The sequence below is a fragment of the Spirosoma foliorum genome (assembly GCF_014117325.1).
In the GTDB taxonomy this organism is placed as follows: Bacteria; Bacteroidota; Bacteroidia; order Cytophagales; family Spirosomataceae; genus Spirosoma; species Spirosoma foliorum.
The window spans coordinates 6,224,329-6,281,999 of the sequence record NZ_CP059732.1 but is presented as its reverse complement, the minus strand read 5'-3'; the positions used below and the strand labels follow the sequence as shown (position 1 = coordinate 6,281,999).

The 57,671-nt window shown below is 46.5% G+C and carries 43 protein-coding genes, 1 tRNA gene and 1 pseudogene (2 of these 45 only partly in view); 24 read left to right on the top strand and 21 right to left on the bottom strand.

Annotation, left to right across the window (positions count from 1 at the left end; translation table 11 throughout):
* From H3H32_RS26395 to H3H32_RS26375, 5 genes are all read right to left on the bottom strand, one after another.
* Positions 1-801, bottom strand: partial view of an aKG-HExxH-type peptide beta-hydroxylase gene (locus H3H32_RS26395; RefSeq protein WP_182458744.1) — the 5' portion only. 111 nt of this gene lie to the left of the window's left edge; only the first 801 of its 912 coding nucleotides appear in the window; the start codon lies at positions 799-801; its stop codon lies beyond the left edge, outside the window.
* Positions 802-821: 20 nt separating this feature from the next.
* The gene (locus tag H3H32_RS26390; protein ID WP_182458743.1) at positions 822-2,282 is read right to left on the bottom strand and encodes a class I SAM-dependent methyltransferase; all 1,461 of its coding nucleotides are present in this window, start codon (positions 2,280-2,282) and stop codon (positions 822-824) included.
* Positions 2,269-3,390 (bottom strand): radical SAM/SPASM domain-containing protein, encoded by a 1,122-nt coding sequence (locus tag H3H32_RS26385; RefSeq protein ID WP_182458742.1) that lies wholly within the window; start codon positions 3,388-3,390, stop codon positions 2,269-2,271. The genes H3H32_RS26390 and H3H32_RS26385 overlap by 14 nt, the downstream gene beginning before the upstream one ends.
* 131 nt (positions 3,391-3,521) lie before the next feature.
* Positions 3,522-4,862 (bottom strand): IS701 family transposase, encoded by a 1,341-nt coding sequence (locus H3H32_RS26380; protein ID WP_182458741.1) that lies wholly within the window; start codon positions 4,860-4,862, stop codon positions 3,522-3,524.
* Between the two features lie 94 nt (positions 4,863-4,956).
* A complete protein-coding gene (locus H3H32_RS26375) occupies positions 4,957-6,765 on the bottom strand; it encodes a type IV secretory system conjugative DNA transfer family protein (protein WP_182458740.1) in 1,809 nt (602 codons plus the stop codon).
* 293 nt (positions 6,766-7,058) lie between these two features.
* Between H3H32_RS26375 and H3H32_RS26370 the strand changes: the two genes are divergently transcribed.
* The gene (locus tag H3H32_RS26370) at positions 7,059-7,427 is read left to right on the top strand and encodes a plasmid mobilization protein (protein WP_182458739.1); all 369 of its coding nucleotides are present in this window, start codon (positions 7,059-7,061) and stop codon (positions 7,425-7,427) included.
* Positions 7,427-8,857: a relaxase/mobilization nuclease domain-containing protein gene (locus H3H32_RS26365; RefSeq protein ID WP_182458738.1), complete on the top strand. Its 1,431-nt coding sequence runs from the start codon at positions 7,427-7,429 to the stop codon at positions 8,855-8,857. Before H3H32_RS26370 ends, H3H32_RS26365 begins: the two co-directional genes overlap by 1 nt.
* Positions 8,858-9,016: 159 nt before the next feature.
* Here the strand turns inward: H3H32_RS26365 and H3H32_RS26360 are convergent.
* The 4 genes from H3H32_RS26360 to H3H32_RS26345 form a co-directional block, all read right to left on the bottom strand.
* Positions 9,017-9,090: transfer RNA gene (locus tag H3H32_RS26360), tRNA-Asn, on the bottom strand.
* Positions 9,091-9,211: 121 nt separating this feature from the next.
* Positions 9,212-9,517, bottom strand: coding sequence for a PH domain-containing protein (locus tag H3H32_RS26355; protein ID WP_182458737.1), 306 nt, complete (start codon positions 9,515-9,517; stop codon positions 9,212-9,214).
* A gap of 118 nt (positions 9,518-9,635) precedes the next feature.
* Complete coding sequence (rsmG, locus tag H3H32_RS26350; protein WP_182458736.1) at positions 9,636-10,265, bottom strand: 16S rRNA (guanine(527)-N(7))-methyltransferase RsmG; 630 nt, start codon at positions 10,263-10,265, stop codon at positions 9,636-9,638.
* 88 nt (positions 10,266-10,353) lie between these two features.
* A complete protein-coding gene (locus H3H32_RS26345) occupies positions 10,354-11,544 on the bottom strand; it encodes a glycosyltransferase (RefSeq protein WP_182458735.1) in 1,191 nt (396 codons plus the stop codon).
* Between the two features lie 186 nt (positions 11,545-11,730).
* On the opposite strand from H3H32_RS26345, the gene tgt reads away from it, so the two are divergent.
* From tgt to H3H32_RS26270, 15 genes are all read left to right on the top strand, one after another.
* Positions 11,731-12,861, top strand: a complete 1,131-nt coding sequence (tgt, locus tag H3H32_RS26340; protein ID WP_182458734.1) for a tRNA guanosine(34) transglycosylase Tgt — start codon at positions 11,731-11,733, stop codon at positions 12,859-12,861.
* 236 nt (positions 12,862-13,097) lie between these two features.
* Complete coding sequence (locus H3H32_RS26335) at positions 13,098-14,201, top strand: Wzz/FepE/Etk N-terminal domain-containing protein (protein WP_182458733.1); 1,104 nt, start codon at positions 13,098-13,100, stop codon at positions 14,199-14,201.
* Between the two features lie 9 nt (positions 14,202-14,210).
* Positions 14,211-15,503 (top strand): nucleotide sugar dehydrogenase, encoded by a 1,293-nt coding sequence (locus tag H3H32_RS26330; RefSeq protein WP_182458732.1) that lies wholly within the window; start codon positions 14,211-14,213, stop codon positions 15,501-15,503.
* A gap of 17 nt (positions 15,504-15,520) precedes the next feature.
* Positions 15,521-16,567, top strand: coding sequence for a CgeB family protein (locus H3H32_RS26325; protein WP_182458731.1), 1,047 nt, complete (start codon positions 15,521-15,523; stop codon positions 16,565-16,567).
* The gene (locus tag H3H32_RS26320; RefSeq protein ID WP_182458730.1) at positions 16,555-17,886 is read left to right on the top strand and encodes a DUF8712 domain-containing protein; all 1,332 of its coding nucleotides are present in this window, start codon (positions 16,555-16,557) and stop codon (positions 17,884-17,886) included. The genes H3H32_RS26325 and H3H32_RS26320 overlap by 13 nt, the downstream gene beginning before the upstream one ends.
* Before the next feature lie 6 nt (positions 17,887-17,892).
* Positions 17,893-18,915, top strand: a complete 1,023-nt coding sequence (locus tag H3H32_RS26315; protein WP_182458729.1) for a glycosyltransferase family 4 protein — start codon at positions 17,893-17,895, stop codon at positions 18,913-18,915.
* On the top strand, positions 18,912-20,078 hold the full coding sequence (locus tag H3H32_RS26310) for a glycosyltransferase family 4 protein (RefSeq protein ID WP_182458728.1): 1,167 nt from the start codon (positions 18,912-18,914) through the stop codon (positions 20,076-20,078). The genes H3H32_RS26315 and H3H32_RS26310 overlap by 4 nt, the downstream gene beginning before the upstream one ends.
* 2 nt (positions 20,079-20,080) lie before the next feature.
* Entirely contained in the window at positions 20,081-20,773 is a 693-nt protein-coding gene (locus tag H3H32_RS26305; RefSeq protein WP_182458727.1) for a class I SAM-dependent methyltransferase, read from the top strand.
* 3 nt (positions 20,774-20,776) lie between these two features.
* Positions 20,777-21,883 carry a non-hydrolyzing UDP-N-acetylglucosamine 2-epimerase gene (gene wecB, locus H3H32_RS26300; RefSeq protein WP_182458726.1) on the top strand — a complete coding sequence of 369 codons (1,107 nt, stop codon included), beginning with the start codon at positions 20,777-20,779 and terminating at the stop codon, positions 21,881-21,883.
* The gene (locus H3H32_RS26295) at positions 21,858-24,011 is read left to right on the top strand and encodes a bi-domain-containing oxidoreductase (RefSeq protein WP_182458725.1); all 2,154 of its coding nucleotides are present in this window, start codon (positions 21,858-21,860) and stop codon (positions 24,009-24,011) included. Before wecB ends, H3H32_RS26295 begins: the two co-directional genes overlap by 26 nt.
* Complete coding sequence (locus tag H3H32_RS26290) at positions 24,008-25,597, top strand: heparinase II/III family protein (protein ID WP_182458724.1); 1,590 nt, start codon at positions 24,008-24,010, stop codon at positions 25,595-25,597. The genes H3H32_RS26295 and H3H32_RS26290 overlap by 4 nt, the downstream gene beginning before the upstream one ends.
* Positions 25,594-26,799 (top strand): glycosyltransferase family 4 protein, encoded by a 1,206-nt coding sequence (locus H3H32_RS26285; RefSeq protein WP_182458723.1) that lies wholly within the window; start codon positions 25,594-25,596, stop codon positions 26,797-26,799. Before H3H32_RS26290 ends, H3H32_RS26285 begins: the two co-directional genes overlap by 4 nt.
* Positions 26,800-26,864: 65 nt before the next feature.
* Positions 26,865-27,488, top strand: coding sequence for a MarR family winged helix-turn-helix transcriptional regulator (locus H3H32_RS26280; RefSeq protein ID WP_182458722.1), 624 nt, complete (start codon positions 26,865-26,867; stop codon positions 27,486-27,488).
* 218 nt (positions 27,489-27,706) lie between these two features.
* Positions 27,707-29,029: a TolC family protein gene (locus H3H32_RS26275; protein ID WP_182458721.1), complete on the top strand. Its 1,323-nt coding sequence runs from the start codon at positions 27,707-27,709 to the stop codon at positions 29,027-29,029.
* Between the two features lie 14 nt (positions 29,030-29,043).
* Positions 29,044-29,229 carry a hypothetical protein gene (locus H3H32_RS26270; RefSeq protein ID WP_182458720.1) on the top strand — a complete coding sequence of 62 codons (186 nt, stop codon included), beginning with the start codon at positions 29,044-29,046 and terminating at the stop codon, positions 29,227-29,229.
* A gap of 75 nt (positions 29,230-29,304) precedes the next feature.
* Here H3H32_RS26270 and H3H32_RS26265 read toward each other — a convergent pair whose 3' ends face one another.
* Positions 29,305-29,790, bottom strand: coding sequence for a thioredoxin family protein (locus tag H3H32_RS26265; protein ID WP_182458719.1), 486 nt, complete (start codon positions 29,788-29,790; stop codon positions 29,305-29,307).
* Positions 29,791-29,977: 187 nt separating this feature from the next.
* Here H3H32_RS26265 and yihA point away from each other — a divergent pair, with 187 nt between their 5' ends.
* Entirely contained in the window at positions 29,978-30,622 is a 645-nt protein-coding gene (gene yihA / locus H3H32_RS26260; protein WP_182458718.1) for a ribosome biogenesis GTP-binding protein YihA/YsxC, read from the top strand.
* Between the two features lie 91 nt (positions 30,623-30,713).
* Positions 30,714-31,226, top strand: a complete 513-nt coding sequence (locus H3H32_RS26255) for a DUF5606 family protein (RefSeq protein WP_182458717.1) — start codon at positions 30,714-30,716, stop codon at positions 31,224-31,226.
* A 341-nt stretch (positions 31,227-31,567) separates the two neighbouring features.
* Here H3H32_RS26255 and H3H32_RS26250 read toward each other — a convergent pair whose 3' ends face one another.
* The 3 genes from H3H32_RS26250 to H3H32_RS26240 form a co-directional block, all read right to left on the bottom strand.
* Entirely contained in the window at positions 31,568-32,431 is an 864-nt protein-coding gene (locus H3H32_RS26250; RefSeq protein WP_182458716.1) for a transglutaminase family protein, read from the bottom strand.
* Positions 32,421-34,979 carry a circularly permuted type 2 ATP-grasp protein gene (locus H3H32_RS26245; protein ID WP_182458715.1) on the bottom strand — a complete coding sequence of 853 codons (2,559 nt, stop codon included), beginning with the start codon at positions 34,977-34,979 and terminating at the stop codon, positions 32,421-32,423. Before H3H32_RS26245 ends, H3H32_RS26250 begins: the two co-directional genes overlap by 11 nt.
* A gap of 138 nt (positions 34,980-35,117) precedes the next feature.
* Complete coding sequence (locus H3H32_RS26240) at positions 35,118-38,519, bottom strand: transglutaminase family protein (protein ID WP_182458714.1); 3,402 nt, start codon at positions 38,517-38,519, stop codon at positions 35,118-35,120.
* Positions 38,520-38,943: 424 nt separating this feature from the next.
* On the opposite strand from H3H32_RS26240, the gene H3H32_RS26235 reads away from it, so the two are divergent.
* Positions 38,944-40,044: a zinc-binding metallopeptidase family protein gene (locus H3H32_RS26235; RefSeq protein WP_182458713.1), complete on the top strand. Its 1,101-nt coding sequence runs from the start codon at positions 38,944-38,946 to the stop codon at positions 40,042-40,044.
* A 178-nt stretch (positions 40,045-40,222) separates the two neighbouring features.
* Here the strand turns inward: H3H32_RS26235 and pyk are convergent, their stop codons facing one another.
* The 4 genes from pyk to priA form a co-directional block, all read right to left on the bottom strand.
* Positions 40,223-41,659, bottom strand: a complete 1,437-nt coding sequence (gene pyk, locus H3H32_RS26230) for a pyruvate kinase (RefSeq protein ID WP_182458712.1) — start codon at positions 41,657-41,659, stop codon at positions 40,223-40,225.
* Between the two features lie 110 nt (positions 41,660-41,769).
* Positions 41,770-42,165 carry a type II toxin-antitoxin system VapC family toxin gene (locus H3H32_RS26225; RefSeq protein WP_182458711.1) on the bottom strand — a complete coding sequence of 132 codons (396 nt, stop codon included), beginning with the start codon at positions 42,163-42,165 and terminating at the stop codon, positions 41,770-41,772.
* A complete protein-coding gene (locus H3H32_RS26220) occupies positions 42,165-42,395 on the bottom strand; it encodes a hypothetical protein (protein ID WP_182458710.1) in 231 nt (76 codons plus the stop codon). The genes H3H32_RS26225 and H3H32_RS26220 overlap by 1 nt, the downstream gene beginning before the upstream one ends.
* A 34-nt stretch (positions 42,396-42,429) precedes the next feature.
* Positions 42,430-44,955 carry a replication restart helicase PriA gene (gene priA, locus H3H32_RS26215; RefSeq protein ID WP_182458709.1) on the bottom strand — a complete coding sequence of 842 codons (2,526 nt, stop codon included), beginning with the start codon at positions 44,953-44,955 and terminating at the stop codon, positions 42,430-42,432.
* 212 nt (positions 44,956-45,167) lie between these two features.
* Here priA and H3H32_RS26210 point away from each other — a divergent pair, with 212 nt between their 5' ends.
* The gene (locus H3H32_RS26210) at positions 45,168-48,431 is read left to right on the top strand and encodes an SdrD B-like domain-containing protein (RefSeq protein ID WP_182458708.1); all 3,264 of its coding nucleotides are present in this window, start codon (positions 45,168-45,170) and stop codon (positions 48,429-48,431) included.
* Between the two features lie 54 nt (positions 48,432-48,485).
* Here the strand turns inward: H3H32_RS26210 and H3H32_RS26205 are convergent, their stop codons facing one another.
* Positions 48,486-49,382: a M12 family metallopeptidase gene (locus tag H3H32_RS26205; RefSeq protein ID WP_182458707.1), complete on the bottom strand. Its 897-nt coding sequence runs from the start codon at positions 49,380-49,382 to the stop codon at positions 48,486-48,488.
* A 357-nt stretch (positions 49,383-49,739) separates the two neighbouring features.
* Between H3H32_RS26205 and H3H32_RS26200 the strand changes: the two are divergent.
* A pseudogene (locus H3H32_RS26200) lies at positions 49,740-50,743 on the top strand (YpdA family putative bacillithiol disulfide reductase).
* 94 nt (positions 50,744-50,837) lie between these two features.
* Here H3H32_RS26200 and H3H32_RS26195 read toward each other — a convergent pair.
* Positions 50,838-52,550, bottom strand: coding sequence for an IPT/TIG domain-containing protein (locus H3H32_RS26195; protein ID WP_182458706.1), 1,713 nt, complete (start codon positions 52,548-52,550; stop codon positions 50,838-50,840).
* Between the two features lie 32 nt (positions 52,551-52,582).
* Positions 52,583-55,468 carry a TonB-dependent receptor gene (locus tag H3H32_RS26190; RefSeq protein WP_182458705.1) on the bottom strand — a complete coding sequence of 962 codons (2,886 nt, stop codon included), beginning with the start codon at positions 55,466-55,468 and terminating at the stop codon, positions 52,583-52,585.
* 347 nt (positions 55,469-55,815) lie between these two features.
* Here H3H32_RS26190 and H3H32_RS26185 point away from each other — a divergent pair, with 347 nt between their 5' ends.
* Together H3H32_RS26185 and H3H32_RS26180 are read left to right on the top strand one after the other, a co-directional pair.
* Positions 55,816-56,502, top strand: coding sequence for a hypothetical protein (locus H3H32_RS26185; protein ID WP_182458704.1), 687 nt, complete (start codon positions 55,816-55,818; stop codon positions 56,500-56,502).
* Positions 56,503-56,827: 325 nt separating this feature from the next.
* Complete coding sequence (locus H3H32_RS26180; RefSeq protein ID WP_182458703.1) at positions 56,828-57,109, top strand: hypothetical protein; 282 nt, start codon at positions 56,828-56,830, stop codon at positions 57,107-57,109.
* A gap of 102 nt (positions 57,110-57,211) precedes the next feature.
* On the opposite strand, the gene H3H32_RS26175 is transcribed toward H3H32_RS26180, so the two are convergent.
* A protein-coding gene (locus H3H32_RS26175; RefSeq protein ID WP_182458702.1) for a phytase crosses the window boundary here: on the bottom strand, positions 57,212-57,671 show its 3' end. The gene runs 575 nt beyond the window's last position; only the last 460 of its 1,035 coding nucleotides appear in the window; the start codon falls outside the window, past its right edge — the gene reads right to left on this strand; the stop codon is at positions 57,212-57,214.

The window sequence follows — 57,671 nt, the reverse complement described above, 5'->3', positions numbered from 1 at the left end:
CTTTTCTGAGTATAACTGGCTCAAAATATAATTTTTAGTCGAAGGAGGCAGTTCAAACTCCTTAAGGAGCTGCGTATAGTATATAATGACATTCGAAAACGCATATGCCGCATGGAGAATACCAATGATTGGCCGATTTCTGGACTTCCAAACTGACCAATATAAAATTGAATTTTCAAAATATTCTTCGGTTGCAGCTAACAAGTCATTTAAATATACATGACTGCATTCGTGTATTATCATTTCACAAACCTTGAATACATCGTCGTATAAATCAAAAAATACTGTCCCAGGTAGAACAGAAATTGTATAACTATTCGATGGGACATAACCTGATTTTTTTTCTAATAATATAGCAATTCCTAGATTATTAAGCAGCAAATCAGCAAATCCTAATTTTATACCTAGCTCTATCGCATCGTTAATTACCCTAAAGTCCATTTTTGCATGGTTAGCATCAGTAATGTTAAATAAATAAACAGGAGAATCAAAAAGCTGTGACTGAACTTTCGTACAAGACTCATAGGTGGCCACATAATATTGATAACTACTGGGAGCGCGCGCATTTGTCTCTAATAACTGTGAAAATGATGCAATGTCTTCAAAAAACAATTTGTCTTCTTCATAAAACCAATAAATTTTTAATAATAAATGATATGCAACTGAATATTGTTGAATTGTTGTTATTTCGTGCGAAAAAACTGAAGAAAGACAATAGGTTTCAAAGGCCATAAGAATTTCGCTAGCCTTACTATGTCTGTATTTAAATATCTTTTTCGTGTATTCTTCGGAGGATTCCATTTTATTGAAATTATATTTTCTTACATTTTTGCAATAAAGAAGACATTGTCTCGACATTCTCTTACATCAGAATAGAGGCCTTCTAAAACTTTTTCTTTCATTTTAATGGTAAAGCCGAATTTATTTAGACATTTAATAAATTGTTTTTCTGTTGGAATCCAAGTAAAATAATCATATAAGTTCGCTATGAGTAATGGATTATAGTCAACAGTAAAATAGTATTTTGATAATTTACGCGTTTTATTATTCCAATTAGTAACTTCCAGTATTTGAGAATATTCTCCTTCCTGATTAATAAAATCAGGTGTATCAATAATACTTGCTTTATTTACATATTTGTACTTATCATCTTTTAGAAACCTTATGTCGCCACACAGCAGCCCGTTGTAATAAAGATTATCCTTGGCAAATTTGAGAATTGAAATGAATTCACTCTCAGAAAAGGAGTTTATAGCCTCGTAAGACAGTAAAAAAATATCAAATTTCTCATCAAACTGTAAACAATCAAAAATATTTTTTGCTATAAATTTATATCCTTCTTTTTTCATTAACTGATTATTAGCTTCATCAATTGCAATTGTAGATTGATCAATGCCAAGATATTTTTCCAAACCTAACTTTGATAATTCGAGTGCCTCGATTCCTGGCCCACATAAGGGATGAATAATATATTTATTTTGAAAACCGTGAATATGCTTGAAATACCAACTAAATATTTTCTTGTTAACATTAGATTTTCTGCTTGCTTGGTCTGTCTTTTCGCTTTTATGAATTTCTAATAAACCTGCTTGGTAGTTTGCATCAGTATAAGGAAACTTATTTGTTGTGGGCAGCGATAAATATATATTGTTTAAATCGGAGCGAAAATGCTCCAAATAATCATTCTCTCCCTTATTAAAAACCCTCTCATTTCTTAATATTAAGATCAGTTCTTGGGTTGCTTTATTAATTTCAGAAAAGTATGTTTTCCATTTTTGACCGGGATGCTTATAAAGGTAGAAGTCTAATACCGAATATAATCTATTCCTATCTAGCAAGTTATTTTTTGCTATACCAAACCGGATCGATTTAAATCTGGATTCTATAATAGTAACCTTATTCCATACAGAGGAGAAAAAATTAATAATTCTAATATAATCAATTACGTCTCTCGGAATAATACCCACATGCCTTTCAGAATTTATTCTTTCGCTCATATGTCCTTCACAGCTTGTATACGTTATACAATCCAATGTGCCGGTCAAGTACATTACTAGATCTGAAACGCCTTTTTCAAGGTGGCTTGTGAAATGAATATTTTTACTTACTAAATTAGGTCCTTTTTTACCATCTAAACTTCCATTGTAATTTAAATTACCGGCTGAAGATTTCTTGAGATTAACCTTTTTATTTATTTCTAGCAGCGTTGGATTATCCCAGTTAGCTAAAAATGCCTCCACGTTTCGCATTCTATTTGGTTCTCTACTCTTAGCAATCCACATGGTTTATTTCGTTTGATATAAAATCTATAAACCTCATTCGATATGAACAATACTCTTCATATTGATCTGTCTTGTGTAATCTCTTTCTCGTTGCTAAGCATCCACCTCCACAAGTTGATAAGTATGAACATTTGCTGCACTTGTCTAACAATTTATCTAGTTTAGTTACCAAATCACTTTTTGCAAATATGTTGACCAACTGTCCTGGTTTTAGTTCGTTAACATTAGTGAGAATACTATCTTCTTTGTTGAACTCGTCACACGAGCCAATTAATCCACCAGGGTAAAGTGTATAGACATATGCGCATTTATTTTCAGAATAATGACAATTTATTGTAGACATTCCATTTAACTTTTTAATAACACCAAAATGAGGCTCTATCAGAAATTTCTTGAATAAATCTTGATCTCGCCAGTGTTTGTAGGAATTAATTAGAAAATCTGCATACTGCCTTGGACTGATCGCCCATTCCTTAGCTTCAGTTGATTTATATAAACCGATATCAAAGCACGGAACAAATTTTACGGTTTTAATACACGTATATTTTGAGAATTCAGACAAACAGTTTACAAATTTTTCATGATTTATACTGTTAACTACCATTATAACTCCGATATTGACATCTTTTTCAGATAAATAGTTTAAGCATTTGGAGATACTTTCATAAGAGTTTATTTTTTTGTAATCTACACGATGACCATTTGCTTCTAAGTCACCGTCAAGGCTTATTCCGATTTCAATATTTGGACATTCAGTGAGTAAAAATTCCAACCATGCATCATTTAATAGAGTTCCATTAGTTTGAATACGTACTGTACAATGTGATTTATAACATCTGATGATTTCAAAGACCTTCGCAAATTCGCTTTTTGGATAAAGAAGAGGTTCTCCGCCATGTAATTCTATGGAAAGCGGACTCGGGTATAAACTGTCGAGAAGCATTGAAATATATTTAGTTTCAAGCATTCTTTGGCCAACATACGGCTTTCTTTTCTCATAGCAATAGACGCAGTTCAAGTTACAAACTTCCCCCATTAATTTCAAGATTATTGAAATAGCATCTGCATTTTTGGGATACACAATATGGGACTTTGTTTGAATATCCATTTTTGAAAATTAGTTTTATTAATTGAATAAGATCTTTATTTGATAATTATTTCATAAGAATAAATATCATCTTAGTTGTGTTTTTTTTGAAAAGTTCATTTTTCTTAGACTTATCTAACTTGACTTTAGCCTTATGCTGCCCAAGCTAAGGCTTCCTGCCATAACTGGTACTGCTGTTGGCTCATTTTTACGTGGACAACCTCTGATCCAGAGATCGAAAAATTCATTTCTACCCATAAATACCTGCGTACACAAGCCAATGCATCACTAAAAGTTGGCTGCTTTTTCTCATACCAACTACTTATCTGGCTCTCTAACAAACTCTTTCCTTCAAGCCTATTAGCCACCAAGCTCACCACCGAAAACAAGCCCAGCAACACCGGCGTAGTGCGAGCAATGGCCCGATCACTCCACTGCCGTTGGGTCTCCACCCCCAAATGCGACCGCACTAAAGCAAACGTGGTTTCCATCGACCACCTGCGCACAAAATAGCTAATCATCTGCTCCCCACTCAGGGAGGCATCATTACTAACCAGACCCGTTAGTTGACCATCCAGACGTACCAATACCCATCGAATAGCAAGCGGCTTTTTGCCCCCGTGATACCAAAGAGCGGTACTTGTACAGTACTCCACCGCTTGCGAATGTCCCCCGTACCAATCTCCTACCACCAGTTTTTGCCAAACAGTAGTCCTGTCGTTGCCTACCATTGGCAGTGTAGGTAAGCGATCGCCTTTAAGCCGATTCCGCCCTCGTTGCCCTGGTGGCCGAACCGGAATTGGCCCATATAGGGCCGCATCTAAGCGTAGGCGACTAATCAGGCTTACCTGTCCTTGCAGTGCCAGCAGTAAATCAATCACGGCATAGCTACTGTCCCCCACGGCAACTATCTGACGATCAGGAAGCCATCGCTTCACTTGCAAAAGCAACTGTCTAGCCCAGTCGGTGAGCGTTTTATGAGTACGCGCCTTCTGGGCATAATAGGCTTGAGAGGGAGCCAGTGCCGTCAGGAAGGGTAAGGCCCAGACCCGTTTGGCCCACTCGATGCGGCACAAGATCATTACGCTTACCCACCGCAACCCACTACATTTGACCACGTACTTCTCACTACTACGGACTGCATCCCGATAGATACCCTTGGCTTTGATGGATTTACCCCATCGCCGTTCTAAGGTCTCATCAATACCCACCACCACAGGCCCCTGACCGACAAACATGCCCACGAGTTGGGTCAACAAAATCCGGCTGGCTTGCAAAGTTGACCACTCGACTTGACTCAGCACTCGATGGTACTTATGGAAGGCTTTGGTACTGGCCTGCCCCATAATACGCAGCACGGAGCTGACGGTTCGCTTGCCAGGGGTTAATATGGCCCCGGTGAGCAAGAGCTGGACATTGACAAAAACACGTTTGCAAAACAACCTTGCATAAGGTAGTATTACAGTCAGAAACTCGCTGGGTAGTGTAGGCATATGGATAAGAGTTTGGCGACCCAAATCTACATACCAAAGCCCCAGCGAGCTTCTGCTTAAAGGCTAAAGTCAAGATCTAAGAGGTGATAAGAATTTAATTTCTGAAGTGTGGGTTTTTATCTTCTCTGTCTTGCAACTCTGGCATCTGAAAGTAAGGCCGCTTGGCAAACGTAGTTGATGGATTCCCACCCAAGAAAGCAAAGATGTTGTCTGCTGACCCGCGCCTTACTTCATCAGGTGTTACAAGTGGCCTTTGATTTGCATTAGCATCACTGACACCAAACCAGCTTCTGGATGTGACGACATGGGAGGTCTGGCCAATAGCCGCGCTCACATAATTGGCTGTAAAATTATCGTTAATGGTAAAAAACTGCCGGATAGCCGTGTTTGCGGTGAACGTCTCCCAGTTCTCGCCATACAAACCCTGTAACTGAATCAGAGATTGTAAGATCGGCCATACAGTGATTTCAAAACCAGCATAGGTACTTAAAGCAGTCTCAATTTCAGGTAAATACCCCAAAGCTGCAAATTCATCGAGTAAAAAAGTTACGCGCTTGTTTGGGTTTCGTACAACGGCTCGTAAGGTGGTCGTTGCCATAAGCCGCAGCCACCGCGCATGGCTTTGCAGTTTATCAGCAGGAATGATAATATAAAGGGCTGTATCGCCATCCGATAAGGTGGCCGGATCATAACCAGAGCGTAATGCTTTTTGCAACGATGGACTTTTGAGAAAGTCGGTTGCCTGTAAAACAGAAGAAAGAATACTGCCAAACGTTTCTTCTCCTGCTTCCATCAATTTGACGATTTCATTGCCAGCGTTGCGGATGATTTCTCCATTCACTGGATCATTGTTGAGTCGCATACGGGCGATCAACTCATCCCACTCATCACCGGCAAGCCGCGCCCATCGCCAAAGAGTTGTTAGAGTTCGATCATCACCTTCCTGCGTGGTCGCAATCTGCATGATAAGGCCCGTCACAACGGAACGCGCTGTATCGGTAAAAAAGCGGTTCTTATCGTCACGCTCGACGGGAACCAGCATTTCAGCGATCATGTGCGCATCATCAACTAAATGAATGCTGCTTGTGTCAGCTAGAATATCGAGCGGGTTATACGATTCCGCTTCCCCAATATGCTCTTCGAGTAATCCCCAGGGATTGAGAATAACAACCTGTCGTCCGCTTTTGCGCTGATACCGTGCCGTGATCGCGGCATTCTCACCTTTGGGATCGATGACAACCCATGAACCCGTATAGCCGCCAAGGCCCAGCAAGTTCGGGATAATCAAATTCGTGCCTTTACCACCCCGCGTACCAGCAACTGTCAGGATATGGCCCTTATCTTTGAAGACATACCCACCACCGATATAAATGCCTGGGCCTTGTCGATAGGGATTCAATTCATCGGGTCTGGCAAAGCGTGCCGAGCCAAACCGATTGCTTTCGACCAGCATATTATTGATGCCGATCTGCCAGCGCCGGAAGGCCATAAAGACGATGAAGGTGAAGAGGAGATTGAAGGTGACAAAAACGATGAAGGCATAGCCACTCAAGCCAAAGATGACAGCGACCTGAGCCAGACTGACCATTAGGATGAACAACGCCACCCAAATCAGCCCAGCACCGACAACCATCGCAAACTTGACAATGGGCCGAAGCGGATGGAGCAGGGGATATTCCGCCAACGGCTTCATGAACCGGTTGTAGGCTCTGGCATATCCCATCAAGGCTCCAGCCAATGTGATCGGCGTTAGGACCAATCCAACCAGAAACAGAATGGCTTTATTAAACGCGCTGGAATCAGCGTGGAAACGAAACAGATGATCGATTTCAGCGGAGGTGACGCCAAACCAGTTCCTGGCTGGTTGCGGTTCACCGACCGGTTGAGGTTCGGCGGGATTCATCAAAGAGTAGGTTAAGGAGGGTGGAAACGTTGCCCAAAAACGGAAAAAGAATAATTCACCGCAACGGGATTTTTCCCGTATTTAAAACGGGTGTTTTCCGCAATGGAAAAGCGATTGCCCAGAAAAAAGAAAAAACAGTTTGCCCTGAAACCCAGTGGTTTCCTTATCTTCGTAGGGAGGTATTGCAAGACGTGGTTTGTAGCTACAAAAACTCCGTAATTGTAGTTTCCAAACCGTTCTTGTAAGGGCGGGGATTCTCCCTCCCTTAACCCTCCCTGTAAACGCTAACGCGTATGGCACGACCTCAAAAGGACGATGCGGACAAACGCGAATTCACCATTCGCGTTCGCGTCACGGCATCTGAGAAACTGCGTATCTGGCAGATGGCCGCCGAGAACGGCTACACGCCCAGCGACTTCATGCGCTTGCGCACGATGGCCGCCACGCAACCCTTGCGACATAAGCCGACACCGGATCGTGAATTGCTACTCAATGTCATGGCGGAACTTGGCAAGGTCGGCAGCAATGTCAATCAGATTGCCCGTGCCCTCAACAGTCGTGATGAGACAGGGCAATTAGCCGGTATCGACACGGATGAGATCAACCAGGCCATGCAAGGCTTGGATGCGCTGACGGCCCAAGTTCTCAAACTCCTCAGCTAATGGTCATCCGAGGAGCGATACGGGGCAATGGCAAGCAGTTAGCGCATTATCTTCTTTCTGGGGAAGCCAATGAATGTGTCCAGATTGTGGACGTGGCCGGACGCTCCAACGCAACCGATGCTTATTTGCATCAGACCCTGCAAAGCATGTCGCTGACCAGCGAACTGACCAAAAGCCAGAAAGGATTATATCACGCCCAAATCAATCCAGCCTATAGCGAAGACCGAAAGATGAGCGAAAAGGACTGGCTGAAAGCAGCTGATATTCTGGGAAACGAGTTAGGGTTGCAGGAGCAACGGCGCGTGATTGTCCTGCACACCAAAAAGGGTCGGACACACGCGCATGTGATTTGGGAACGCTACGATCATAAAACGGGCAAAGTCATTGCCAACAAGTTTAGCCGACTGGCTCAAGATCGCGCTCGTAAAGAAATGGAGCGGGTGTTTGAACAGCAACCTACGCCCCACCGCAACCAGCATCGGCCTGAACTCAAAGAAGCACTGACCAATCTGTGGAAGGAAACTGAAACAGGGAAAGACTTTGTGAAGGCCGTTCATGATAATGGTTATCTGTTGGCGGAAGGTGTGCCGCGTCACCCGTTCATGGTAGTGGATGAAAATGGACGGTCGTTCGATCTGGTGCGTCAGCTCAAAGGGGTACGGATCAAGGAAGTTCGTCAGCGTTTGCGTCATGAGAAGTTGATACCCGAAAAAGAAGCCATCGAGTTGATGCGGCAAAAGCAGGAAGGTGGTAGCGATGCAAATAGGGCCGAACAACAGCGCGATTTAGATAAAGCCAAACGAACGGCCAGTGCATTTTGGAACAATAAGCAGGACGCGACGCAGGAAAGCCCAGAGACCGAGAACCGCAAGCACATGAAAGCTTTGGCTGACAGTTTTATCCAGTCAGGGCAGGAATTGACAGAAGCCACTGACCAAATCGATAGCCTTGAAAAGAAAAAGAAACGGGCAGGGGAGTATTTTCTAAACGCCGATGAATTGACGGGCAAAGCCGAGGAAACGATTGCTGAAGAACCTGCAACACAAGCGGATGATTACACAGTGACAAGTGAGGACATTACCACGAAGCCACAGAGCATTGAGAGCCGACAGAGACAACAAAGGATAGCAGAGCAATTTGCAGCTAACGAAGAAGACACAAGTCAACCGAGTACAGAGTCAGATCGTAAACGGCATCAAGATATCCTGAAAGAGTTTATGCAGGCCGAGGACGAATTGGTTGATCAAAACGAACTACCACAGGAAGAAACCGTGCAGCGACAACAAACAACAGCACGGCAATTTTTTGAAAATGAAGAACTGACGACAGCCGAAGCTGCTGACAGCAAAGACGAGATTCAACGACTGATACAGGAGCAGAGGGCGATCCGAGAGCGCAATCGGCGGAAGGAAAAGAAGCGGGTTCGCTAAAAATATTCGTGAAAAATTCGGTTAGGCTGGTATAGATGAACCCCAACAGCGCATCTGTTGCACCCTACCTGTTCCGAGCCGCCCTAAAATTCTTGTGCAAATCTTGTGCAAATAAAAAAGCACCTACAAGTTTTATCTCGTAAGTGCTTGATTATCAGGCTCCCGAAGCTGGGCTCGAACCAGCGACCCTCTGATTAACAGTCAGATGCTCTAACCGACTGAGCTATTCGGGAATCGTGGTGCAAAAGTAGCGCGAAACTCGATACCACGCAAGTGATCACGCAGAAAAAATATCGATTTTAGGGTATTTTTTTGCTAACAAAGTGGCAATCAGACCCCAACTAAATCTATTGATTAGCGAAATGCATCCGGACGATGGCTGGGTACATTCTCTAAAATCAACTCTTTAATCCGACGAGCATCGCTTTTGGAGAAGTTAGAGATCACAATTTCGGGACGGGCTCTTGGAATGACCCGAACTGTAGCGAAAAACAACCCGTTGTCGATCTCAACTCCAGAGATATCTGAGTAGAATACGAAATTGTCGGTGCCGCCAATCAGTTTGCGGGCACGGAACGTAACTCCTTTGTCATTAAAGACAACCTCGTCGGGAGTTAATGGATCTTTAAAACTGCTGGATCGGAATTTTTCGTTTGGCATAGCATCTGAACCGGGATTTAGCTGATTTTACGGGACGACTTTGATTTAATGAATCGCTTTCAATGAAAGCCAAATCAGCTGAGATCATAGTCTATCAGTCAAATCACATAAATCCCGGTTATTTTTTAGGTATATAAACTACTTTCTTGGTCTCGAAAAAAGGTTCTTCAAAATAATCCGATAGATCATAAACGCGGTAACGATCAGTTACTTCGGCTAGTTCTTCGGCAAGGTCACCGCCTTTGAGATACAAAACACCATTAGGGCGATCGTTGTTACCCGCTTTATGAATTTTATAGCGTACCCAGCCTAAAAAAGGCTTTAGACGCGTAACGGCTCGACTTACCACGAAATCATAGGTCGTTGTCAGCTGCTCTACCCGAATTTGCTCGGCCTTCACATTCGTCAGCCCCAAAGCATCGGCTACTTCCTGAACGACCTTTATTTTCTTGCCAATACTATCGACCAGGTGAAAATCGGCCAAAGGAAACAAAATCGCTAACGGAATACCCGGAAAACCACCCCCCGTACCGACGTCTAAAATTTCGGTGCCAGGCTTGAACTGAACAATCTTGGCAATCCCCAGCGAATGCAGGATATGCTTTTCGTAGAGCGCATCGATATCCTGTCGCGAAATTACATTGATTTTTGTATTCCAGTCGCGATATAGCCCTTCTAATGCCGTAAAACGATCTTTTTGTTCAGGCGTGAGGTTCGGAAAGTATTTTAAAATTAGATCAATGTTCATTGAATGTAATGGATAATGTACAACGGATAATGCAAAATGGGTAGAGGTGAATAAGCCTACAGTATTCATTATACACTATCCATTAACCCTAACGCCAGTAAAGTCTTTTTTTACGGCGTCTGAATATGGTTGCTATACCCGCCAGGCCGTAGTAAATAGCCAGTAATACGTCCATAAATGGAATAATGGCCCAATGGACTGTATGAGCCAATCGGTAACTAATTCGACCTGTAATGCCCCAGAACGTAAGCATTCGGAAGAGAAAAACACCCGCTCCGCTTAGCAAAAGTAACCATTCGTTCGCTGTAAATGGTTGCTGGTACCATTCATGAACCAAAACAACAATGCCAATAACCAATGCGAACGCCCAGGTCAATACGTGCGAGCCTGTGAGCAGGCCCAGCCGAAATTTGTTGCCAGACTTATAGTATTTGCCTACGTTCAGATGCCGTTTTTTCTGTAGTCGCCAGTCGGCCCAGGTTTCTTTGGGTTTCGACCACATAAATGTGTCGGGATGGATGCTTATTGCCGTGTTTTTTCCCGTTGCTACTTCATTGATAAATAGGTCATCATCACCACCCACTACGTTCATGTGGGTGTAAAAACCCCGGTTGGCAAAGAACAGGCTGGTTCGATAAGCTAAATTTCGACCGACACCCATATACGGACGACCTGCCAGCGCCAGTGATAAATACTGAACGGCGGTAAACAGGGTTTCGGAACGAATAAGGAAATTGAGTAAACCTGGCCGATGCTCGTAAGGAGAAAAGCCTAAGCTAATCGCCTTTTGATCGTTGATCAATGGGGCAACCATACCGCTCAACCAGTCGTCAGAGGCAGGTCGGCAGTCGGCATCGGTGAGCAGTACAATTGGGTAAGTGGCTTTTTTTAGCGCGATGGTCAGTGCATATTTTTTCGGTGTCACGTGCTCGTGCTCTTTGTCGATGCGGATAAATCGAACGTGCTGGAGCTGGGTAATGTCATTTTCCAGCAATAAGTGAGTGCCATCCGTCGACCGATCATCCATGACCAAAACCTCAAAATGTGGGTAATTCTGAGCGTTGAGTAAGGGCAATAATTCGGTCAGGTTTTCCAATTCGTTGCGGGCACAAACAACAATCGTAATCCCGGATGTTGATCCGGTACGTGCATTTGACTGTACGCCTAAGGTAGTGTGCTCGGGTACTCGGTAAAAAGCCGTTCGCGAATAAACGAAGAGGATAAAAATGAGCTGAATGCTGACCACAAGTAGCCAGATTATCAGTAATACTATAGTCACCAGCAGGAAAGTTTACTCGCTATTGCGTTGGTTTTTAACGAAGTCGCAAAGATAAGGGAAAAAAGGGAGGAAGGAGGAGGGGGAAGAAAAGGGAGAAGGAAAAACAACCAGAGGTTTCCTCCTCAATTCTTCCTTTTTCCTTCTTCCCCCCTCTTCCTTCCTCCCCTTCCGCCGTATCTTTGTACTATGACATTTTCGATTACTGCAAAGGACCCACAGTCGAAGGCCCGAACGGGAACCCTGACAACTGATCATGGACCTATTCAAACGCCGATTTTTATGCCCGTCGGTACGGCAGGCACTGTAAAGGCTGTCCATCAGCGTGAACTGGAGACCGATATTAATGCCGAAATTATTCTGGGCAATACCTATCACTTATACCTGCGACCCGGTCTGGAAGTGCTTCGGCAGGCAGGCGGTTTGCATGCATTCAATGGCTGGCAACGTCCTATCCTGACTGATTCGGGCGGCTATCAGGTGTACTCGCTTTCCAATACGCGTAAGATTAAAGAAGAAGGTGTGACGTTTAAGTCGCATATAGATGGTTCGAAACATACCTTCACCCCAGAGGGAGTTATGGATATTCAGCGGACAATTGGCGCTGATATTATCATGGCTTTCGATGAATGTACGCCTTATCCCTGCGAGTACGGCTATGCCCGACAGTCGATGGAAATGACGCATCGCTGGCTTGATCGGTGCATTGGTCGTTTTGATGAAACCGAAGGACATTATGGCTATCGACAAACGTTATTTCCTATTGTTCAGGGTAGTACCTATGCTGATTTGCGTCGGCAGTCGGCAGAAACAATTGCGAGTAAAGAGCGTGAAGGGAATGCAATTGGTGGGCTAGCTGTTGGCGAACCCGCTGAAGAAATGTATCGCACAATTGAGCTGGTAAACAGCATTTTGCCCGCCGATAAGCCTCGGTATTTGATGGGAGTCGGTACGCCGGCTAACATTCTGGAAGCCATTGCTTTAGGGGTTGATATGTTCGACTGCGTGATGCCAACCCGTAATGCCCGACATGGCTTGTTATTTACGACGGAAGGGGTTATCAATATCAAAAACGAAAAATGGAGCAAAGACTTTAGCCCTATTGATGCCGGATTAGGGGGGTATGCCAGTACGTTCTATTCGAAATCCTACCTGCGTCATTTGTTTAAATCTGAAGAATTGCTGGGCGGTCAAATTGCGAGTCTGCACAATTTGACTTTTTACCTGTGGCTCGTCAGACAGGCGCGGGCGCATATCGAAGCCGGTGATTTCGTATCGTGGAAAAATGAAATGGTTATTCGGCTAATGCAGCGACTATAATTTGCGTTGATATCATAGTTGAGAAAACTTGTTTCAGCATGGTAAGGGTCTGATTTTAAATGTAGTGGCTTTTGGCATGAGGCCTAGAGGCAGTACCTTTTGACGAAAATTAATGCTTAAAAAAGATTTTTAAGTCTCCTAATCTAAAAAATGGGAGACTTTTTTGCTTTTTGTCGTCATAGGCTTGCTTGTGGGCCATAAGTAACCCATGATTCATACTATTTGTACACGAGGGTATGGTGACGTCGACCGAATTCAGCCAAATTCCGAACACTAATCGCTGGTTATTTTTACCTGCCGAGGTAATGGTGCGGGCGATTTGGCGAACCCGGTTACGAATTACAGCTTCCACGATCGCGTTTGCTATACTGGGCGTCGTTGTGGCATTCGTGCAACAGCCGGAGTTTCAGTCGGAAGCCCGGATTATCCCTGAAATGAATACGGGAGCGAGTGATCTGTTTAAACGACTATCATCGATGGCGGGCTTTGCGGAGGTTGATTTTTCGGATGCGGAAGGCGTAGATGCCATTCGGCCCGACTTGTATCCGACTGTATTACAGAGCACTCCGTTTATTCTTTTTCTGCTTAAGCAACCCATTACGATTAAGGGCCAATTGAAAACGGTTGGACAGTTTCTGACAACCGGGCAGATTAGCTGGCCCTGGAAACAGTGGCGGCTCTTCGACAGACAAGACCAAACTCATTTTTCCGGGAAGGGACCCCTGTATCTGACCACGCAACAGCAAGAACTGGCGGAGGAAATTAGTGAACGTGTAAATGCCAAACTCAATACGCGTTCGGGCGTTATTACGATTACCGTTCAAATGCCCGATGCGCAGGCAGCTGCCCTCGTCGCTCAGTTAGCAATGAATTACCTGACTCAATATGTCAGAAATTATAGAACCGGAAAAGCCCGACAGGATTTAGCCTTTTATAAGCAGCAACTGACCGATGCTCGTAAACGTTATCAGGCGGCCCAATTCACGATGTTCCATTACAACGACAATCATAAAGCCATTGCCATGCAGGAGGCTACCCTGGACAGGCATCGTATGGAAGATGAACTTGCCATTGCCCGAACGGTTTATACGGAACTATCCCGTAGGTTTGAGCAGGCTAAATTGAACGTGCAGGAACGAACCCCAATTTTTAACGTACTCGAGCCCCCCAAAGTACCTCTGAAGCGATCGTCGCCTAAGCGAGTGCTTACTGTATTGCTTGTTACAGGGGCGGGGTTCATGATAAGTATTTTGATTGTATGGATTCGGCAAGCCAATCTGGCTGGACGATTTAAGGCAATGATAGCCGAGGATAGAGTGTTAGTAGCCCATTTAATTTAAACGCAACCTGTGATCAACGCGCTTCGTCAGAAAGAAAAGAAAATCGCCGTCATTGGCCTGGGATATATCGGTCTGCCGGTTGCGCTTGCGTTTGCCCAACAATTTCGGGTCGTTGGTTTCGATAGCAACCCCGATCGGGTGGCGATGCTGCAACGAGCTGAAGATCCTTCGCGGGAGCTACCAGCCGATGCGTTTATCGGTGCCGATATTTTGTTTACTGCCGACCCGAATGAACTGAAACAGGCGCATTTTTTTGTCGTGGCCGTTCCTACGCCAGTAGATGAATATAAAGTGCCCAATTTAAGACCATTGATACGCGCTTCGGAAGTTATTGGTGTCGCTCTGAAGCCAGGAGATTATGTTGTATACGAATCTACGGTTTATCCTGGTTGCACCGAAGATGATTGTTTACCCATACTGGAATTCTGCTCTGGATTAACCGTAGGGCGTGATTTTAAGCTCGGCTATTCGCCTGAACGGATTAATCCGGGCGACAAGACCCGAACGCTGGCTGATATTCTTAAAGTAGTCGCAGGAAATGACGAAGAAGCTACGCAGACTATTGCCGACGTGTATGGGGCTATCATTCGGGAAGGCATTTATAAAGCGCCAAGCATTCAGGTTGCCGAAGCGGCTAAAGTAATTGAAAACGTTCAGCGTGATCTTAATATCTCGCTCATGAACGAGCTGGCCATCATTTTCGACAAAATGGGCATCGACACGCAGGAGGTGATTAAGGCTGCTTCAACGAAATGGAATTTTATACCCTTTACGCCCGGACTGGTTGGTGGGCATTGTATTGGTGTCGATCCCTATTATTTGCTCCATAAATCCCGACAACTGGGTTACGAACCGCAGGTGATTAACTCCGGTCGTCGTGTTAACGATAGTATGCCCGACTACATCGCCACGAAGTTGGTGCAAATGCTGTTACAGCGCGCCAAAAATCCGAGCGAAACGAAGGTGTTGGTCATGGGACTAACCTTTAAGGAAAATATTGCCGATATCCGCAATTCGAAAGTAGCCGACCTGGTTCGGGAACTCATGGCCTATTCGATTAACGTGCACATTATAGACCCGTACGCATCGCCTAACGAGGTCGCCCGCGAATATGGCCTGAGCCTACTCGACAAACCTGCCGACCAATACGACGCGGTCGTGGTGGCTGTTGGGCACGATGAGTATAAAGAATTAGATGCTGATTATTTCAAATCGCTCATGAAGAACGCACCCATTTTGCTGGATTTGAAAGGTCTTTATCGAACGAATAAAGATGATGAAATAAGCTATTGGCAACTCTGATCGGATGCGGGTGAATTATGAAAATAGTTGTTGTAGGTAGTCGATTAGCTGACTCGCTGGAGCAGCATCTCTGCCAGTCGTTTCGGGTACTGGGCTACGATGCCACCCTGCTTGATGTGGCGGATGGATTACTTGTGTCCGCAAAAATTAACTACTGGATGGCGCGATTCGTCGAATTTTACGATCGGGCCATCAGCAGCAACATCGCCGATCGAATTATAAAACTTCGCCCCGATCTGGTCGTCGTTGTGTACCGTTACTTACATCCGGTTTTGGTTGAGCGATTAAAGAAGCAATTACCCGGCGTCATTGTTGTACAGATGAATCCTGATCCGATTTCGAATCTGGAAAAGCAACAAATCATCGCGGCCGATTTTGACTATTACTTTTCAAAAGAACCCTACATTGTTGATACACTACGGCACAAAGCTGGACTGAATGCCCATTACTTACCTGAGGGCTTTAATCCGCGAATCTATCAAAAACCAGCGGTTGAAAAATCGGTTGCCGAATGGCTGACCGATATTGATGTGCTGGTGTTCGGGAATTTATATGCGTACCGCGCCCGCATGGTTGAGCAACTGATACGGGCTGGATTGAAAGTGACTGTTTATGGACATCAAGGGCCTTATCTGCGTCCCGAGTTAAACGCTATCATCAACCAGCACCAGCTGACTGGGCCCGAGAAGAATCGATTATTCTATGGTGCCAAAATCGTTTTCAATAACTTTCATTACGCTGAGGTAAGTTCAGTCAATCATAAATACTTCGAACTTAACGGGATTGGCGCGTTCCAACTCTGCGATTATAAATCGACGATAGAGGACCATACCGGCATCCCTGCTGAGCAGGTCACCTATCGGAATATAGACGATGCCATTGATAAAATCCGCTACTATCTGGCTAGGCCAGTTAAGCGGCACGAACTGGCCGCAACACAATACACTCATTTTCAACAGCACCATACGTTCGATCAACGGGTTACGCAACTTCTACAAACAGTAGGCTTGGCACCCTTATTGGACTCGGAGCAGCTACAAATCGATGACTGGTGGGACGACTGACGCTAAGCTTTCTTGTTTTCCTGCTTTTACGCTGGTTTGTAGCCAGTGCCTGGTATGAAGCATTGGCTGTATCTTTTTCAGCCTATACATTCGTTGTTTTCGTTTACCAGATCGGCCAGCGGATTGTCATTCTGGAATGTATCAGTGCCATTGCTTCTCTGGAGATTTTAGCTGTACCTGCCATCACCTACTGGCTATTTCCGGGGTCGATGCCTATTGAGTCGAGTACGTACTTTAGCTATGCGTTACCCGCCTACACGGCATTTTATGTAGGCATAGGCGGGCTGTCTGGCAGGGATTCCGAGACATTGCATCGGCAATATATTCAGTATGTAATCGATTATCTGCAAGCTCGCCAATCAGTTGCTGTTTGGCTGTTTGTCATTGGGTTAGGTGGATTTTTTCTAAAAGCATTACTACCCGAAGTTCCTGCCTTTCTGGGGGCTCTACCGATGTATTGTCTGCTGGTAAGCACCTTGTATGCTTACTATTCCACAAATGCCTATTGGATGCTGCTTGTCGGGCTGGTTATTAGTCTACTGCTTATCAATACCGTTCAGACGGGCATGTTTGGTGACCTCTTTTTCTGGCTCTTGTTCCTACTGATCTTTTGGACGATTAGCCTATCGGAACCGATAACGATTCGGGCAAAAACGATGCTTGTTAGTTTGGCTTTTACACTGTTGTTAATCATTCAGTCAATTAAAGGCGAATACCGCTATAATACCTGGGGAAGCTCCCGATTCGACCGTACGGCCAATGCGGGCCTGATGGCAGAGTTGCTGATTGATCGATTTGCCCATCCCGGAAAACTCCTGAATACAAGGCACTTCGTCGCGTCGTTTGGTCGATTTAATCAAGGAATTATGATTGGAAGTGCCATGGCCAAAGTTCCTGTTCATGAGGCTTATGCTAACGGAGAAGTGCTGCTATCCCTGGTTTATCCGTTGGTGCCCCGACTGCTTTGGCCCGGCAAACCCCAAACGGGTGGTTACGAAAATATACGACGCTTTACGACCCTGGCGCAGTTTGAGAACACCAGTATTAATCTCTCGCCCGTGGGCGAAGGCTATGTGAATTTTGGCTACGGCGGTGTGCTGTTTGCCTATTTATATGGCTGGTTGCTGCGGGGTGGTTTTCAGGTCGTTTTCAGTCTTGCAGACAAAATGCCGTCAATTATTCTCTGGTTGCCCATGCTGTACATTGGGTGTCTGACGATGGAAACAGACCTCCTGTCAACCTGGGGAAGTTTGGTGAATAGCGCCCTGTTTATTGGGTTTCTAAGTTGGTCGATGAAATGTATTGGTGTTCAACTCTAGGGTTTTATGATGGTTACGTATCTACTTCGTAGTCCGGGAACTGGCCATAGCATTGAAGAGCTATTCGGTAGTATTCAGCGCGAGATCGACCAACAATCGAGTCTTCAGACTACCAGAATCCAGTTGCCGTATGTCAGTCGTGGTTGGTGGAGCGTCTTTCAAAATCTACGTTTTGTACGAACTATCTCGGGTACTGTTTTTCACATTACTGGCGATGTACATTATGCAGCATTGGCCCTACCTGCATCGCAGACAGTGCTAACAATTCATGATTGTAATGCGCTGGAAAAGAATCGAAAGCGTCCCTGGCGATATGCTGTGTTCTGGTTATTCTGGTATTATCTGCCTATTCTTAGAGCGCATGTTGTGACGACGGTATCTGAAAAAACGCGACAGGAACTGCTCCGGCATGTAGGGCGATTAGCACAGAAAGTCGTGGTGGTTGCCAATGGTTACGATCCCGTTTTTGCGTATCGGCCTGCGCGATTTCACAAAGCGCAACCAGTACTGCTTCAGATAGGAACCTCACCCAATAAGAACCTACCACGTTTGATTGCCGCCATCGCCGATCTTGCGTGTACACTTGTTATTGTTGGCCCACTGACTGCCGAACTCATGCGGGCGCTTCAACAATACCGAATTCATTACCGGAATTACGTCGATCTCAATCGAGCTGAGGTAATTCAACTGTATGAATCCTGTGACATCGTCACGTTCGTGTCAACCTACGAAGGATTTGGTATGCCCATTTTAGAAGCTAATGCCATTGGTCGTGCGGTGATTACCTCAAACATAACACCGATGTGTACGATTGCGGCTGGCTCTGCTCTTTTGGTGGACCCAACCGATACGAACGCTGTCCGACAGGGAATTCTACGACTCATTCAGGACGACGTTTATCGGCAGGCGTTACTGGAGGCAGGTCTCAGGAATGCCCAACGGTATATGATTGCCGCATCCGCTTCGCAATACGCAGCACTGTACCGGGAAATTGCCAGTCATCTACCCTTATCTGAACAAGTTGCATGAAGATTCTTCTGTCGGCAGATTGTTTTTATCCCGCGCAGATGGGTGGTCCCAGTAACACAATTTACTGGCAAGCCAAAGCACTGGCGCAGGCCGGGCACGATGTATCCGTAGTGGCGACGTCTCAAAGTTTACCGCCAGCTACGTTGCTCGATCGATGGCTACTGCTTGACTGTGGTCGGGTAATCTACACGCGAAATCCTCATTTTTATCTGCCGCTCCGGCATATATGGCAAGGCTGGTTGGCTATTCAAAAAGCAGATATCGTTCATGTAAACAGCTTGTTCTATCCCGCTTCGTTCGTGTGGGTACTCATGGCCCGATTGCTGACTAAACCGGTTGTCTGGTCGCCCCATGGCGAGTTAAGCCCGGTGGCATTAAGCTTTCGATCAGGCCTGAAACGTCTGATACTGAACGTAATTAAGTTTGTCAACCCAGCCGTTCAATTTCATGCTACAAGTTCTGCCGAGACGAGACACATCCGCCAGCATTTTGGAGCCGATACCAGGGTTGGCGAAATTTATAGCCGAATGGAGCTGCCCGATCTGGTAGTCCCCACGCCAATTGGTTCGGTCATTCGACCCTATCTCTTGTTTGTAGGTCGGCTGCATCCCATCAAAGCTATTGATCGTTTACTGATAGCGTTGAGCGCATCTGCCCTATTTATAAAAAGCGATTATACGCTGATATTGGCCGGGCCAGACGCCAACAAAACCTACACCCAAACCTTAAAAGACTGCGTACAAAGGCTTGACCTGTCGACTAAGGTATTGTTTGTTGGCTGGGTGCATGGCGATCAAAAGGAATACCTCTATGCCAACGCCCGGATAACGATTTTACCGTCTCATTCGGAGAGTTTCGGCAATGTGGTCATCGAATCGCTGGCGCAAGGCACGCCTGTTGTTGCCTCGACCCATACGCCCTGGCAATTGCTCGAAACCGAACAGGCTGGTAGTTGGGTATCGAACGAGCCAGATCAACTTCGGACGGCCATCGAACGCTATCTGACAATGCAACCGAATGAATATGAGGGGTACCGTAAACGAGCCCTTAAGCTGGCTCGCCAACGGTTTTCAATCACGGGCAGCAGCGAAGAATGGGAGCGGTTTTACAGACAAATACGACATGCTGCTAAACAGAGATCAATGGGTTTACTTGATGAATAACGATGGAAAATAATGTCGTTGATTTTCATGATGTCATCGCTTCGGCGTTCAATGATCGATATGAAACGTCGAAGGCATTTCAGGAGCGCTTTAACGTCTGGATACGATTATTTGACCGCTACATAAAACCAACCGATCACGTTATGGACATTGGCTGTGGATCGGGTGTTTTTAGTGATTATCTCGCTGGCCAAGGCTGCGTTGTGACAGGAATAGATGGTTCGGAAGCGATGATTGCCCTCGGAAAACAGAAGAGGATGGCGGGTAACGTGCGCTATTTGGTGCAGTCGTTACCATTGCCCAATCCAATGCAGTATGTGCCACAGGATGTTCTCCTGATGTCGAGCGTGCTTGAATACCTGGATGATATAACGGAAATGCTTCAACAGGCCAACGTTCTTCTGAAACCGAATGGCCTGTTCATTGTCTCGATTCCTAACCGTATAAGCGTTTATCGGGCTATTGAACGAGTTATATTCTGGCTAACAAAACGGCCGACTTATTTCGCCTTCATCCGTCATACATCGACTAAACTTAAGTTTAATAAACGGCTGACTCAACTAGGGTTCGAGCCACTTGAAACGGTTTACTTTTCAAGTTACGATCCCATTTCGAGCATACTAAAGCCTTTTTTCGCGGAACAGTATGTCAATAATTTGCTAGTTGGTGTCTATCGAAAACGAACAGACTCGTAGTCAATGAAGATCCTCTGCATTGTAGGTGCCCGGCCTAATTTTATCAAGATTGCTCCGTTACAACGGGCTTTTCTGGCTTACCCTGGTATCCAATCGAAAATCGTGCATACGGGGCAGCATTACGATACCGTAATGAGCGATATCTTTTTTACGCAACTAGATTTACCAAAACCGGACTATTATCTCGGTGTGCAAGCCGGAACCACGACCCAGCAAACCGCCGATATTCTACACAAATTTGAGAAGGTACTCACTATAGAAAGACCCGACTGGGTGCTGGTTGTTGGCGATGTAACAAGCACACTGGCCTGTACACTGGCGGCAGTCCAGCATGGGATTCGTGTGACCCACGTTGAAGCAGGATTACGGTCGGGTGATAGACAGATGCCCGAAGAACGCAACCGACTAGTAACGGACGCGCTGGCTGATCTCCTGTTTGTGACAGAGCAGGCTGGGGTAGAAAACCTACAGCGTGAAGGCATCTCGGCTGAAAAAATTCACTTCGTCGGTAATGTGATGATTGATTCGCTGGTGGAGTATCTGCCCAGCTCGCGTAAGTTGAACACGCTTGCCGAATTAGGTTTAGGCGCTGGATCGTATGGGTTAATAACCTTGCATCGGCCCTCTAACGTCGATACGGAAAACGGGTTGCGTACGCTTTTGATGCTTATCGAAAATGTGGCAAACCTCAGGCGTATGTTGTTCCCGATGCACCCGCGTACGCGCGCCAATCTGGCGAGATTTGGGCTATATACGAAGCTAGAGGCTATTCCAAATGTTCAAATTCTGGAGCCACAGGGGTATCTGGAGTTTCTGAATCTGATGCGACAGGCTGCCGTCGTCATTACAGATTCGGGCGGTATTCAGGAAGAAACGACCTATCTGCAGGTCCCATGTCTGACGTTTCGCGAATCAACGGAACGGCCCGTGACGGTAGCGCTGGGCACCAATCAACTTATTGCCGATTTGAAGCCTGAAACAGCCAGACAGTGCGTAATTGACATTCTTTCGGGGCAACTTAAAACGGGTCAAATCCCACCCTTGTGGGATGGCCAGGCAGCCAGACGTATCGCGAAAATAATGTATGAAGCAACTTATCCAAAATCTTAAAACCGGTGAAACGGTGCTCGAAAATGTACCCGCGCCACAAGTGCGTCGGGGGCAGGTGCTTATTCAAACCCGGCGGTCGTTAGTGTCGTTGGGCACAGAGCGAATGTTGGTTGAGTTTGGGCGAGCCAGCTTGCTCGATAAAGCCCGACAGCAGCCTGAGCGGGTGAAACAGGTGCTGGAGAAAGTTCAGTCGGATGGGCTTTGGCCAACGCTGGAGACTGTACTACGGAAGCTCGATCAGCCATTGCCATTGGGTTATTGTAACGTAGGGAAAGTTATAGCGTTAGGGGAGGGGGTTACCGATTTGCGCATCGGTGACCGGGTTGTTTCGAATGGCCCTCATGCAGAAGTCGTTTGTATTCCACGAAATCTTGTTGCCCCTGTTCCCGAGGCTGTTAGCGATGACGAGGCTGCGTTTACAATTGTTGGAGCTATTGGCTTACAGGGAATCCGATTGCTCAATCCGACACTTAACGAAACCATCGTGGTTATTGGCTTGGGACTTATTGGTTTGTTAACGGCTCAACTGCTTCGTTTGAATGGCTGCCGTGTAATTGGGGTCGATATAGACGAATTGAAATGCCAACTAGCCGCACAGCAAGGGTGCACGGTTTTAAATTCAGCGACTGAAAATGATATAGTCAACGTAGTGTTGGCATTGACAAATGGCGTTGGTGCAGATGGGGTTGTGATTACGGCTTCGGCCAAAACAGATAAGCTTATCTCGCAGGCCGCCCGCATGAGTCGTCAGCAAGGCCGAATTGTGCTGATTGGCTCGGTGGGGCTGAACCTGAACCGAGACGAGTTTTATCAGAAAGAGTTAAGTTTTCGGGTATCGTGTTCGTATGGCCCCGGTCGCTACGATGATGCATACGAACAGCGGGGGCAGGATTATCCATTGGCCTATGTTCGATGGACCGAAAATCGAAACTTTCAGACGATTCTGCATTTTCTGGAAAAAGGCCAGCTGGATGTTAAGCCGCTTATCACGGAGCAAATTCCGTTAGCTGACTATCGCCGAATTTATGACGATATAAAGTCAACCCATCGAATTGCGTCCCTACTTACGTATGCGGATGAAATTAGCGTAAGTTCCCTACTACCGCTAAACAGGTATCGGATTGAGACGGGGCATGGGACAATGGGCATTATTGGAGCCGGAAATTTCACCAGTTCTGTATTATTGCCCGCTTTAACGTCGGCAGGTGCTACACTCAAAACGATTGCCAGCTCAGGCGGCCTGAATGCAACGCGACTCGCGAAAAAATACGGCATTGCTCAAAGTTCTACTGATTACCGACTTATTCTGGACGACCCCGACATTGACATATGCATGATCACCACCCGGCACGATAGCCATGCGCGCCTAACCATTGAAGCCTTGCAGGCTGGTAAACATGTGTTTGTAGAGAAACCGCTGGCGATCTATGCGCATGAACTCCGCTCGATTATTGATGCACAACAGGTATCGGGCCGGATGGTAATGGTTGGCTTTAACCGCCGATTTTCGCCTTTTGTCCAGAAGATGAAAGCGCTCCTTACTGCTCCTGAACTGCCCATGAATGTGGTAGTGACCATAAACGCGGGCTCTATTCCCTCAAATTCATGGGTGCATGACCGAGCCATTGGGGGCGGGCGTATTCTGGGCGAAGTGAGTCATTTTATCGACCTGATTACCTATCTGACCGGAAGTCCCGTTCGTCGTGTGTGTATGAATGCCATGGGGCCATTGCCAACCGAAACGAGCGATTCGGCGTCGCTGCTAGTACAGTATGAAAACGGATCGACTGGCGTCATTAATTATTTCAGCAATGGAAGTAAAATCTACCCGAAAGAACGAGTTGAAGTGTATGCGCTGGAGCGAACGCTGGTTTTGGACAATTTTCGAACACTAACAGGCTATGGTTTCAAGCGGTTTTCGAGCTTGTCTGGACGACAGGATAAAGGCCATGCAGAACAGGCCAAACAGTTGGTGAAACGAATGCGAACCGGCGGAGATGCCCCAATTCCCTTTGCGGATAGTATAAACGCGACACAAACCACATTGGGTGCCTTGCAAAGTCTGCGAGAAAACCGGTGGATCGATGTAGCCGGTATCGGCATGGGCCCAGAGAAGTCGCCTATATGAAGAACGTAGGGCTTCTTTGGCAAACCGTGCGCCATTTAACGCTACGGCAGATTGTTTATCAAATTCTCTTTAGGCTACGTAGGCGACCAAAACTAAGGCTGACCAAAACGAGTTCGCAAGGTCATTTTCTAACTTCATCACCAGCGGATAAGCCTATTAGTTGGCAGAATGACGTATTCACCTTTTTAAATCAGTCGGTTCAATTTGCAACTGATGTGGATTGGAACTACGATCGGTTTGGCAAGCTTTGGACGTATAACCTGAATTACTTCGATTTCCTGAATCAGCCAGCGTTAGAGCTTGAGGTTGGTTTGGCGTTAATTCATCAGTTTATTGCTCAAACAGAGTCGTTACGAGATGGATTAGAGTCCTATCCAACTTCGTTGAGAATTATAAACTGGATACAGTTTTTGAGTCGGCATCGAGTTCGGGATGCTGTTATTGAGCGGCATTTAGTTGCGCAGGCTCACTTGCTACGTCGGCGTTTAGAATATCACTTAGCCGGTAATCATTTGCTCGAAAATGCCTTTGCGCTATTGGTGGGGGCAGTCTACTTTCGGCAAGCGCATTGGTTCAACAAAGCAGATCGACTGCTTCGGCAGCAACTGGCAAGCCAAATCTTGGCCGATGGCGGGCACGATGAACGTAGCCCGATGTATCATCAACTACTCCTTGATAAGCTGCTGGATTGTTTACTGATCCTGCAATCGGAATCCTGGCAGAAAGACAGTGGCCTTATTCTCTTTTTAACAGATAAGGCCACCCAAATGCTTGGCTGGCTGAACGCTATTTCCTTCCGAAATGGCGATGTTCCGATGGTTAACGATGCCACTTGGGGGATTGCCCCGACAACGGCTAAACTTCGACAGAAAGCCAGGGCGGTATTGACTCAACAGCCACCTGACTCTGTCCGTTTACAGGAAAGCGGTTACCGCATGGTCCGGCAAGAACGTTATGAACTATTGGCCGATGTTGGACCGATTGGTCCCGACCACCAACCCGGTCATGCACACGCTGATACGCTTTCGTTTGTGCTATATGTGGATAACTATCCGGTAATTGTGGATAACTGTGTTTCTACTTATCAGGTAGGTGCTCGTCGGGCGTGGGAACGGAGTACAGCTGCGCATAATACGGTCACGCTTCATAATGCTAACTCATCCGAAGTGTGGGCCAATTTTCGGGTTGGGCGTAGGGCAAAAGCAACAGTGTTAATGGATAGCCAGCATCAGTTGACCGCTCGTCATGACGGATATCGTCAATGGGGTGTTATTCACGAGCGAAGCTGGTTTGTAGAGCTTGATAGACTACGGATAACCGATCGGTTGTTGCCGACCCAGGCTAAACTAAAAACTACACCATCGGGAATCGCTCGATTTTATTTTCATCCAACTGTTCCAGTAGAAATTGTCGGAGATTCCGTGCGAGCTGGCTCCCTAAAAATGTCATTTCATTCGGAGACTAAACCTGTCTTTTGCGTCATAAGCTCCACAATGGCCGAAGGGTTTAATAGCCTCCGAGCGAGTCAATGTCTTGTCGTGACATTTACAAGCAGCCTTGAAACGACCCTCCTGTTTCTGGAATGAACGTACTTTATCTTACCTTTTATTTCGAGCCTGACATCGGTCCCGGAGCCTTTCGGAATACGTCGCTGGTGAATGAATTGTCTTGTCAACTAACCGCCAATGACTCCATTTATGTGATCACAACGCAGCCGAACCGCTATGACTCGTATAAACCAGCTGCTGTTGAACGGGAGGATTGGTACAACGGCGGCTGCCCGATCTCGATTCATCGCATTAAGGTGCCCGCGCACAAAAGCGGGTTTCTGGGGCAGATCCGCTCATTTTGGGTCTATTACTTTCAGGCCTTTCAACTGGTTAGAACGTATGAATATGACTTGGTCGTAGCGTCCTCGTCGCGTTTGTTTACGGCTTTTCTGGGGGCGAGACTAGCCAGAAAACGGGCTTCTCCGCTGTTTTTAGATATCCGCGATCTATTTCGTGAGGCCATTCTGGATGTCATCAAATTCCCTCTCCTTCGGGTGTTATTGAATCCTTTATTGAGTGCTGTTGAACGGTATACGTTTGGCTATGCCAGTCATATCAATCTGGTGTCGGAAGGGTTCCGGTCTTATTTTAAATCATTCCAGCAGGCCACCTACAGCTACTTTACGAATGCGATCGATACAGCTTTTCTGACTATTCCAGCCAGCCGTACAGGGAAGACCCCATCTCCTAAAACCATCCTGTATGCGGGTAATATTGGCGAAGGGCAGGGTTTACATCAACTAATTCCAAAAGTAGCCCAACAGTTAGTCGACGCCTACCGCTTCGTGATCATCGGAGATGGTGGGGCTCGACAAAAACTGATCGATGCGCTGAGCGTCAGTGACATAACAAACGTTGAACTGCGTCTGCCCGTTAACCGACGAGACTTACTGGTTGAGTATCAGAACGCCGATTATTTGTTCGTACACCTGAGTGATATCGATGCCTGTAAGCGCGTATTGCCTTCTAAGTTGTTCGAATATGGTGCAACCGATAAACCCATTATTGCCGGAGTTGCTGGTTATGCCGCTTCATTTGTACGCGAATACCTACCCAACACTATTCTATTTAATCCGGGAGATGCCGAAAGTTTGATCCGACAGTTGCGCGAAACGCCTTATCATACACAAGTCAGAACGGCATTTAAGCAGCGATTTCAACGGCAAACGATCAGTACCGCTATGGCGCAGCAAATCCTGCAAGTGCAGCGAGAGACAGCTCGTACGAATTACCCGTAAATTTGTCTCAAAAGATAGCCACCTATTCTTGCCCTCCACAAGAATTATTTTCGTCCATTTTGGGAATGCACCAACTCATAGCCTTACTTCAGGAATTACTGCCTCAACTGGAAGCGTATGTACAGGCAACGGATAAGCCACAGCTGAACAGCTTTGCGGCCTGGCTGCATCGACGTACAGATTCTAGAGAACTGCCTGCCGACGAACACCTCACGCATGAACCAGCTTACTTTAGGCGTTTGTCGCCCCTTACGCAACTGGTGCCACTGGCCAACCGGATTCACTATTTTACCCAGTTGCGAGCACAACAACTGCTGGCCGATTTAGAGCCTATTCGTACACAGCGAGATTATGTGGTGCTGGCCATAATTGTCAATAACGAGACTCCCACCAAATCGGATATTGCTGCTATTTCATTGCTGGAGATGAGCACAATTACGGAGATTACCCGCCGGTTGACGCAGGCTAATTTAGTTGACGAAGCGCCTGACGCGCTGGATCGCCGGACTCGCCGACTAAAGGCTACTTCGCAAGGTGAACAACTATATAAAACGGCTTCTGGGCGAATGGAGCAATTAGCGCCGGATGTATACGAACCGTTGAGTGTGCCGGAACGTGCTGAGCTTCGTCGATTACTTACTATTGTTAACAACGCACATACTGCCGACTTGCTTCGTAAGAATAATTGAACAGGAATAGAGAACTGTTTATGAGTAAAAACAATTGCTTTTGAGCAGATTAAAAAAACATTTATTATTTGTAATTCATTTATTTGAAAATCGTATTAATTTTGCTTTCACTTTAGTGATTGGTTGGCTGCTTAATCAATCCTACGTCTATCTGCCGTGACGATGGACACGCCAACCGGTTGGCTTGCATAAACGGCAAAACGTAAATTTTGCCAATCATGAAGCTTGTCTTCATGCTTTCCATAGCCTGGAAAGCAACCAGTCTGTTGCAAGCCCAACAGCTGCCAATGCCCGACGAGTTACGCTCGTTCATTCAACAGGCCAACGCCAATTATCCCCAACTTAAGCAACAACAACTCCAGCTCCAGGCGGGTGATGTACGCGTAGAAATAGCCCAATCAGCTAAACGCCCCAATGTGCAGCTGACAGGTTCGTATACCTATGTCACGCCCGTATCGGGTATAACCCCGCCGTTGAATGGCAGGGAGATTCCGCTGAAATTTGCACCGACTCAATCGGTGAATGGGTACGTATCGGTTAATCAACCAATTTGCGATTTTGAAAGAACCGAAGCGCTTATTCGGCTTGCCAGCGATAATGCGCAGATTTTACAGCACAATTATGAGCTAGCACAACAAACACTGGCTTATCAGGTAGCCGCTGTTTACTATGGAATCGGGTTTCTGCAACAGGGAATCGCTGTTCAGGATTCGGTGATTAAAACGGCTGGCGCAACAGTGAAAGTGCTGTCCACGCGTCTGCAAAATGGCGATGCGCTTCAGTACGACGTGTTTTCGCAGCAGGTTCGGATGAAAATCGCTGTCAATCGGAAAGTTGAACTGCAAAACCAACTCGACCGACAGCTAGCCGCCCTAACCTATTTGACCGGAAGCGCTTGCCGGATAACGACTCAGCCAATTCAGCAGTTACTCGATCAGAGTCAAACCGCGCTGGAACAAGGAATCGATGTTGAGGGACAAATAAAACGGGCGAAGCTGGCCAATAAAGACATGTTACTGGCTCAGGGCCGGGTAAAAGTTGCTGAAACCGACGCCCTTGTCAGTCAACGGTCAAGTGGCTTAATGTTGACAATCAGTAGTTTGGCGGGAATAAGAAATGGATATGCGCCTGCAGTTGATCAGCTAAGACCGAATCTGGCGGTGAGCCTCAATGCAACGGTTCCGATTTATGCCGGAAACCAGTACACACTAAAAAATCGGGTGGCCGAATTAAATGTGAAGGCTAGTCAATACGCTGTCGATGAGGTTCAGGCCCAACTACACCAACGACTGACGCAGCTTCAGGCAGACAGCCGTAGTAATCAGGCCCGGCTAGCTAATCTGGATACACAAGTGTTGCAGGCTCGTGAAGCGCTCGCGATGGCCAATGTCCGCTTTCGGAATGGCCTCATCACCACTGCCGAATTACAAAGTGCCCAAACCAGCGTTGAAGAAGCTGAGTTGGTTCGCCTGAATTTTCGCTATCAATTGTTATTGAACCGATTAGAGCTAAAACGGTTGCTGGGTGAACCCTTGCTATAAATAGTACCAATATTATGACGACTAGCGTTATTATTTCAATTCAGACCGATGAGCACCAGTTGCTATCAACACAACTCGCTGAAGATTCGGAAAAGAATCCGAAGACGAATTGGCAATTTTCGGCCGAGGGACTATCGACAGGGAGTCTCGTTGAGCTGTTGCTACACCTAGAGTCGCTGGGCTTTGAAACAGACAAATAACTGTTGACTTCGAAGCGCCCAAAAAAGGGTCGGTTCTGAGGAACCGACCCTACTAAATCTAATTGGAATCGTTGATTAGATACCAGCCGGTTTAACGCTCTTGCCGATGGCGATCAGGTCTTCGGGTGTTTGCAGTCCTAAAACTTTTTTCAACACTTTGCCATTGCCATCGATGAACAATAGGGTTGGATACGCTTCGAGCGGGTACACCTGCGACAGAGCCGGGCCTTCGCCTTTCTCCATGTCCATTTTCACGTTGATGAATTTGCTATTATAGAAATCGCCAACGGCCTTTTTGGTAAAAACATCCTTCTGGAGTTTTTTGCAGGGACCACACCAGCTAGCATACGCATCCAGGAAGATAACTTTTTTCTCTGCCTTTGCCTTTTTCAGAATCTCTCTCCACGATGTTTCCGTGAATTGAATACCTTCAGTATCATTTTTGGGAGCTACTTTCTTCGGAGCGGCAGGGTTAGGCCGGGTTGAAGAAAGGGCAGCATGAGTCGATTGTGCATTGAAGCCAACCAAGAGGAATGCAAGTAGCCAAAATACTTTTTTCATAATCAAACCGGCAAACCGGCGGTCTTTAATGGTTTTCTGAGTGTATAACGTGCCAGCAAGCGATTTTCGTTTCTTCCACAATCACTTGTTTATGAAGCAAATTAGCGGGCAGTACGACAAATTGCAAATGATGTGCCATTCTCGGTAATCTTTCCGAACTTTGCAGCCGTTTTTGTCTCCGTTTATTATGCCTGTTAAACAAGCCGAATTTTTGGTCAGTAATTCCGATGCGGCCAAATGCCCCAAGCCCGACCGGCCTGAATACGCCTTTATTGGTCGCTCGAACGTTGGCAAATCGTCGCTGATTAATATGCTAACGAGCCGTAATTCCTTAGCGAAAATCTCGGGAAAGCCTGGTAAAACGCAGTTGATCAACCATTTCATTATCGATAATGAATGGTATCTGGTCGATTTGCCGGGTTATGGCTATGCCCAGGTTAGTAAAGCCGACCGCGAGAAATTTGCGGCTCTTATTGATGGCTATCTGAAGTCGCGACCCAATTTGCTGTGTATTTTTGTGCTGGTCGATTCACGGATTGAACCTCAGAAGCTTGATCTCGACTTTATGAGCAACTTAGGCGAACAGGGATTGCCGTTCGTTGTTGTTTTCACAAAGACCGAGAAACTGGGTCCAACCAAATTACAGGCTACGATAGAAACCTATCGGGCTAAACTGCTCGAAGAATGGGAGGAAGCTCCTGACTTTTTTGTCACATCGGCGGTTACAGCAGCAGGCCGTGAAGATATTTTGTCGTTCATCCGACCATTGAATGAAAGTTATTTAAAAGAGCAAAAGAATGTAAAAATGATGGGGCGAAAAACAGGCAAGTAGCTTTTTATTTTTCTTCTCTTTGACTCTTTCACTTTTCCAGATGGGCAATAGTCTCATCAAAATACACGTTACCAATTTATAAAGTCTCTTTATGGAAGCATTAAAACAGATTGCCAATGTGGCTGGATACAGCGGCCTTTATCGAATCCTGAAACCGGGCCGGGCAGGCGTTATTGTCGAATCATTAGACGACAAGAAGGCCAAAACAATGATGGGTCCAACCGCGCGGGTATCGGTGCTGAATGATATTTCCATCTATGTCGATGACGACAGCGAGGAACAATCTGTATCGCTTAGCACGGTATTACTGGCAATCAATGAAAAATACAGCGATAAACTTCCTGTTGATTCGAAAGGCTCAGCAGACGAGTTGGCTGATTTTATGGCGACCGTTGTGCCTGCATATGATCGTGAGCGCGTACGGACAACAGATATTAAAAAACTGGTGAGCTGGTACGGTATTCTTCGTCAGTATGCCCCCGAAGTGTTTGAGGTTACGGCTGAAGAGGTTAAGGAGGAAGCTACAGAAACCGCCGAAGCGCCCGAAACGACTGAGGTTGCCGAAGCACCTGTTGCCGAAACGACGAAAAAGCAGAAAGCTTAAACAGTTGCTTACGCTACTGAGTTAATAGACTAGATCACATTAAAGTTCTTCATTTTCAGTGAGAACAGAAAAGCCGCGATGACCCTTGGTTTCGCGGCTTTTTTTTTGTGCTTTGGAACTGGCGCGGGTATTTACCCGTGCCAGTAAAAAAACTTAATTAGCGTGAATAATGGATAGATTCTAAAATTATTACCTGATTATCAACTATTTGTGATTTTGTTTTTTGTCATTCCGACGTCAGGAGGAATCTTCGGCAACTGGTTATTTACCGAAGATTCCTCCTGGCGTCGGAATGACAAAAAACTAGTATAATTCTATTTGTAAATCCTCCATAATTCACGTTAGATAGGTATCACGTCCACCGCCACTTGAAAAGCGTGTTTGCCGGTACTGAAAATGATACCCTTCAAAGGAGAGACATCTCCGAAATCGCGGCCCCAGGCAGTGGTGATGTGTCGTTCCTGCGGGACTAAATCGTTAGTAGGGTCGAAATCGCACCAGCCAATGTCAGGCACATAGACCGATACCCAGGCATGTGTCGCGTCGGACCCTTGTAGTTTGGTCTTGCCCGGCAAAGGCTGCGTTTCCAGATAACCACTCACATAGCGGGCGGCAAAGCCCATACTCCGCAGGCAGGCAATGGCGAGGTGTGAAAAATCCTGACAAACGCCTTTTTTCTCTCGTAATACCGTTTTTAGTGGTGTATGAATGGTTGTAAAGCCCGGAACGTAGGTAAACTCAGTATAAATTTTGCGGCATAGCAAGCGCGCACTTTGATAAAATGACTGATTCTCACTGAAACAATCGGCGGCAAAACGACTGATTTCACTGTCCCACTGAACAAAGGGGCTCGGCAGTATATAATCGAGAAGCTCACTTCGTAAGGCTCTATTCGTCCTGAATTTTTCGCTGACTTCGTTGGGCGTCATAAAAAAATCAGCAGCGATCGACGAATGGGTGTCAACGATGCTTTTGGCTAAAATAGTGAGCTTATTATGCGGTTTGTAGATCGAGAAGTAATGAAGGGTATTGCCAAAGTAATCGGTGCGTGAATACGTCTCGTCGGGAAAAGGCGAAATCGATAACGAAAAATCACGACACGATTGCCGCAATGAACTTTTAGGCATTAAGCAAGCCAACCCGTGATAATTAGTCACGTTTTCACTGTAGTTGTACTGTGTCTTATGAATTAATCTATAATTCATTCTCCAGGTCAATTATTGTTTCGGTAATGGAGTGTTGCGGAGCTGTATGGTTAAAATATTGGTTGGTTATAGAGTCTGACACCGATAAAATGAGTGCGTACACGTTCGATAAAATGGTATCTAATTTTTCGTACGCCTGCGATTTTTCGTTTACGGCTGACACTTCCGACACATCAATCAATTTTATCTGGGTAGATGCTTCCAGAATGGCTTTCCGGGATTTGCTTAATCGCGACGATGACTGGGGTAACTGGCTGATATTGTGATCCAGTGAGTCTAATAAATAAGCAAGTGAAGCTGGAATCTGCTTGTCCAGTAAAATCATATCCAGCACATATTCCATTTCCAGATTTGTCTTGTAAGTAGCCCGGTAATGCGATAAGGCAAAGTGGTTCATCAAGACAATTTCCATCAGTTCATTTTCAATAAATTGCTCCGTTTTAATACTGAAAATGGACTTTATGATGGTAATCTTCGAGAGAATTCGTTCAACTAATTTCCCGGTCTCAAATAGATAATAGCCATTATTTCGGGGGATCGATTCATTGACGATCCCATAAAAGGTGAATAGCTTATTCTGGAGATTCGTCAGGGTATTGTGAATGTCGTTCGGATTCTGATCGGGGCGAATCTGCTGGAGTTTTTCATTGATATTTTCAATAACATCAATGGTTCGCCAGGTTACATTATTCCACCGCTCGCGAACGGCAATCATGGCTCTCAAAAACGACTGGAGCGATGCGGTGATGGTGCCGAGCTTTGCCGCGTTGGAAATGCTATCCGCAATAATTGGGTACGGATTTACGAAATCCTCTTTGTTTTTATCCGAAAAGCGGGGTTCAATTTTAATTAATTTCGACAGTGTTTTAAGCTGTATATCGATATGCTGCGTTTTGCTCTGACTGCCAAAATTCCGCTGAAAATTTAATGCATTGAGCGTGAGCATCAGAAAGGTGGTAGCCGTCATAGTACGCTCGCTGTAGCGGGCAGCCCAATACAAATTCTCAGCACTCCGACTGGGCAACGATGTTTGCGATTGCTGATACGAAACCCCCGGAAGTTTGACGCGTTCCCGGATTACTTCGGCTTCGTTCGATACGATCCACGTGTCTTTAGAGACACTACCATATTGGTTCGAAAAGGTGAATTTGTCTTTAAGTGCTGAACTCCGGGTCAAGCCGCCTTCCATAACCTGATAGCCATTCGGGGTGGCCGTCAAAAAGGCCCGAATAGCTGCATAGCGGGGCTCGATATGGCCATCGACAAACGTAGGCGTTGTGGAAAAACTCACTTCTTCCTGCGCTACGTATTCGGTTGGGTTTTGCAGAATTTGTGCCCTCAGTTGCTTCAGTTCCTCTTTAGACAACTCTTTTCCGTAAACCGATCGGAATACCTGTTTTCGATTTGCCTTTTTAATAATCAGACTGCCCAGGTTATCCAGCGTTCGTTGGAGTTCTCTAGGTTGCCCGCACCACCAGGTTGCCACGGAGGGTAGGATTAATTCTTCGCGTAAAAAATGGCGGCATAAAGACGGCAAAAAGGCATTGAACGCTGTGTTTTCGACCGCACTACTACCCGGCGGATTAATAACCATGACGTTGCCGTTCCGGATTACCTGCAATAAACCCGGTACCCCCAGTTTCGAGTCGATACGTAGCTCCAGCGGGTCGCACCATTCATCGTCAATACGTCGAATAATAATATCGACCCGTTGCAACCCATCGATGGCTTTGATCCAGACAAAGCCGTTTTTAACAATCAAATCGTCACCCTGAACTAACGTATACCCTAAATAAGACGCGAGGTAGGCCTGCTCAAAATACGTCTCATTATTAGGTCCTGGTGTTAAGTAAACGACGTTTAGAAAATCAGATTTTTCCCGAAATACTTTGAAAATGGATTGCTGAGCCTGCGTAAAAAAAGGAGACAGCCGACTCACATACATGTCCTTGGCAAGCTCGGGCATGATCTTGGTAAGAATCACCCGGTTTTCGAGCGCATAACCCGACCCTGAGGGAGCCTGCGTCCGATTATCGACTACCCACATTCGGCCATCAGGCCCACGAGCCATATCGGCAGCATACATCACCAACTGATGTTGGGTTGGCAATTTCACATCCTGGCAGGGGCGAAAAAAGCCCGTGTTGTTGTACACTAATTCGGGGGGAAGAATGCCTTCTTTTAGTAGCGTTCGTTCGCCATAAATATCCCGAAGTATTAAGTCTAAAAGAATGGCACGCTGCTGTAACCCTTTCGAGATAGCATGCCATTCTTTCTGCTCGATCAGAAAAGGGATCAGGTCTAATTTCCAGGGACTATTTAGTCCATTGGTTCCCTGATAAATGTTATAAGTAACCCCGTTTTCGCGAATCTTATTTTTTATTTCCTGTGCCCGGTTTTTCAGTTCCTCATTCCCGACTTTCTCCAGCGAAGAAAATAATTTTTCCCAATGCGGTTTTATTACCCCATTCGGTGCTAATATTTCATCGTATGAATTTAGCTTACTCGTATATGAGTCAAGTAAACTACGGGTAGATTCTGAAACCATAACTCCTCATCAAAATAGTAAGTGAATGAATAATGGATAATAAACAATGGATGATTAGTGACTGCTAAAAATAGGACAGTCAGTATCTTATCCGTTGTTCATTATCCATTCTTCATTATCCATTTCCCCTTCATTAGTTTATTTCGCACGCCAGAATTGACGCAAGTCAAGCGTATGCGGATATTCCTGATTGACCAATTCGACCGGGGTATCCATCCGAAGATCTTTCTTGTGTTCGGCCACAAACCGGGAAATACTCGGCGTAGACTTCACCGTAACGGGAATTTCCTCTTTTTGAGACGGTGTATGTCCAAAGCCCCAGAAACGGCTGGTTCGGCGTGATTCAGCTTCGTAACTGTTGACCGGATACGTATCAAAACTACGACCACCGGGGTGCGATACAAAATAGGTACACCCACCCAGAATCCGATTGTTCCAAGTATCGATCACATCGAATACCAGCGGAGCATCTACGCCAATGGTTGGATGAAGGGCTGAGGTCGGATTCCAGGCTTTGTATCGAATGCCGGATACGTATTCGCCTTTGATGCCCGTATTCCTTAGGGGGACACGGCAGCCATTACACACCAATACATGGCGACCTTCGACAAAACCACTCACTTTTACCTGGAGCCGCTCCAGCGACGAATCGACAAACCGAGCGGTTCCGGTATTCGATAATTCCTCGCCCAGTACATGCCAGGGCTCGATACCGAGACGCAGCTCCATCTGGATATTATCCATAACAATAGTGCCGTGACGTGGAAATCTGAACTCAAAGAATGGATCGAACCAGGAAATATCGAATTGATAGCCAGCATCTTTTAGGTCGTTGACAATATCGACCATGTCCAGATAGGCGAAGTGGGGGAGTAGGAAACGATCGTGTAGTTCGGTTCCCCAACGTACCAGTTTTTTCTTGTAAGGTTGCTTCCAGAACATCGATACCAGCGCCCGTACCAGCAGCGTTTGCACCATGTTCATATGCTTGTGCGGAGGCATATCAAACGCCCGGAATTCCAGAATCCCTAGTCGGCCCGTCGATGAATCGGGTGAATAGAGTTTATCGATACAGAACTCTGTTCGGTGAGTGTTCCCGGTAATATCGACCAGAAGATTGCGGAAAATACGATCGACCATCCAGAATGGCACCTCCCGATCTTCCGGGATTTGATCGAATGCAATTTCGACTTCGTACAGGCGTTCGTCCCGGCCTTCATCAATGCGCGGAGCCTGGCTGGTTGGGCCAATAAAAGGTCCGGCAAACAAATAACTGAGTGCGGGATGGTGTTGCCAGTAGGTAAGTAAACTTCGCAATAAATCAGGACGACGGAGGATTGGACTATCTGACGGTTTTGCCCCGCCGATGGTCACATGGTTGCCGCCACCGGTACCCGTGTGCCGACCGTCGACCATGAATTTCTCCGTACCCAAACGAGCATAAAATGCTTCTTCATACAAGGCTGTCGTGTTATCAACCAATTCCTGCCAGTTGGCGGCTGGTTGCACGTTTACTTCGATAACACCGGGGTCGGGGGAGACGACTAGTTTCTGGATACGATAATCGGAGGGGGGCGTGTAGCCTTCAATCCGAACGGACATCTGTAATTTTTCGGCCGTGGCTTCTACAGAGGCAATTAAATCCAGATAGTGTTCCAGGTAATCGACAGGCGGCAGAAATACATATAGAATTCCCTCGCGGGCTTCAACGCTCAAGGCCGTTCGGATGGTGTCGACCTCGAAAAGTGGCGCTTTTTTCGACTTCGCGCCCTGTTTCTTCCGGACGGGTGCTTTGTAGGGTTGCGCTTCAGTGCCATATCGATTCGTAACTGCCGATTGATACTCCTCATACGCTTCTAACGCCGGCAGTTCTTCAAATGAACTCCGTTCTACTGCATCTTTTTTACGATCTTCCGATACATCGGGTAACGACGAAAGCGGTAGGCGTAACCCGATAGGGGAGTTGCCGGGTATCAGAAAACAGTTTTTACGACGGAATTGCCACAGGCAACTCACCCAACCATTCGTATCGTCATTCCATTCTATCGGCAGAGTAAAACCGGCGGGGTTATTTAGCCCTCGTTCCAGAATACCGGCCAGCGTTCGGCGTTCGATAGAGTCGCTTAGGTCGAAGGTGAGCGGATCAAGATTAACGGGTAGTTTGTCTTCTTCCAGTGCCCAATAAATTGGGTCTTCGTAGGCCGGAACAATATTGTCGGCGTTCAGCCCCAGGTATTTGGTTAGTTCAGTTGTGAAAATTTCGGCCTCTTTGTGCGTATACGACGTTTGGCTTTCCTTCGTAATCAGGTCGTCATTCTTCCAGATTGGCAACCCATCTTTCCGCCAGTACAGCGCATATTGCCAGCGTGGAAACAGCTCACCTGGATACCATTTCCCTTGTCCGAAATGCAGTAATCCACCATGCGCAAACCGGTTTTTCAGCCGTAGCGCGAGATTATAAGAGAGCTTGCGTTTGAGTGGCCCATCGGCGGCCGAATTCCACTCGGGCGACTCACTATCATCAATAGATACGAAGGTAGGTTCGCCACCCATCGTCATACGAACGTCGCCCGCTTGCAAATCTTTTTCTACATCATGCCCGACTTTCAGAATCTGCTGCCACTGCTCTTCGGTATACGGCTTAGTAACTCTCGGATCTTCGAAAATTCGGAAAACCTGATTTTCGTAGTCAAATGAAACTTCGGCTACATCAGTTGCGCCCGTAACCGGAGCTGCACTTTTGTAATGTGGCGTACAGCAAAGGGGAATATGCCCTTCATCGGCAAATAAGCCCGACGTTGGATCGAGGCCAATCCAGCCCGCTCCCGGTACGTAGGCTTCCACCCAGGCGTGTAAATCCGTAAAATCTTCCTCTGGCCCCGATGGGCCGTCTAATGATTTTACATCGGGTTTAAGCTGTACCAGATAGCCAGATACAAAGCGGGAGGCAATACCCAGATGTCGGAGAATCTGGACCAGTAACCAGGCCGAATCGCGACAGGAGCCACTTAACATACTCAGCGACTCCTCGCAGGATTGCACACCCGGCTCCATACGGATGTTGTACCCAAGGGTTTGATTGAGTCTCTGATTGAGATGAACCAGATAATCAACCGTTTTTATCGGATCGTCAATTCTGTTTTTGGCAATCCATTCGTTCAGTAACGGGCCGTTTTCCCGAATTTCCAGATAAGGACTCAGCTCAGAAAGTAAGTGCTCGTCGTAACTGAAGGGGAACGTTTCGGCGTATTCTTCAATGAAGAAATCGAATGGGTTAATGACTTCCAGACGAGCCAGTACTTCTACTTCAATTCGTAAGGTTTTCGTTTTTTCGGGAAAGACGACCCTGGCCTGGTAATTCCCAAACGGGTCTTGCTGCCAATTGATAAAGTGATTTTCGGGAAATATTTTGAAGGTGTATCCGTCGATTGGCGTACGTGAATGTGGGGCAGGGCGAAGCCGGAATATATGCGGAGAAAGCCCGACCAATCGATCGAAATTATAGGCTGTCTTGTGTGATATCGCAACTTTTATAGCCATAGAACAGGAATCGTAGGGATGAGTGAGGTGGGTACTACTAGAGAAGGTAAAATTATGGCGATCCTGGATTTTACCAATTGAATTCCTGTTTTTTATTCGATAAGACAAAATATTCTTTGCAATAGTGCAATTTTGTCCGATATTTTAATAATTGCCGCTTCACGTTGAAGTTTGATGATAGCGATGATGCCATTCGCAGACCAGATAGATTTCTAGCTCACAATTAAGCGTCAAAAGGGAGCTTGTTTTTTGAGCATCAACGTCGTATTCGTCCGCTGAAGAACGTTGGTAGTGACTTTTCAAGAAATTAAAAGGCTGTATTTCCGTGACCAATCAAGTGGATTGATCCAACAACTTGATTGGTCATGTAGTTATAGTACAGGCTAACAGGCCTTTACTCACGTTAAATGAACAGATAGTACTGATGAAAATATACCCATGCCAATGTGGTAATACGTTACACTTCGAAAACTCGTCCTGTGTTGTTTGCCACCGGGAAGTAGGCTGGTGCCCTTCCTGCGAAGGTATCCGGTCGCTCGACGCCGTAGATGCCTATACGTATAGCTGCAATCATTGTCAGGCTCAGGTAACAAAGTGTTTGAACTACCGGAATTATCAGGTTTGTAATCGGTTGGTGGAAGTAAAAACGACCTGGCAGGAAGCCAATGCCTATTGCAAATGCTGTAGCCTGAATCGGGTGGTACCGGATATGAGTGTGCCTGGTAATCGGGAGAAATGGTATAACCTCGAAGCGGCTAAACGGCGTCTCATTTACACACTGGATTTGTTAAAGCTGCCTTACGGGTCGATCTATGACGGATTCCCACTTCCGTTAACCTTTGACTTCAAGGGGAATGTGGTTCAGATAACGCATGCGGGAACAGATGCGATTATTGCCGAAAAGGTATTCACCGGCCACGCCGATGGCACAATAACGATCAATATTGAGGAAGCCGATCCAATAGAACGGGAAAAACTACGGGTGGACTTCGGTGAGGCTCGGCGTACGTTAATTGGTCATTTTCACCATGAAATTGGTCATTACTATTGGCAGCTGTTGGTTCAGAATAAGTGCGAAGACGAATGTAAGGCCATATTCGGTGATCATACGTCGCTGGGCTACTCGTATGCCATGAATCAGTATTACCAGTACGGCCCCAAGCCAGACTGGCCGCTCAGTTATATTAGTGCCTACGCCAGTATGCACCCCTGGGAAGACTTTGCGGAGACATTCCGGGCGTACCTGGAAATGATTACTATTCTGGACACCGCCGACAGTGTTCATTTATTGCTGGAAGCTGAAGAAGCGGTTGATTTCGAAGGTGCTCCTTTCGAAAAAATGCTCCTCAAATACGAGGAACTGGGCATCAAACTGAATGAAATGAATCGTACACTAGGCTTACTGGATATGGTCCCTGAGGTGTTTACCCCAGCCGTGATTCAGAAAATGAAATTTATCCATAAACTGGTGAAGCAGGGGCGTCTGATGAACAACAGCATGCAGAAGCAGGCTGTATTTGCGTAGGTAAAAGCAAAATCGCTAGCTGATTATCAGCTAGCGATTTTGTTTGCTGTCTGGCGCGAGTATTCACTCGTGCCTTCTTATATAGCCAGCATTTGCTGGTATTTCCTCTGTTCATGCGTCAGCGAATGCTGACAAAATTAAAGACACGGGTAAATACCCGCGCCAGCTTATTCCATTGCTAATCGACCGTGCTCAATTTGACGGTATTCGTTTTGCGAGACTGCGTTAACGGCATGCTGAGCGTATTGATGAAAATATCGCCAGATTGCAGCTTACCTTGTCCTATAAGCGTTTGTTTAATGGCCTCAACTGTCTGATCAACCGTCAGGGTTAGATCTGGCTCGTAAGGAAGCACTTGTACACCCCAATATAAACCAAGCGTGTTCCGTAGTTGTGCGTCGTTAGAGAAAACGTACAGATCCGCTTTTGGGCGGTGGTGTGAAATCCGAACGGCGGTATAACCCGAGTTCGTGATCCCAATAATTGCCTTCGCGTGGGTATCACGGGCTAGGCGACAGGCACTCATAACCACGTTATCGTTGAGCACGTTTTCGGTTGGGTGCTCATTCACATAGGCGTGGTAGCGATAATAAATTTTATCGGTAGTGGCTTCAACCTGTTTGATGGTATTTGCCATGCTTTCAACTGCCAGAATTGGGTATTTACCCGACGCTGTTTCGGCGCTCAACATAACTGCATCGGCACCGTCCATTACGGAGTTGGCAATATCGTTGATTTCAGCACGGGTTGGACGAGGAGCATCGATCATGCTTTCGAGCATCTGCGTAGCTACAATAACGGGCTTGCCCGCTTTGTTACATTTCTCAACCAGCATTTTCTGGATCATCGGTACCTCTTCGGCGGGTAATTCAACCCCGAGGTCACCCCGAGCAACCATTAAGCCATCAGTTGCAGCAACGATCTCGTCGATGTTTTGAATCGCTTCGGGCTTTTCGATTTTCGCAATAACGCGACTCTTTTTGCCTTTCGATTTGATGTATTCCTTAATTTCGAGAATTTCAGACGCTTCTCGTACGAACGACAGCGCAATCCATTCTGCATCGTGTTCGAGGCCAAATTCGAGATCGGTCCAGTCTTTTTCCGTTACCGCTGGCATCGATACTTTCGTATTAGGCAGGTTAACGCCTTTCTTCGATTTCATCGAACCACCATAAACAACTTCGGTAACAACATCGGTCCCTTCGGTACGCAGAACGCGCACTTCCAGTTTGCCATCGTCCATCAGGATACGTTCACCTGGATGTACATCGCGGTACATGTCTTTGTAAGGCGTACTTACCCGTTCGGCAGTGCCAATAATGTCGTCGTTGGTGAAAACGAGTTCCTGACCCGGTACGATTAGTACGCCATCTTTATGCTCAACGTTACCAATACGAATTTTGGGACCTTGTAAATCCTGTAATACACAGAGGTTTAAGTTGAATTCTTCGTTGATTTCGCGGATGAGGGTAAGCCGCTGCAGATGGTCTTCGTGAGTGCCGTGGGAGAAGTTGAGCCGGAATACATTTACTCCAGCTTTGGCTAATGCCAGCAATTGTTCTTTGGTTTCGGAAGCCGGGCCAACGGTGGCTACGATCTTGGTTTTCTTTGACATAGGATGGAAAATTGGGCAAAATCGGCCAGAAGCCGGTGCAAAAATAACCGGATGGGCTTATAAACAGTTGTATTAATGGAAATTTTACGGGAAACCTTAGAAGACTGACGTTACCAGATGGTTGTGACAAGGTCGCTGTAGAGCGGGAAATTGTGATCGGATGAAATAATAATCAAATTATCGGCGAGGGCAGTTGCCAGGATCATTCGATCGAAAGGATCTTTATGGTTATCTAAGAGGGGAACTGATGAATAAGTTTCAATATGATTAGCAGCCATAGGTAGCCAAAGAAATCCTGACTTAAGAACAAGTTTAATAATGTCAGGTAAGGAGCGCTTTATACCTGCGTCTTTACCTATGGCAAGTTTTATTGCAATCTCATAAAAACTGACTGCGCTAACGTAAGCTAGATCGGCACCGTTAATTACCGTACGAGCCTTTGGAGTCAATAAAGACTCATCTGTTACGTACCATATAACAGCTTGAGTATCCAACAAAACATTCATTACATATAATCTTTTAAGTCGTCCAAAGGATCGTTAAATTCTTTGGAAAACCAATATTCACCTACAAATGCCCCTTTCAGTAAGCCGGATGTGCGTTTAGGCTTTTCCTGGTTTTCGACGGTATCTTCTACAAGCGTCACAATTACTTTGGCGTTTTCGCTTTTTACGGGCAATTCTTCGTCCAGAATGATCTGCCCGTTTTTGTAGGTTCCTGTTACTGTTGCCAACATAGTTGTGTGAGTTTTAAGCAATAACGTAAAATACTTACAAACAATCCACATCAGCCACGATGCTTACTTGCCGTAATCCCTTGTCGGTCAGGATGTCGTTGATACGCTCCTGAATGTAGGCTTTCACGGCCTTGATATTCACCTTGTCGCGTTCGATTTTGATAAGAATGTCGAACAGAAACTGGTTCCGAATCCGCTCCACTAACGGCTCTTCTGGTCCCAGAATCCGGCTGCTACCCAGCGCATCGGTCAATTCGGCAGCAAGACGCTCGGCGGCACGATGGCTGGTAAGTTTGTCGGTATGCCGAACGGTGAGTTTGATCAATCGGCAGAAGGGGGGGTAGTTAAAATCCTGGCGTTCCTGAATTTCTTCTTCATATAAACCCTTATAGTCGTTCTGAATCACTTTTTGCAGAATCGGCTGTTGCGGATTTTGGGTTTGAATCAGAACAGTTCCTTGCCTTCCGGCACGTCGCCCAGCCCGACCGCTTACTTGCGTAATCATTTGAAAAGCCCGCTCGGTCGCCCGAAAATCAGGGAAATGAATAAGCCGATCGGCGTCGAAAATGCCAACCAGACTAACGTTATCGAAATCCAATCCTTTTGTAATCATCTGGGTACCAACGAGAATGTCGACCTCCCCCGTTTCAAATTCCTGGATGATCTGCTGATACGCATTTTTGGCGCGCGTAGTATCTAAATCCATTCGAATCACTTTCGATTCCGGGAAGAAAATCTGCAATTGATCTTCCAGTTTCTCAGTGCCGAAACCAATGGTTCTAACTTTCGTAGAGCCGCAGGTTGGGCAGGTACGGGGCACCTGATCTTTATGCCCACAGTAATGGCAGCGTAGTTCGGCGTCGCGCTGGTGGTAGGTCAGGCTTACCGCACAATTGGGACATTCGGCCGTCCAGTCGCAATCTTCGCACTGCATATAGGGCGAGTAACCCCGCCGATTCTGGAACAAAATACTTTGCTCTTTCCGCTCAATGTTGGCTTCGAGTGCAGTATATAAAGCGGATGAAAATTCATTTTTCATCGTTTTCTGCCGTTTCTCCTGTTGAAGATTCACCAGAAGAATATTTGGCAATGTAGCGTTTCCGAATCGCTGGAAAAGTTCTACCAGACCATAACGTCCTTGCTTAGCCTGAAAGTAGGTTTCGAGCGAGGGGGTGGCCGAACCTAACAATACCTTAGCCTGCTGCCAGTGAGCCAGCATAATGGCTACATCGCGGGCGTGGTAGCGTGGGGCCGGGTCGTGTTGTTTATAGCTAGTTTCGTGCTCTTCATCCACGATAATAAGCCCTAGATTGTCGAAGGGTAGGAAAACGGCCGAACGCACGCCCACCACAAACTGATACTGGCCGGATACCACCCCTTTCCAGACCTCCACGCGCTCATTATCTGAAAACTTGGAGTGATAAATGCCCATTTTATCCCCAAACACGCGTTGTAAACGGACCACAATCTGCGTGGTCAGGGCAATTTCGGGTAATAAGTAAAGCACCTGCGAGCCGCTATCAAGCGCCTGCTGGATGAGTTCGATGTAGACCTCGGTTTTACCACTACCAGTAATACCATGCAGTAGAACAATATTCTGGTTCTCGAACTGCGCCATAATCTGCGACGAAGCCGTTTGTTGGGCATCGGTTAGCTTGATTTCCACCTGCGGGGCCGCATTGTCCGAAAAACGGGGCTGAATTACTTCAAATGTTTCGAATACCTGATTTTTAATGAGCGTTGTCAGCGACGATTGCGACAGTTCGTCATCCTGATTGAGGATCGTTTTATCCAATCCTTTCTGATTCAACTCCGGACTGCGCTGCATCGGCACATGGCTCAGGTAGCGCATAACAACCTCCTGTTGTTTGGGCAGTTTTTCGAGCCGTTGCAGCAAAACTAGCAGCTGTTCCTTCTCCTCATAATTAGGATGAAGCCGAACCTTACGGATCATTTTCGGAATGTATTTTTCCCGAACTTCTTCAAAAACAATGACCGCTTTTTTACCCACTAATGACTTGATCAGGGCGGGAACATTGGTGCCTTCGCCAGCCAATCGGCCGAGTTCTTCGTAGGACAAAGCCGGGTGTTTTTTGAGTTCGACCAGCAGGGTTCCTTCAAATTCAGTAAGCAGTTCTGGGTAGTCAAAATCCGGATTGGCCTGCACTTTGGACTGGCTCGAAATCTTCAGACCCGAAGGGAGCGCAACGTTCATTACGTCGCCAATACAGCACATATAATACTCCGCCATCCACCTAAACAGCTCCAGTTGATAGCCTGTAACTAACGGATATTCATCCAGCACTTCGCTGATATAACGTGCCTGATAGGCCGTAGGCGGTGAATTATGCAGTTTAGCCACGACCGCCGTAAGTACCCGACTATTTTTTTTACCAAACGGTACAATAACTCTGGCACCAATTTTGAGAGTGTCGGCCATTCCTCGAGGAACTCTATAGGTGAACAATTTTGGTACCGGAATTGGTAAAATTAGGTCAGCGAAGAAAGTTATTTCTTCGCTCTCGAATGACGAAAACAACGTGTTTAACTGGTTTTCCACAGATTTGAGCAGTATGGAGGGTAAATATACGTAGAAAACCGCCAGCCGTCTGGCAAGGGTTTTGTCTGGCAAATGCTTGGCTATTTGATCTAATGAACAATAAGTATCCTTAATAAATTTAGTTATTTTTTATTGTAACTGGTTTTCTATCAATAGTTTATTAACTCTCTAGCGTTTAGTACATTCCTTTTTCCAACGAAGATTCTCAATTTATGAAGCAAATTTATGTATCCACCGCTGATCCCTACAGGAAATGGCTGGTTGCTTTATGGGTGCTTGTTGCCTGTATCACAACGGCTAATGCGCAGGTAAAGGGCATTGTTTTTCGTGACTTTGACCTAAATGGAATTCGCTCCGACACACTACCCATTGAAGTAGGTGTAGCCGGAGTTACTGTTCTGGCTTTTGTTGACCTAAGCAAGACACCCATCTCGACCACAACTGCTGCTGATGGTTCCTATTCATTCAGCAGTACCGACGCGCCAGCGGGTAAGATCGTGCGCGTTGAATTTGCAGGCCTGCCAACTGGTGACTACAACGGGCCTTTTGGGACGGGTAGCGGCACGAGTGTGCAGTTTATAACGGCACCCGCCGTCAATGCCAATCTGGGCATCAATTATCCGGCAGATTATTGCCAACGGACGGGAGTTAACATAATTACCCCTTGTTATGTGAATGGCAATACGCAGATAACAACCGATAAAGACGGAAATACCGTATCAGAGGATAAGCAATCGGCGAAGGCAGATGCATTGGTAAGTTTCTCATATAATGCGTATGGGGTAGCAGGCCCAACTAATTTCCCGCCTAATCACCTGGCAACTGCCGGAGAAGTAGGGGCAGTATGGGCACTGGCCTATCAGCGACGGACGAAAAAAGTCTTTAGCGCGTCTGTTGTTAAACGGCATGTAAGTTTTGGACCCGGCGGCCCTGGTGGTATATACATAACCGATATTGCATCCGGTACAACCACAACCTTCATGTCGGTTAGTTCGGTTGGTATTGATGTTGGCGATGATCCGCACGCCGATCCACTTGCTAATTTATTTGGTGATAAAACGCAGGCCAGCACCGATCCTGGCTCTATGAGTGCAGCGGGGCGAATGAGTTTTGGCGGTATGGACATGTCTGAAGATGACAAAACACTGTATTTCATTAACCTGAAAGATCGGAAGTTATATAGTTTGTTTGTCGATTCGCCAGCTGTTGCGCCAACGTCGGCTACTGCCGTAAAATCGTGGTCGGTTCCTGATCCGGGTTGTTCAAACGGCGATTTTCGGCCGTGGGCGCTTAAAGTCTATCACGGTAAAATTTATGTTGGCGTAGTGTGTTCTGCCGAAACGTCGGGGCTACAAAGTGACCTTAAAGCAACGATCTATCAATTCGACCCATCGACATCTGTATTTACAGAAGTACTAGCCTTTCCACTTGATTTTCGGCGTGGCCCGACAGATGCGACTACCGATCCTTTACATCCCGAAAACAGCTGCGCGAAATATGACCATTGGTTGCCCTGGACTGATGCCTGGCCAACGCCTTGTGGATTAGGTGATAGCCCTACGTTTGTGATGCATCCTCAGCCAATTGTGATAGATCTGGAATTCGATGATGATGGCTCCATGTTAATCGGTTTTCTGGATCGTTTCGGGCATATGGCTGGTGTTCAGAACCATGATCCGAATGGAAATGGCTTATATGATGGCTTTACTGCTGGCGATTTATTACGGGCTTCTTATACCAATGGAGCTTTTACGCTCGAAAGCAATGGGAAATCAGGAAATCTGACGGGCAGTGGAGTTGGTAACAACGAAGGTCCTGGCGGAGGTGAATTTTTTGGTAAAGATTACTGGTACTTCATTGACCATATTGGCCACGCGGAGGTAATAAACGGAGCCTTATCGTTTATTCCGGGTTATAGTGAAGTGATCACGTCGGCTTTCGACCCTATCGAAAATGTGTACCAGTCAGGCGGCCTAAAAGTGTTTAACACAAAAAACGGCGCTCTGAATCGTAACTATGTTTTATATACTCTTTCGCCGGGTTCGTTTGGGAAAGCATCGGGGATTGGTGATAGTAAAGCGCTATGTGACCCCGCCACTGTAGAGATTGGTAACCGGGTTTGGTTCGATGACAACCGTGACGGGATTCAGGATGCGTATGAGCCAGGTATCGACGGCATCGTACTGACGCTGCACGATATGGAAAATGGCGGTGCTTTGGTTGGCACGCAGACAACCCATGATGGCGGGCAGTTTTATTTTAATAACACAACTGTACCCGCCGGGCTTCTGTATAATCATAAATATGAGATTCGGATGGATACCCTGCAGTTGCCGAAGTTGGATATAACCTTAAACGGAACGAAACCTTTGGCCGGGGCAGGTGGCCGAGTGGCGGCTCGTGGAGCCAGACAGGGTGCTGCGGTTCCGCAACGTTACTATACGATTTCACCACTTAATCGGTCAAATTATACAGAGCCAGACCTGCGCGATTCAGATGCTCAGTTAGTTGGTGGATCGGCTGTTATTGCTGTAACCTCGAAAGACGCTGGTCAGAATGATTTTACGAATGATTTGTCGATTTACTCTTGCCCCGAACTAACTGCTGAGAAAGATCCGATTGAGGTATGTGCCGGACTCGCTGTAGATTCCATCGCTGCCCTTGGAAGTCATTTGAGCCGGGTTGATTCAGTTCGTTTTGTATTATTTACGACGCCACAATCGGGTACAGCTATGTACGGAAGTGGGGGTGTTGTGTTGGGTACGGTTTTGCCCGATGCCAACAGCCGGGCGGTGTTGTATCATCCGGCAATCAGCACAGTGAACAACACAGCTGCTCCTTCACAGCAGTATGTCTACGCCATTATTTACCCCACGCCCGAAAACCCATCCTGCCGCCAATCGAGTCCGATGGTTATAAAGGTTTCCCCATCGTTATCCGCTTCGGCTACAGGAGGTGAACTCAACTGCGCCGTGAAACAAGTTACGCTGAAGGGGCAAGCGCTTTATGGCGACGGTTCAGCTGCCTCTGTTGCTACGTATGCCTGGACCGGTCCCGGTAGCTTTACCAGCGCCCAACAGAATCCAATCATATCGGTTGCGGGCACGTATACGCTTACGATCAGCAGCCCAGATTGCCCCGGCACGTTGACTACAGTTACGACCAATGTGACGTCAGATACAACCGCACCTACTAACCTGACAGCTGCTGGCGCAGGTCTGGCCTGCGTAAACTGTACGGCAACCTTGTATGCAGAGGCACCCGGTGCTACCTTACTATGGTCTGGCCCGAATGGATTTACCAGTACTGAATCTGAACCAGTGGTCAGCGTTCCTGGTGACTATACAGTGACAGCAACAGGCGTAAATGGTTGTAAAGTATCCGCTAGCGTAGAGCTATTGCCCAGTAATAACGATGATCCGTGCATAAATCACGTGCCCGTTTGTGTGCCTATCACAATCAGGCGAATTAGATAGATCTTAGTACAGCGTGTGGTGGATTTCAGGTTCTGAAATCCACCACACGCTTTTTTATTGCTGTTTAGTATCTATTTTTTTGCTCAGGGCCATATCAGGCTCATACATATAGTATATGGTGTTTATATCTGTTTGTGACAGCCCATTCCGCTGTCCGACAAATGTTGACCCGTCTTTCTTCGTCATGGTTGGCTGACCATTTTTAGAGAAATCGTACGAGCCATAGAGCATAATCGAGCCAAAATCCAGGCCAGAGTCATAGTCGAAACCATCGCTGCCTCGCTGGATATACGTTTGGAAATCCGTTTCGTACCCAGAGATTATATTGGCCGTGTTGATCGTCACAAAGTTGTCGCGGTCGGCTCTCGACTGTTCGTGCCAGAGGCCTAATGTGTGCCCAATTTCGTGAATCGTATTTCCGGTTGTGCAACTGCTGGCCAGATTCACATATTGTAACCCTCCCGAATAACCAACGTTTGACGAACAGCCCGAACCCGTTTTAAACATCACATAGCCCCGTTGCGTTGTACGTTGAACGAAACGAATCGGTGTATTGGCCTCCCAGTGCGCAATGGCATCGGTTACGCGAGTCTGATTGGGCAAGGATGGATCAATGGCATAATAAACGATTTTGTTAGGCCACCAAGCCGAAGTTTTGGAACGACCAGTTCCTGCGGTTTGCATGTCAGATTGTTCTTTCAAACTTTCGGGCTGTAGAAGTATATCGCTTTCAAATACAGCCTGATCGCCAATCAGATTATACGTGACTTTTTGTCCGTTCAGATAAGCGCTCTTTGACACTCCCCGCTGGTTCGGAAAAGCCTCTTCGGCTCGTGTAGCCTTGGATACGGGCGTCATGGTGTTTAGCGTTGTGGCTGTTGGATCTTGTGAGCAACTTGCTAAGGCAATAGCTACAGCAAAGTGAGTGAGATGAGAAAATGTTCCTTTCATTGTTGAGATCTTTAGTTTGCCAAATGAACATAAAAGGATTTGTACTGTTTGCGTTTTTTCTTTAAAATATACTTAACGGTTAGTATATGGTTAAAATGGTATCATGTAGTTTCTAGGACATATATACGTTTCCACTGTAACGTATGGATGTATGATGAAGAATCAAACTATAAATATCTATTAAGTGGCAGTTTCAGTGAACTACGTTACCAGATGCTGTCGATTAAGAGGAATCTTTGATGGGAACTCTTCGTTGCTGTAGTAGTGATCTTTAGGTTATTCTTAGACTGATAAAAGCCGTTTTCTGATAGCGGTTGGCCGTTTTGTCGGAAATGACGGATCTTTCAAAACTACATTATGCAACTATTTGACGTCGTTATTGTTGGGGGCGGGCCTTGTGGGTTGGCCGCTGGTATCGAAGCAACTAAAGCTGGCCTGAGCCATTTGATTTTGGAAATGGGAAGCCTGACTGAGTCGCTTAGGCAATACCCACGTCGGATGCGCTTTTTTTCAACTGCCGAAAACATTGAAATTGGCGGTTTACCCTTTCCAATTTCGGGCGTGAAAGCCGGGCGCGACGAAGCCCTCCAGTATTACCGGAAAGCCGCAGCCTATTATCACTTGAATTTCAAACTGTTTCAGGAGGTTTGGGATGTGAAGAAGGAGGGAGACCTGTTTACAATTACCACCACAACCGGCGATCGGTACCAGGCTCGTAAAGTGATTATGGCAACGGGCTATTTTACCCGCCCACGCTGGCTCAATATTCCGGGCGAAAGTCTGCCGCACGTATCACACTACTACGACGAACCGTTCAAATACTCGTTTACGAATGTGGTGATCATTGGTGCGTCTAACTCGGCAGTCGAAGCGGCTCTGGAGTTATATCGTCACGATGTAAACATCACGATTGTGCACCGGGGCGAAGATTTCCGGAGTACCGTAAAATACTGGCTCATTCCAGATGTGAAGAATCGGGTGAAAGAGGGAAAATAAAAACCGTTTTCGATTCCTGTGTTACCCAGATTGACACGAACCAACTAACGGTAGTGAACCTAAAAACGGGTGAAGAAAGCCAACTTCCCGCCGATTTCGTCTTTATCCTGACGGGTTATATTCCTGATGCGTCATTACTGACCCGTTGCGACATCGAATTAGATCCGCAAACTCAGGTGCCCGTCTTTAACAAAGAAACATTTGAGACCAATGTTCCGGGCTTGTACGTCTGTGGTACGGTACTGGCTGGAATTTATACGGAGAAAGTATTTATTGAAAATGGTCGTGAACACGCCCAATCCATTATCGACCACATCATGGGCCGGGAGGTGCATAAAGTAGCGGAGTTGATTCAACGTATTTAATAACGGGCGTTCGCGCTATCGCCCTCCATAAAAAAAGCCAGAGCATAGCCCTGGCCTTTTTTTACGACACCAATATATAAAATTAATTGACTGACTACTTATCGTAGTTGGCGTTTTGTGGGTCCCAGTTGGTCCAGCCTGTGGTCCAGTTGGTGGTTCCGAATGCGCCAATGAACGTTTCTTTCGTGAAGAAAGCATCAGCACCTTTGCCGTCCCAGATAGCGCCCGTCAACAAAGGCGAACCCGTTTGTGGCAGGAAGTTAGGAGCCGTCAGTGTAAAGGTGGCGGAGTTCAACAGTAACGAAGCCAGGCTAGAACTAGCAATGATCTGGTTTTTGAAAGCCGCCGTATTGAAGAACGCAGTAGCCTGATCGTTCGTGATCGATTGTGCACCACGAACGGGCGTATTCATATTAGCCAGAATGATACCACGTAATTGGAGGTTGCCAGCCGTAGCATTGTCCAGCGTGTTGGTGGTGCCAGTGAGAGCGTCCAGGCGTAACCCTTCCGGATAACCCACAAACAACGAGTTGAAAATGCTGATCGACGTATTACGACGCAGGTGCATGGCCGATTGATACGAACCACTCCCTTTCGCTGTAGCTGCGTTTGAAGGAGTACCCGAGAAAACGAAGTTACTAACGTTGGCAAATACAGGAGCCGTTAATGGTAGGCCGTTATTAGGGCCTGTAGCGGGTGCTCCAGCCGCGAAGTTATCCGATTCAAATCCGTTAGAAGCTGATTGGTCAGCCACCTCTGGATCGCGTAATGATACAGCATACTGTACTTTACCCGAATAGCCCCAATCCGTATCCCAATCATCATCCCAACCACGGAAAGCAACCAGATTTTTCATATTTACCGTACCGCCAAACCATTCATACGAATCATCACCACTGTACGAAACCTGAATGTGGTCGATGGTTGTACCAGCACCTACACCGTAGAGCGTCAGACCGTTGATTTCGCTGTTCGCTAAGTTTGACAGAGAGATACCCGCGAACTCAATCCGGCAGTACTGCATCGTACCTGAGTTGTCATTTACATCGCTGTACGTACCGGTAGACCCGGGAATTCCACCTTCAAATGAAGTAGCACCTGGCTGGTTGATTGGAGCCTTACCAATCAGAACGACACCACCCCAGTCGCCATAGTTACGTGAACCAGCTGCTTTGCTCGAGGTAAAAATGATTGGCGAATCAGCCGTACCAACCGCGCTGATTTTAGCACCTGCCTGAATGATCAGCGTACCGCCTTTGGCCTGCCCGCTTGGGTCCTGCTCTTTGGGAGCACCCTTAATGATCGTTCCTTTTTCGATAGTCAGCGTAGCACCCGAAGTAACGTTTACAAAACCCTGAATCAGGTAAATATTGCTCGCTGTCCAGTTTGTGTTGGCTGTAATGTTCGATGCCACTGTAACAACAGGTTTGTTACCCAGTGCAAACGCGATCGTGCTGCTTACCGTTGCACCACCCGTTGATACATTGATTGGCGTTCCGGCATTGGCAGGGACCACAACTGTTAACGAAGTGGTTGTTGCGCCCGTTACCGTAGCGGGTACAGAACCGAACGTTACGGTATTGCTGGCTGGCGTAGCGTTGAACGCTGTACCTGTAATAACGATGGGTGTACCAACTGGAGCCGATGTTGGTGAAATGCTCGTGATACTCAGAACCGGTGCTGGTGTCTCGTCGTTCTTACAGGACGATACTACCAGAAATACGCCCAGTGCTAAAACTAGCAGGCTTGTCAAGGCTGAGAAATTGCCGTGCCACCCACGGCGCAATTGGTTAACTCGCATAAACATTGGTTTTTAATTGAATTTGATTGGTACTGTCTTTAAGGAATGACGGTCCGGCGACCAAATGTGTAGATCGCGCTCAGCGTGTAGTAGCTGCCCCGTTTGAACTTGCGAAGAACCTGATCCGCATCCGCCGATTGTGAGGTTACGTCGCTACCGATTTTACCGTCGTGGTTGAAGTCCTGCGCAAACCGTACGTACTGGTTCAGTACATCCTGAATACCCAGTCGTAGTTCGAGTTTATTGTTGACTTGTTTGGTCAGGTTCAGATCGACAACGTTCCGGGGCATTTCGTAAATGGTCGGATTGTTTCGGTTGCCTACCGCGAAAATCCGTTGACCGAATACGTTGTAGAGAACATTGGCCTGCCAGCCCGACTTCGGTGCTGCATAGTACAGACCAGCATTGATCAGATAAGGTGACTGACCAGCCAGCGGGCGCTCGGTATCAGCAACACCGCGGATGTCGTATTCACGAACTTCTCCGCTGAGGTCTGGAGCCCGCACAATATCACCAACATTAACTGTGCTTTTGATCAGCGATACGTTACCAACGACCGACAGATTTTGCAGGAACAGGCTCGGTGAATTCTGGAACCCTTTCCGTACTTCCAACTCAACACCATAGTTCTGAGCCGTGTTAGCATTGGCAAACGTGTACGCTAACCCGTTCGCCTGAATCAGCAGAAACGATTCGATTGGGTTGGTAAAATGTTTGTAGAAACCGCTAATCGAGATAAGCTCGTTTTGAGTTGGGTAGAATTCCCACTTCGCGTCGATGTTCTGAATGTTGGCGGTTTTTAGGGCTGTGTTACCACGGATATCGGCCAGCAAGTTGAAGTCGAAGTAGCTGAACGGTGCCAACTCACGGAACTCAGGACGGTTGAGTGATGAGGAATAAGCCAGGCGCAAATTGGTCCGATCGCTTAGCTTATAGGTGAAGTTCAGCGAGGGTAGCGGGCTGAAGACTTTGTTCGATACCAGTTGTTCTTCGGTCGTTGTTCGGGTAGCGCGGATGCCCTGATCGTTGTACTCGCCACGGAAACCTACTGTCAGGTTCGCTTTTGGTCCGAAGTAAACATCGCCCGTAACGTATCCCGACAGGTATGTATTGATCCCTTTGTACGAATCCAGCGGCTTGGTACCATCGAGCAGCGAAAAGCCGTTCTGCCCGTTTATATTCGCCGTGCTAAACGCCGTGTTTATATCACTTGCTTTGGCAGTGGTACTGTTTCCAACGCTCTGATAGCCGTAGAAACGAGCGCCGTAATCGCGATTTTTACGTTCGGCATACGCTCCGAACCGAATGCGGTTCGGCTCCCGATCCGTTGGGTTTCCAAACGTATGCTCGCCATTACCCACTACCGAGGCTACATACTCGTGTAGTTTGGAATAGAACCGGCCAACATCAATTGGGTTAGGATCGTTTGGCGTGGCAATCGAGTAGGGCTGAAGCTGGCCATCGGCACCTGTAGCGCCCGTTACCCGCTGATAACGAACCCGTTTCCAGTCTGGCTCCCAACGGCCCGTATAACCGAAGCTGGCAATCCAGTTAATCTTTGTCAGTTGGTTTACGGTGTGTTCACCAGCCAGTTGCGAAGTCAGGATACTCCGGTTTTCGAATCGTTCCGAATAGCTCAATACATCGAATCCATCCTGAAGGCGCTGACCCGTACGGACAACCGTTTCGGTCGTACTGAGTTGGTTAAAGAGCGTTTTCCACTCCAGGTTGAAGCTTGGCGAGAGTCGCGCCGACCAGTTATGCAGGATACCTAAACGAGTCTGGCGGGCGTAGTTGGCGTCATTATATTTTTCAGCAACAGCATTGGCAATAGTGCCGTTATCGTACAACTGGAAATCAATATTCGAGAACTGGTTCGTCGTAGCGTAGTTGATGCTGGTCAGGTTGCTGACGCGCACATTTCCTACATCGAACCGGCGACCCATGTTGATCGCAAGGCGTATATCAGGGTTAACAGTCTGATTCTGGATTCCCCACGAGTTTGGCAGCAACTGGGCATAGGCGGCACGCTGTAGCGGATTCTGGCTATTGAATTGCCCCAAACCGGTTGGGAAGCTCGATGGAATTTGTTGATCTTTTCCCCAAAGCCCTAACCAGTTGAGGCCGCTTCGGGAATGCGACTGTACATTTTGAAAAGTCGTATTTCCCCGATAGCCCAGTGTCAGGCCAGCGTCCAGGAAATTTTGCTCAGGTCGGCGTTTGGTGTAGATTTTTACGACTCCACCCGCAAAATCACCAGGTAGTTCGGCGGAACCCGATTTGTAGACAATCATCCGGTCGATGATGTTACTCGGCACGAGATCGAACGAGAACGAACGCGTGTCAACTTCGGTCGAAGGCGTAATGACGTCGTTGATCAACACGGAATTATAGCGCGCTGCCAGTCCACGAATAAGCACAAAACGGTTGTCGACAATACTCACACCCGGCACCCGGCGAATAGCCGCAGCCGCATCGCGGTCCTGCGATTTCACAATCTGCTGGGCCGAAATCCCAACGGCAATAGGCTTAAGCTGTTTGATTTCGGTGATAACCGCAATCTCTGTATTCGTCGCTTTATTGCCCCGAACCACTACTTCCTGGAGCGACTTACCCTCTTCAGCTAGTTCGGTTTCGATAGCCGTCGTATTCCCCGACTCAACCCGAACATTCGGGATTTCTTTGGTTTGATACGAGATGTAGGAAATGACCACTTTATGCGTGGCGGCTGGTACATTGGCAATGCTAAAGTTCCCTTCAATGTCTGTTGTGGCACCCAATTGAGTCCCATTGACAAGGACTGTACAGCCTATCAGAGCCTCTTTGGTTTTGCCATCTTTAATGGTTCCTCTGATGGTTCCTGTCTGTGCTAAAACAACAGTTGTCCAAAGAGAAAATAGGATAAGTAGTACGTTGCGGATCATGTTTATAGTTTTGGTATCGCTTTAAAGCGCTGCAAAACTACCGGCCTTATTTGAGGAGGAGATTACCTGAATGTTATGCTTGGGAGTGCTGTATATTAAGTTTTTTTAATGCTGTTTTAATTTTAAACCTATTGTTACTTTGCTGATTCAATTATCCTAATTGAGACAATGCTATTTTTAAGTTGCTGATAATCTGAAGATTGTTGTCGATAAGATGTGTTAATTAATTTTGGGAGCAGGTAATGCGTCGATAGGATATATTAAAAATTACTTAATCTTTAAACAGGCTGTAGCGGCATAAGCCAGGTAGTTCTGCAAGACTAGCGGCCAACGAAACCAGTTCATTCATGACTCCTTATGAAAGTGCATTGACGAAAAAACTCACTCAGGCAATAGAGCTTAATTCCAGACTTACGGGCTGGGTGAAAGGGGACGACAATGACTTTCCACCCGAGGCCCCCGTTCTTCAGACCGTTATTCAACGCATTGAAACAACTAACCGGCAACTTGATGAGCAATGGCATCGGTATTGGGAGCTGTGTGAGCAGCGCAGGCAATTGGCGTATGAATCTGAAGGTGCTATAAAGCCACTAAATGAGCAGTTGTGGACCGATATCGGTTATCAGTTTAAAGGCGGTACTGTCGCTAACGATTTGCTGAAAGTACTTTACCTGAAAATCCATCGATTGCCCCTTCCCCGGTTTCCTGCCAATCGGCGGAAGCCTGTACACTACAAAGACCTGCGTGTGCACGAAGATTCGTATGCGCTGCTCGGACAATACTTTAGCTGGTTGATAGATCTTTTGCAGATTGTCGATTTTATGCCCCTTACATCGGCTTACTGCCTCGCGGCATTTCGGGAGCAGGCTCGCCAGTTCAACATGATGACACAGGAGGTAACACAGGAGGCTGAAAAGCTACGCAATATGCAGCTTACTCAGAGCCACCTCTATAAGCAATTGAATCAGGTGATGACCGCTGCCCGTGGACGCTTACTGGTCTATAAACGTGAGACAAAACAGGAAGTGAAGTAGGGGCAAGGATGTTATATAATGGCGCGTGCCGTGCTTTGGCTCCGTGGTGTCGGTTACTTATAACCGACACCAATAGGTTTCTCAAAACCTACTCGTAGCACCAATAGGTTTTGAGAAACCTATTGGTGTCAGGTTTAAGAACCTGACATCACGAAGCATGATACTAAACGGGCTAAAGGCTTTTTGACCAAAAAACTGCTCTGGAATGACCTCTGAAATGCTCCAAATGATAACAAAAACTTAACATTGGGCTTTTGTTTGTCCCTTTTTTTTCGTAGTTCTTTGTAGATTTTTTTATAATCACCAGACGCTAACAAAACCAAGAATGAAAGCTCAAAAAAAGGCACTTGCAGAATCGATCGCTACTTCTGTTGAAACAAAGGTAAGCGAACTAGGCGAGCAATCGAAGAAAGCCAAAAAAGCCATTGAAAAATCGGCTGAAAAGCTGGCTAAGAAGCTGGTGAAACTTCTAAAAAAAGAAGAAAAGAAGAAAGCTGGCGATAAAACACCCAAACAGCCCAAAAAAGCGAAGAAGCCAGCTAAAGTGGCAAAAGCTCCTAAGGCTGCTAAAGCCCCCAAAGCTGAGGCTAAGCCTGTGGAAGCTTAAAAAGCTCAAATCTATTTTTTCTGTCATTCCGACGCCAGGAGGAATCTCAAGCTTGACTATTGCAAAACTTGAGATTCCTCCTGGCGTCGGAATGACAGAAAATTACTTTAACTCCTTCCCCGCAATATCCTCCCACCGGTAGTAGTGGAATGTTTTGCCCTCCGACATCGTCACGAATAAGCCGTGTGGAAACTGCTTACCCAGCGGCACATTCGTTACATCAGAGCCATCGCTAACCTGGGCGGCTACTTTTACGACTTTTACTACTTTGTAGTCGTTGGAATTGCCGGGTTCGCCTTCGCGCCGGAAGATATGGAACTGATTTGCACCCTGATCGGATACAAGTAAGTACCCCGTTTTTGGCCCCGTTTTGTAGATCGAAATCCCTTCGTGATCTTCGGCAAAACCTGTTTTAGCGAATAAGGCCAGTTCTTGGTTACCTTTTTCTGGATCGGCGTAGTATTTACGAACGCCAACGCCTTCGTCGGAATAATAGACGTAACCAAGCTCATTATCGACGGCGATGGATTCAATTTCTTTCTTGCCGCTATACATCCCGAAT

Coding starts and splice junctions, on each gene's coding strand:
- H3H32_RS26390 (WP_182458743.1), bottom strand. CDS start 2,282: ATGTGGATTGCTAAGAGTAGAGAACCAAATAGAATGCGAAACGTGGAG.
- H3H32_RS26385 (WP_182458742.1), bottom strand. CDS start 3,390: ATGGATATTCAAACAAAGTCCCATATTGTGTATCCCAAAAATGCAGAT.
- H3H32_RS26380 (WP_182458741.1), bottom strand. CDS start 4,862: ATGCCTACACTACCCAGCGAGTTTCTGACTGTAATACTACCTTATGCA.
- H3H32_RS26375 (WP_182458740.1), bottom strand. CDS start 6,765: ATGAATCCCGCCGAACCTCAACCGGTCGGTGAACCGCAACCAGCCAGG.
- H3H32_RS26370 (WP_182458739.1), top strand. CDS start 7,059: ATGGCACGACCTCAAAAGGACGATGCGGACAAACGCGAATTCACCATT.
- H3H32_RS26365 (WP_182458738.1), top strand. CDS start 7,427: ATGGTCATCCGAGGAGCGATACGGGGCAATGGCAAGCAGTTAGCGCAT.
- H3H32_RS26355 (WP_182458737.1), bottom strand. CDS start 9,517: ATGCCAAACGAAAAATTCCGATCCAGCAGTTTTAAAGATCCATTAACT.
- rsmG (WP_182458736.1), bottom strand. CDS start 10,265: ATGAACATTGATCTAATTTTAAAATACTTTCCGAACCTCACGCCTGAA.
- tgt (WP_182458734.1), top strand. CDS start 11,731: ATGACATTTTCGATTACTGCAAAGGACCCACAGTCGAAGGCCCGAACG.
- H3H32_RS26335 (WP_182458733.1), top strand. CDS start 13,098: ATGGTGACGTCGACCGAATTCAGCCAAATTCCGAACACTAATCGCTGG.
- H3H32_RS26325 (WP_182458731.1), top strand. CDS start 15,521: ATGAAAATAGTTGTTGTAGGTAGTCGATTAGCTGACTCGCTGGAGCAG.
- H3H32_RS26315 (WP_182458729.1), top strand. CDS start 17,893: ATGATGGTTACGTATCTACTTCGTAGTCCGGGAACTGGCCATAGCATT.
- H3H32_RS26310 (WP_182458728.1), top strand. CDS start 18,912: ATGAAGATTCTTCTGTCGGCAGATTGTTTTTATCCCGCGCAGATGGGT.
- H3H32_RS26305 (WP_182458727.1), top strand. CDS start 20,081: ATGGAAAATAATGTCGTTGATTTTCATGATGTCATCGCTTCGGCGTTC.
- wecB (WP_182458726.1), top strand. CDS start 20,777: ATGAAGATCCTCTGCATTGTAGGTGCCCGGCCTAATTTTATCAAGATT.
- H3H32_RS26295 (WP_182458725.1), top strand. CDS start 21,858: ATGAAGCAACTTATCCAAAATCTTAAAACCGGTGAAACGGTGCTCGAA.
- H3H32_RS26290 (WP_182458724.1), top strand. CDS start 24,008: ATGAAGAACGTAGGGCTTCTTTGGCAAACCGTGCGCCATTTAACGCTA.
- H3H32_RS26285 (WP_182458723.1), top strand. CDS start 25,594: ATGAACGTACTTTATCTTACCTTTTATTTCGAGCCTGACATCGGTCCC.
- H3H32_RS26280 (WP_182458722.1), top strand. CDS start 26,865: ATGCACCAACTCATAGCCTTACTTCAGGAATTACTGCCTCAACTGGAA.
- H3H32_RS26275 (WP_182458721.1), top strand. CDS start 27,707: ATGAAGCTTGTCTTCATGCTTTCCATAGCCTGGAAAGCAACCAGTCTG.
- H3H32_RS26270 (WP_182458720.1), top strand. CDS start 29,044: ATGACGACTAGCGTTATTATTTCAATTCAGACCGATGAGCACCAGTTG.
- H3H32_RS26265 (WP_182458719.1), bottom strand. CDS start 29,790: ATGAAAAAAGTATTTTGGCTACTTGCATTCCTCTTGGTTGGCTTCAAT.
- yihA (WP_182458718.1), top strand. CDS start 29,978: ATGCCTGTTAAACAAGCCGAATTTTTGGTCAGTAATTCCGATGCGGCC.
- H3H32_RS26255 (WP_182458717.1), top strand. CDS start 30,714: ATGGAAGCATTAAAACAGATTGCCAATGTGGCTGGATACAGCGGCCTT.
- H3H32_RS26250 (WP_182458716.1), bottom strand. CDS start 32,431: ATGAATTATAGATTAATTCATAAGACACAGTACAACTACAGTGAAAAC.
- H3H32_RS26245 (WP_182458715.1), bottom strand. CDS start 34,979: ATGGTTTCAGAATCTACCCGTAGTTTACTTGACTCATATACGAGTAAG.
- H3H32_RS26240 (WP_182458714.1), bottom strand. CDS start 38,519: ATGGCTATAAAAGTTGCGATATCACACAAGACAGCCTATAATTTCGAT.
- H3H32_RS26235 (WP_182458713.1), top strand. CDS start 38,944: ATGAAAATATACCCATGCCAATGTGGTAATACGTTACACTTCGAAAAC.
- pyk (WP_182458712.1), bottom strand. CDS start 41,659: ATGTCAAAGAAAACCAAGATCGTAGCCACCGTTGGCCCGGCTTCCGAA.
- H3H32_RS26225 (WP_182458711.1), bottom strand. CDS start 42,165: ATGAATGTTTTGTTGGATACTCAAGCTGTTATATGGTACGTAACAGAT.
- H3H32_RS26220 (WP_182458710.1), bottom strand. CDS start 42,395: ATGTTGGCAACAGTAACAGGAACCTACAAAAACGGGCAGATCATTCTG.
- H3H32_RS26210 (WP_182458708.1), top strand. CDS start 45,168: ATGAAGCAAATTTATGTATCCACCGCTGATCCCTACAGGAAATGGCTG.
- H3H32_RS26205 (WP_182458707.1), bottom strand. CDS start 49,382: ATGAAAGGAACATTTTCTCATCTCACTCACTTTGCTGTAGCTATTGCC.
- H3H32_RS26195 (WP_182458706.1), bottom strand. CDS start 52,550: ATGTTTATGCGAGTTAACCAATTGCGCCGTGGGTGGCACGGCAATTTC.
- H3H32_RS26190 (WP_182458705.1), bottom strand. CDS start 55,468: ATGATCCGCAACGTACTACTTATCCTATTTTCTCTTTGGACAACTGTT.
- H3H32_RS26185 (WP_182458704.1), top strand. CDS start 55,816: ATGACTCCTTATGAAAGTGCATTGACGAAAAAACTCACTCAGGCAATA.
- H3H32_RS26180 (WP_182458703.1), top strand. CDS start 56,828: ATGAAAGCTCAAAAAAAGGCACTTGCAGAATCGATCGCTACTTCTGTT.